This window comes from Mucilaginibacter phyllosphaerae, from assembly GCF_004378255.1.
In the GTDB taxonomy this organism is placed as follows: domain Bacteria; phylum Bacteroidota; class Bacteroidia; order Sphingobacteriales; family Sphingobacteriaceae; genus Mucilaginibacter; species Mucilaginibacter phyllosphaerae.
In genome coordinates, this window is the sequence record NZ_SNQG01000003.1 from 461,118 (window position 1) to 516,926 (window position 55,809).

Here is a 55,809-nt window from a genome sequence, read left to right on the forward strand (position 1 = left end):
GCAATTGCAACCCGACAGTCAAACGGTTTTTGAGCTCCAGTAAAGGGGAAACCACCGTACTTATTCCTTGTTTAACCGTGCTGCTCACGGCATCCCAGGCCTGACCGTACCAAGTGTCACTTTCCTTTTCGGCCACTTCCGTTTGCGCCTGGAATGTGTACAGGGAATTAGCGACCGCGAGTACCAGTTCAGACCTTTTCAGTCGCAGATCATTGACGATATCCTGTTCGCTGTTAAACATCTCTTCCGTCCGGACAGTAACAAGATCTGTCGGAAAGGCAATAACCTTAACAAAAATCCCCCACCATAAAATAACCATCGCCAGACCGAAAGGGCGAAGCAGGGGCATGATCTCCATCTTTTTATCGCCTACCATCATCTCGTAAGATTTGATCGCGAAAAAGATGATCATAAATATGGCGGACAGCGCTTTGGCATCGGTAATGAAAAGATCGAAATGCGACCAGATAGATAATTTCAAACCTTTTAAGAAAGTCATTACACCTGTTTCATAAACCCCATCACCCTGCAAAAACTGAAGTGTTTTGCCGTTATCCGGATTAGTGGCAGTTTGCGCAAATACTGCTGTCACGCCCAGCGACAACAGTACTATTAAAGTGATCGTTTTTTTCATTGTACGTGCTGTAAAACTTTGTTTGCGATTTCATTATCGGAATGCGGTGTCCACTCGGTAACGATGCCCTGCCCATTTTTCAAAGCCTGTTGCCGGGTAGTCATATCCAGGGTAGTTTGCGCCAAGGAAGTTCGAATGGCCCATATGCCTGCCAGCTTCCGGTACTCCATTAATAAGCGGTGGTAAGCCAGTATCCGCGATCCCCTGTCCATATCAGCCGAACGCGCCCCCTGCACCCGTTCTTTCAGCCGGTCAAGCTCATTTTTATACCAGGCGTACAATCCTTCATTAACCAGTTTTACACTCACCTGTGGTGATAGCCCTGCGAGGATAGAAAGCATAGAGTTATTGAGTACCGGCTTTAGTTCGTTACTATAGTACAAGAGCCATAATGGGTCTGTCCCGGAAATTAACCCGGATTGTGCGGCAATTTGGGAGAGTGCCGTATTTCTGACGGTATCCGACTGGAGTTTATAATTATTGTCGGTCGTGTTCATGGCACCCACCAATGCCAACCGCTGGGTTTGGGGGCCGTTGGCACTCAGGGGCCGGAGGTCGGTTTTATGGTAATTGGGATAAAACCATCCCCATGTCAGCCAGTAATAGGGGTTTAGGCCGAGAAAGCCGGAGGTTGGCTTAAACTTATTTTGATCCCATTGCTGGAAAACCATGCGCTGCTGTTGGTAACGAAGCGCCTCATCGTTGATTACGCTTTGCGCAAAAGAGGTGGTTGCTGTAAGGCAGCAAACCAGTAAGGTCAGATGTTTTATTTTCATTGTCGGAGATATTTAGCGTTTTGAATAATTTGAGAAACAACTAATTTGTCCCGGTTGATAAAACCAGAAAAAGGATTGAGGGAAGCGATGACCCCACGCTCTTTTGCCCAGTACATCGCTTTCCACGCGCCGTAGGCCAACCCGTCAAGGATCTGCAGTTCCTGCATGACTTTGTGCAGCAGTTGGTCGCGGGCATTATAGTCAGCCAGTACATTATTGCCCTCTTTAAGTACAAAACCGGATACATCAGTAACCAGCGCGAGTGCCCTAACCCGCATTTCGGCAGCGATATTGTTCGCAAATAGTAAAAGATATGGTTCGTTTTTGGCCATTGCCAATGCCTGGCTGATATAGCTGGTCATATCGGCCACCACTACGGCCATGTATTTCACTTCCATTCCATCTTTCAATGCGGAGTTTACATTTGATAGTCCCTGGTAGATCATTGTTTGCGCCAGTACTACCGAGCCCGCGTTAATATTCAGGTCGTTGAGATTATTATTGATCTTCGTGAGATACTGTTCATGCGCGGTTTCCGCACCGCTGCGGGCGGCACCGTTTACGATAGCGGAAGCCAGATGCTGTGGGTCAATCACATATTGCTGGGCGGCGGCGAACTTCGCAGCAAACAGCAGCAGCAGGATAATCAGTTTTTTCATTTTAGATATTTAGCGTTTTGAATAACATCCCTGGCAAGGGATTGATCGGCATCTATAAAATTCTGAAAGGGGTTAGCGGCTTTCAGTAAAGCAGAAAGGCTGGAGTATTGCATCATGTTCAGCATATTACCCGACTGGTCCTGCAGGTTACTCAGTTCAGTAATCACATAGTCAAAAAGCATTTTCCGGTCAGATGCCTTCATCTGGTTGATATCGCCGATGGTCAGTGTCAACCCGATAACATAGCTTAACAGGCTTTTCGCTTTTTCCGCAAAATGAAGTTCTGCCTGGTAGCCGATAGCTAATAACGCCGGGTTCTGCTGTACCAGCCTGATGACCTGTGCCTGGTTGCTGATGATACGGGATACCATCGGCGATGCGGTAAAGCCGATGTCCGCCAGGTTAATTGCTGTTCCCAGGGTATTGTACCGCTGCTGTATCTGCCGGTAGGTCACTTTTAGTTTAGCCAACAGCGTCAAATTGGACTGCTCATTGGCGGAGGCAAGTGCCTGCTGGTTCCGGGCTTTCACCTGTAGTTTGTTTTCAGAAATGGACTCATCCACCAGCTGGTGGATGCCGATAATATCAATCGTTTTTTGCTGTGCGTAAACACCTACTGCAAAAAGGCAACAGCATATGGAAAAACAGATCTTTTTCATGGTTTAAGGTATTTGGCGTTCGTTAACACATCATTGGCAATACGGACATCCTGGTTCTGCCATTCCGCCCAAGGATTCAGCGAATGAAATATGCCGTTCATTTTCGCCCAGTACATGGCCCTGCCCATGCCGTAAGCAATACCGCGGAGAATGCGCATTTCATCTGCAATATGATTGAGTAATTTCCCTCTTTCCCCACTGTCCATCAGGTTGCCGTTGCCGCCTTTGGTAACGAAGGCACCCACATCGGCAGCGAGTGCTATGGCCCTGGTTTGAAAATCGCGCGCGCCCTGTTCCGCGAAAAGCAGCAGCAATGGATTAGATCTGGCAATGGTTACCGCAGAGCCCACGTCTTTGATAATATCTGAACCGCAATTTGCGATCTCCTTGATCGTTGTCAGGTTATTGATGACCGAAGCAACCTGGCTAAGCCCCTGGTAAATTTTGTTCTGGAGGTTATTGACAATGACCAGCTGCCCGCTGACGGCAAGCTGCCCTTTTTGAATGAGGTCGAGTTTATTATTAGTGGTATTCAGCTGCCCGTTGATTACCCCGGCATTTACAGCAATAGCCGCGGAGGTGCCACCGTCGAAGACGAGTTCCTGTGAGAACCCTGCGCTGGCCACGAAGCAGAACAAAAGGATAAATAGTGATTTCATAAGTGTTAATGTTGATTGACTTTACTGATAAATTGAGAAAGTGAAAGTTTGCTGCTGATAAAATCGGCAACAAAAGCATCGAGGCCTTCAGGATAAGAACCGTATTTCCCGGTATACGATTCTATCGCGGACTTTTCAGGCTTTTCAGTAGTGTAGGCAAGGTATTGCTGTAAGGCTACCTCTACACCATAGACCTCGCCCACAGCACCACGCCGGATATAAACTTCTTTAAAGCGGCCCCTGCCTTCGGTGTTATCCAGTTGGTTAATGGTGAAAATTTTACGCCTTTCTGTTTCGCTGATTGAAAGCAAGGCGGCAATTTCATTATAGTTATCCTTGAATTTGGTTTGGTCAAGGAGGCAGATGGTATCGGAATTATTGATGATACTGTCTTTTACTACGGCATTACCGATGATGTCGCCGAGCTCCTGGGTAACTACGATGGCCTCGCCCCAAAACTTGCGGACTGTCTTATACAAATAGAGCAGGTATCCTGCCATGAGCGGACTGGCGATGGCCTTCCAGGCTTCTTCTACAACCAGTGTTTTGCGGCGGTCGGAACGGTAGCGCATCTTTTGAATGAAAACATCCATGATGATCAGGGTCACGATGGGAAAGAGGATTTTATGCTCCTTGATCGAATCGATTTCAAACACAATGAAACGTTCGGTAAATAAAGATTTGTCGGCCTCCTTATTCAGGATAGGTGCGAATTCGCCACCTTTATAAAACTTCTTCAGCACATATCGGAACTCATCAAAATCAAACATGATCTTTTCCTCTCTTTTTATCTCGGGTATTTTAGTCAGCGCGAATTCATAGAAAGTGTCAAATTTTAATTCGCCTTTATCCGCGAAGAACCTGCTGTAATAAGCACTTATCACGTTGGCTACGACATCACGTTCCACAGGGCTAAACGTACCTTCTGCCCCTTTCCAGGCAACGCCGATGAGGGTACACAGGAAGTCCTTTTTTTCGATATTATATTCCTCTTCGCTGATCCGGAAAGGATTCATGGTAATGGGCAACTTATCGGAATAAGTGATATACTTCCCTTTATAATAGGAACATAGCCCGGAATAGGAATGGCCGGTATCAACGATGACCATATCCATATTATAAAGCATATACTGCTCGATCAGCGCATTCATAAAAAAGCTTTTACCGGAACCGCTGGGCCCGAGCACAAACTTGTTACGGTTATTGATACGTCCGGTACGCATCGGCAGATCGGCAGGGTCCATCCCGATGGGAATACCCTGCCGGTCGGTAAACCGGATCAAGAAATCAGAAGGCTCGTCAACGGGCAGGGATTCTTTAAAAAAGAAACAGGCAGCAGCATCACAAGTGGTCAGGAACCAATCGTAAGGTTTAAGTTCCACCGCATTTCCCGGTAAGGCGCTCCTAAAAAGTTCCAGCTGGTTATAGGCATTCTTACTTGGGATGATCCCCAATTGAAAAAGAGAGCTTTCAATAAAGTTCGCCGCTTTTTCCAGGCTGTTTTCCGGAGCAGCCACCAGGATATTAAAGTGACAATTGACCAGTAATTGATTTTCCCTGGCAACATCGACCAGCAGCTGATCGATATCTTCCACACAGATCTGGTTAGCAGGGTCAGGAATACCGGAATGCCTTTTTTTCTTCTGCTCCAGTTTACGCAAAGTCATGGCCTGGTTGGGAATTTCAATGACCTGGTTAAAGATGATCACATCGCAGCCGGGAACCCTGAACAGGAAGGAAAGAAAATCCACCGGAAACCCTCGTGTGGTCTCCTTTTCATTCATTTCAATATGTGTCCCTACTTCCGGCGGCAGATCGATGCTGTCTATATTGACCAGGCTGATGCTGCGAACAGATTTATTACCTGTTTTAATTTCGGTGTCAGACGGGGAAAGGTTGTTCAGGCTAATATACCTGCTTTTAAAATCCATGCTGAGCATTTGCAATACCAGGAGGTTGATGCTGCTTTCGTCGAGCACATTAGGAGCAGGAAGAATATCAATCACTTTGCTGATGAGCTGCCGGAAATCACGCAATGCTTTGGCATCATACACATAGAAAGCCCCCTTTTTTACCTGCCGGGTAATGGTGAGATAGGTATCTGTTTTCAGGCATTCCCTGCCTTCAAAGTGCGCATTGTATTTTTGCTGCAAATATTCACCGGAGAGTTTCCCTTGCCATTTGGAACGACTGATAATGTCATGCTTCTGCAGGATGTGTCCATCTCCTAATACTTTAACGACGTTGATGAGCAAACTGTGAAATTCATCAAACCCGGCGGGGTAGGCGGCATAGCGTATGACCGGGTTGATCACCCTGATAATGACGGAACATTCGCCGTTCATACCGATGAGGAGGTCATACGCACCGCTCTTATCCACGCCGGCATACGGGATATTAAATAGTGTTTTTGCGGCCATAATGATTAAGGATAAAGATTTGAGAATCGCGGCTTTTGGTATGCAGTCCGCCTTTTTGTTTGGCTGCGGTAAAGAGCAGGCCGCCGACGATACAGCCAATGAGCACCATCGCGCCCAGCCACATATTGACCAGCGACATGGTTAAAGCGCCGAAAACAAGGCCGGAAAGCAGGAAGCCCAGCCCCCAGTAAATAAACTTTCCTTTAAAGCCTTTGAAAATAAGGGGCTTCTGCAGCCCCTTATAAACAGCGAATTTCCTGGCCATATTACAAGCCGAAGAAGGCTTTGATCACCAGTGCGGATACCACGAGGAATACGCAGGAACCGCCCCAGCCCATCAATTCCTTGTTGATGTCCTGATCTCCGCTGTTCCATTTGGAATAGACCCGGATCGCGCCTACAATACCTACTATGCCACCGATCACCAGGGTGATGTTGGTTACCGGTGCTACATAGGTTTTCAATGTGGAGGTTGCCGTGTTCAGGCCATTGACGCCGCTTTGCGCGAATGCCGGAACAGAAAGGGCCAGCAGGATCGCTGACGCCCATAGTTGTTTTGTTTTGTTAAACATTAATTGGGAAATGAGAATACTGACGGAGATCTTTTAAAGCCGCCGGAGAAGCGGCCGTGTATGCAAAACAGGCGTTCAGATCACGAACAACGCCTTAATAAATACGCTCAACGGATAACCCGGCCACATGAAATGCGATAAGGGTTGAGTAAGATTAAAGGGATAATAGTAAGAAGATCTTTTAGAAACTACCGGGAGGCAGTTTGTTAAAATAAAAAGGCGTTCAGATCCCGAACAACGCCCTGAGGAATGCACCTGCAAGTACCATAAATATAGCCGCGTAAAACCATGCCGCGACTTCTGTTGTAAATTCCTTTTTTCCCATCTGCAGGTTATGATAAATTCTTCCGGCACCGATAATTCCAAGAATACCGGCAATAACCAGAGAAAAATCAAACGCGGAAAAAAAGTCGGAAGAAAGCTGCTGCTGTGCCTGCTGCATTTCAGAAATGCCAGGCTGCGCGCTTGCGCCCAATGTCAGCAGGCAGCAGCAAACAGTCAATAGCTTTTTCATCGTTCAGAAACTTACGGGACGGGTAAACTCTATGGCTTCTTCCCGCGCCAGGTTAAATAACTGTTTAAGGCTCACCCCGCCGGAGGAAATTACAGATGATCCGTAAATTTCAGCCGTAGCTTCCGGCGCGGCCCTCACCGGTTCAATATGTTCAGTGAAGGAGAGTTCATGCGATCCTTCGGTGGCGGGAGGCCTGCCATCCCGAAAGAAATCCCAAAAAATAAGAGCGGCATAATACGTAAAGTAAATGCCGCTCAGCCATAAGGTGAATTTGATCCAGCTCATAATTCTGTGTTTTGTATAAATTGTTTAATGGTTAATTTAAGTTCAGGGCAGGTGTCAAAAAGATGCTGAACGGCAAATGATACCAGTTTGGTAACATCAACATTCGTGGCCATTTTAAACTGGTTCATCGTGCGCACCGTTTTTTCATCAAAGCGTACATGAACCATGCTTTTATTGCCCGTGTTGTCGTAATTAAGAATGGCAGCTAAAATCGCCGATTCGATCTCCTTGTGTTTTGCCTTTTTGCCAGGTCTGTCCTTATCGGATTTTTCTTTTTTACCGGTTGGTTTCACCAGTTGCTCCCGAATCTGATCGGCCAGTGATTTCATGTTTTCCATATAAATGATCAGCATAGATTTGTTCAAAAACGGGGATAATTACAGGGGATAAATTAAGCGGTGTCAGGAAAGTATTCACCCGTTGAAAATCTACCCTGTCGGGCAGTACTGCGGTGATCTTTCCGAACTTAGAAAGCTGTTCATTAACTTCCAGCATAATTTCATAGCGGGCATTTGCTTTTACACGGTTCGGCACAAAAACCATCGGCATTTTCGGGTTGATCTTGCGTAGGACGACAGTAAACAACACCGTGGATTCAAAGCTAAACTCATCATAAGCAAATGGACAGATGACGAGATCCGCCGAAGTAAACACAGGTATCAGGCCGTCATCATCCAATTTACCGGGGAGGTCTATCAGTATGATATCTTTCGCGTTCCTGCCCAGCAGGTTGCGGAGTGCCGGGTAACTTTCCAGGTTAGCCGGGATCACTTCATACGGCTCTTCATTCTCCAGTATTTTTGCTTTGTCAAATTTTTGAATGATGGATTGCTGGTAATCCATGTCGATTACGGTAACGGGGCAACTTTTTGCCTGGGTCAGGTAATTAGCCAGCAACAAAGTGAGCGTGCTTTTCCCGGCACCGCCTTTTTGGTTTCCTATAATTATGATCATAAAATTGAATTGGTTGCTTAACGGGTATTTGTTCGTGCCTTCTTCTGGCGTCTGCGTCTCATGCCATGAATCTGCTGGTCATCCACATCATCTGCTATTGATATGGACCTGATCTGAACCGATGGGGTATATTCATCGGATGTGTTTTCAACAGCAATTTCCACCGGGTCAGTTTCAAAAGAGCTGATCAGCTCCTTTAACGCCATTACTTCACTGCCTTTGAATACCTGCTTTTCGTGGTGGTCGATGATCGAATAGCCATAGGGCTGCTTGCCCGGAGCCTGATGAAAAATCAGGTCGATACCGTATTTCTCTTTCATGAGATCGCGAAAACCGGGCTGGTTTTTATATTGCCGGAACAATTGCGATAACGCGGCAGTTCGTCTTTTGTCCGGAACATATCGGCTGATCTTTTCCTGTATTTTTGCTTCATCAGGATCGGTACCGGGATAGCCTTTGCTTTCCAGCACCATCATGAACTGCGCCCTGGTACTGAAGCGATATTCCATGGCAAAATCGTAGCCGAGCACTTTATTAATGCTTTTTTGTGCCCTCAGGTACTCATAAGCGCTGTTGATCTTATTACCCATGCGGTCTACCCTTGCAGATACCATGTGTACGTGGTTATTGGCGGTATCCTTGTGAAATACGACCAGGTAAGGCTGATCGCCATAGCCCATTTCTTTCAGCCAGGCTTCAGCGATGGCGGTTAAGGTGATCTTATCATATGATTTTCCTTTTGCAGAGATGACCGCATGAAACTGCGGCAGTCTGACATTTTTATTGAGCGCGGCGAGTACGCCGAGGTAATTGATGTAGTCCTGGGATTTGAGATGACCGAATGTTTGCAGCGGCCCGAAATTGGCCACTTTCATCAATTCCCCTTTGTTACGGTCAATCTTGCCGGTGTTATACTTAACCCCGCTGAATGCTTTTTGGGCTTTAAATATTTTGACGAGCATAATATCTGTGTATCACTGTATCCTTATTACGGTGCAGCGCTGTAGCTATGAAGCATGCTAACTGCGTAACGATATACCGCCGGACCGCTATGCCGGTGTAACCCTGTATCCCGATAGCCTTATAACCGGCTAACCATATAGTTGTATAGCGGTATATCCTGATCTCCGTATATCTTTATACCGATGCAATTATGTAACCGTATCATGATATAACTTGATAGCTCTATAACCGGGTATCCGCAGACCTTTGCAGCTTTATATCATTTAGCCATCATTCTAATGATCTTGCGTAGTGACATTTCCAAAACACCCTGCATCCCAACGTAGCTTTCCAGCAGACTATTGAATTTCTCCGCAACGGCAGGCGGCAGGTCACCTTTTAATTTAATCACATTGGCGTGCCGGGCAAGTTGGTTGATATTGTTACCGGCCCGGCCCATCTCTGCACCGATGCTATCCAGGTGTCCGATAAGCTCTTTTGAGTTGACGACGATCATTTCCGCATTATGCAATACACGCGTTCTGATAATCTGTGACCGGTTGATGCCAAGCTCCTTTTCCAGCGCAAGGATCTGTTTGTATTCATCGTCCGTAAAACGACTGACTATTTTTACACTGCGTTTACCCGCTGTTAAACGGGGCCTTCCGCCTTTATTTTTAAGGTTATCCATCAGAAAAAATGAGTTGCGAATTTTTGACAATCCCCGGAGGGCAAGATCTTTTTGTAAGACAAAAAGACATCTTGCCCTAACAAAATCAAAGCGGTTTTTGCATAGGAAAAACCGCTTTGAGGAAAGTCTTTAATGTTGAAAAACCAGTTAATAGGAAAAACCCTTTGGCTTTCTTTCAAAAGGATCATTTAAGGGTGGCCTGTTCATATGAGCTACCAGTTTATCATTATAATCATTGTACCCTTTGTAAATAGCCGACCTATCCGTGGCATAGGGCAGTGCTGTAAGGAAGTCTTTGGTTGCATGGTGACCGGCGGGGTCATGGTCGAAATAAATATCGATGGAGGAGAATTGTTTAGCCCTGGCGATACCTTCATGGATCAAGGTAAGCGTGTTGAGCACAATTAAACTTTCGCCTGTATTTTCATTCTCCTTCAGCCAACTCAGGCAATCCAGGAAGCCTTCAAAAACAGCGGCCCTTTTCAAATCACCCGGTATAAAGGTGATCGCTTTATTACCAAGGCAACCCTTGAAATATTTATTCCGCACCTCCCAGCTGCCGGTTTCATTTTTCCAACCGGCTGCAAAGAATGGTTTGCGGAGGCCCTTATCATCTTCAACAACATAATAGATCTCGCTCAGGTGCGCTTTGGCGACATCGAATACGCCCCGGTTCTTCAGATAATTGGTAATAGCTGGATGTGTACCGAGGTCTTTAATTTCTTCTATGGCGTAATTCCTGACCTTAACAGGCCGTCGGGGCCGCAGCGTCCTTTGTAACAGATGGGGTTCAGCGGCACTTTGTATTTTTCCGACTACTTCATTAAAAGTCGAACCCGGCCAATAGGCCAAACCAAAGTCGATGATATTGCCGCCTTTGCCGCTGCCATGATCGAACCAGACGCCTAACTGGTCATTGACACTCATGGAGGGTTGGGTATCTGAATCCCGGAGCATACTCAGGTAAAAGTGTTCTTTACCGGACTTTTTAACCGGCTGGTACCCGAGACGGGCAAGCAGGTCTACGATGGAAGCCTGCTCTTTCAGTTCCCTGGCGTTTAAAAGTGTAGACATAACGGTGATGATTAATTTTAATAAAATACTTTGGATTTTGCCTGGCTGAGTAAAATGCAGGCCTCGGACAAATGAACCGGCAGCGGGTAACGAACCCGTATAATCCACTTCTGCCGGTTATATGATTTCGGGACTACTCACGTCGGCATCTACATGCCGGGCTCTCGCCTGCCTATGCGTTTTCGCTATATTGATATGATCTCAGCTTCGCAATATTTTCCGTTGTTGCGGAATAATGCTTTGTCCCCGTATGTCAAAGAGCAACGGACGGCCCGAAGGCAAATCCTTTTTCCGGCTGCAGAAACCAAAAGTTCCATGTAGCCTGTTTTAGTTTTTTAATGAGGCTTTCCCGGAGCCGGCGGTGAATAGCTACCGCAGGAGGTGAGGTTTTGATAAGCTGATCCTGATTGGTAAGCTGATTGCGAAGACGCTAAAAAACGTCCTGAACAAAGCTTATTTAAAAAAGATCAAAGCTTATTGCAGCTTCATTGAGATCAAAGGTCAAGCTATCGGGGAAGGGGAATTGACAAGCTTTTCGGTACTACCGAAAAATAAATTTGCAGGTGGAATTCAAACGGGATGCTGTTTTTGAATAAAAAAAACAACATAAGCGGTTACGGCTATTTTCATAGCCGTAAAATTTAATCAGGAAGGGCGTAGTGTTTGCTGTTTTATTCGGATAAGATCCGGTAAAGTTCGAGGTTCAGGTAGTAATGCCCGCCTTCAATGGACCGGCGTTCCAGGACACCCATGTCACTTAGTTTATTCAGGTAATTACGGGCTGTTTTTTCAGCATAGAGCCCGGCATCTTCGAGGTGCTTGACTTTGGTAAAAGGCTGGGTAAAAATCAGCTGGATCAATTGCTCGGGCCTTCGTATGTCTTTATGCTTAACTACCTCGTCCAGTATAGCTTCTTTTACAGCCAATATTTGATTGATTTTTGAATAGGTGATATTCGAGGTACTTTCAACAGCTTTGAGCATATACAAGATCCAGCTTTGCCAGTCGCCCCGTTGGGATACCCCGGAGAGCAGGTTGTAATAGTCGTCTTTATGATCAATGATATAACGGCTTAAAAACAGGATCGGAAAATCCAAAAGGCCCGATTTGGTCAAATAGTGGATATTAAATATCCTTCCGGTCCTGCCGTTCCCATCCCGGAAAGGGTGTATAGCTTCAAACTGGAAATGGCCGATGGCCATTTTAATCAGCGGGTCGATATGATAATCAACGTCGTTATTAATGAATTCGATCAGGTTCTGTAATTTCTTTTCCGGTATCTGGTTTCCTCTTGGCGGTGTATAAACAACTTGTCCCGCATTCACGCCGCTGCCACCCTGTAGTATAACGGTCTGTAAAAAAGCAGGCCGGATGCCGTCGCTTGCCTGGTTAATTTCCTGGTACATATCGACGAAGTACTTCAGGTCAAATCCCGGCGCTGATTGTAAGTAATCATAGCCTGCCCATAAAGCCTCCCTGTATCGTAATACTTCTTTCGAAGCACCCTGGGCTGACTGGTATTTCTGGTCACTGAAAGCTTTATAAAGCTCATCATCCGTAGTAAATATATTTTCAATAGCACTGGAGGCTTTAGCTTCCTGCAAGCTGATGGTATTTATGAGCAGGCCCTGGTTAGGTATGGCTATGCTTCTTCCCTGCAACCGTGCCAGTGCTGCCCGCGCGGTAACCAGTTGTTCCAGTACCGCCGTACTTTTATAAAGATCTGCAGCTATCGGTAATTCAGGAATATCATTCCATGGCTTTGTCCTGTCCGGGTTAATTTTATAAGTTGGCGGCATATTCAAAGATAGCTCTTAAACGGTAAAAAAGCGAATAATTACCGTTTGCTTAAATTTGGACGGTAAAATGAGACAACCAAGAACCCATAAACGGTAAGTTTTCTAATAAATACCGTTTACGGGGTTGAATACGGTAAATCGCGAATAAAATAAAACCATTAGCATCAGGAATTGCCCCTATCGATTTTCTGGCGAATAGTGTCCCGCATCTGATCAATGTATTTGGTAGGGCTAAGCCTTTTCCGTCTTTCAATTTCGATGAACCTTCGCTGCACAACGCCAATATTTACGTGTAGGTTAATCTCCAGCCATTTAACGATCTGGTTAAGGCTGGCATTACCGTTATTGAGCTGCCCTGTCAGCCAAACCCCGTAGGCCAATTCAACAATATTAATAGAATCGCCTGTCCATCTCATGTTTTCTTTTGCCTCTTTCGGTTCTGTGCCGCTACTGGAATTGCCTGTAGATGAAATTTGTTGCAGGCTGAACTGCTGAACGGATTCATAGCCTTTAAATTTTGCAAATAACAAGCTCATCGGGGTGCTGAACTTCGGATCTACGTCGTTGATATCATCTGTCGGCAATGCGAGCGGCCCGGCGTTTCTTACGAAATAGACCGCATCCATGTGGGTAAGATTGTTTTTAAAGTACTGATAATGAAAGGAATTCATCCGGAAGAAACTCTGAATGCTTTTAATTTCCGCTTCATAGTATTTTATAACCGTTTCGCGTGTACCGACAGGTTCATTGAGTTTCAGGTTATACCGGTATATCAGCTCTATTTTCAAAGACAACAATTCCGGCTTGTATGATTTGAAAAAGGCTATTTCATCGGGTTCATCTTCAAAGCCGTTTTTAACCACGTCAATCCTGATCGAAGAAAGTGCATCTTCGATTAGCGTGGCAGCTTGCTTGATTGTTTCAGCCGAACTGGCCACATCAGGGTCAGAAAGCAGCGTTTCTTCCAGTTCCGTTTTGATTTTCTTAAATTCAGTTTTCATAGGTAGTAGTTAGATGTTATTAGAATTAAAAATTTGACAATAAGAATCCATCCCGGCTATTTAAGCCAGGTGATCAGTGACTTTTACTGCTTAAAGATTTAAGGCTCTTGCTGCCTGAACACCTTCATAGACGACGGGAAAAGCACTGTTGACCCGCTGAAGGAAAATGGTGATCAGATAGCTTAATACCGTAACAGCGATAAGAAAGGCAACAGATTCAACGCCCATCGCCATTTCAAAACCGAGCATTAAAATAACAGTAATCGCCCCGGAAGCTTCGTTCCTAAAAAGAGAGGCGCTGAATGTTGTGGCCATGTTTCCGGCCTTTTGAATATAATGCTGATAAAAGGCTTTGAAATTGTCTTCAACGATGGGCGCTTGGTGTGTACCGGGTAAGACACTCCTTTTCATAAGGATTTTTTCTGACTGATGATAAAGGTCATTCAGGTACATTGATGAAAATAAATGATCCGGCATCTTGATGACAACGTATGATACAGTTACAGCGATATAGCAAAGATTGATTAAGGCAGCATATAAATCAAGAGCTAAAAGTGAACCAAGCAGTGTAAGTAAAACCAGGCCATCTGAAAAAATGACCGAGATCAGGGCATTTACGGATAATTGGAATTTCGCGATATCGATAAGTTTTTTTCTTAAAGCAGGTTCATGCTGTAATTTATCAGGTACAGCGGTCGCGATGTTGTCCGCAAATCTGGTTGCCAGCCATACACTCACCATCTTATTGATGCTGATCATCAGCCGTTGCTTCAGATAGGTAAAAAGACTTTTGCATATCGTAATGATCAAAAGCAATATTAAAACGGCGATTCGTAGCTTCAGGCTCCTGATGTTTGTCTGGCCGGTTAACAGTTGCTGCAAGAATGCAGAAAGAATAATTCCGAAAAGGAAACTCATCAAGTTAATGAACGGAACGCTATACCAGAGCGGTTTCGGAATTAAGCGCCATTCAAGCGCATTCTTCCAGTGCAGCAGGTCGCTGCCCCGTTTTTTTAAAGTCACGTTTTCAATATATAATCCTGATGAGGAAACCCAGGCATGGCGCAAATCAGTTTCATTCATTATTTTAATTCCGTAGGACGGGTCGCCTACTACATAGAAAAACTCTTCTGCCATTTTTTTTACGACAAATAATGTCAGAAAGTGAAATCTTCCGTCTTCATTGACGGTATGCATAATGAACGGACGTTTTAGGTCTCTCAGCGTATCCAAATCCATTTCGACACACCGGGCACTCCAACCGAAACCTTTAACAGTGTTTTTCAGGTCCAGCAGCGACAGCTCGGATTCATAGCTGTCCATCCGTTGGGCCAGTTCATCTGCCTGTTTATCTCGTCCGGAATATCGCAGTAACATACAGATACAGGCCATACCGCAATTATTCGCATTTGTCTGCCGGACAAAAGTGCTTTGATAAAAACCCAGGTTCTTCATTTTTTTGCCTTTAAATGATTATCTATTCAGGAGGTAGCGGGAAAATAAATTATTGTCAAAAACGTAAACAAGGAGACCCAGATCAGCAATGCTGGCAGGTAGGATTTAACGACTACTTTCAGGCTTTCATCATAGTTCAGGCCGGCAATCCGGCGAATTCCGGCTGCGAGCAGAAACCAGTACAGCACTTCAAACAGGTTCAGGGTTTGTAAACTATAGTGCCAATCCGCCGGTGCAGAACCCACTAGCTGCATTGTCGACAACGGGTAATAAAGGTGCCAGTCTTGCAGCGTAAAGGCTGACCCGGCCAGGTAGAAATGAGAAAATTTGATAACGGCAGGTATCAGGAAAATATATTCTGCGAGAATAACTGTACCAAACACATTTTTAAACGAAACCGAAACCTCGGAAAGGTAAAGTGCCGTATAAAGGATAAGTGTAACAATCAAGATTCTGGATAACAGGTAAGTAACTGCTGAGAGGTAGATCCATTTCTGAATCATGTCATACACTCTTAATTCCTGTTCCGGTATCCCTGACAAATACTGACCGTTACGGGTAAAAAAATCACTTGTTAAAATATACTTGTCGGTCAGGAAAACAAGAACGCAGGACAACAGGCCGAGAACAGCAAGATTAAGCAGGTAGTTTTTCCAAATTTTCATGTCGATAGATTTTTTGGTAAATTTCTGTCGGCTCGGGGCTACTACCTATTAGAATGGATTGTAAATTATTAGTTAAAGTAATTGCAAAATATATTGCTATGACAGCTTCCAACAGATTTAATCCGCAGGAGACACCTGTTTGCCTGTCACTATTGGGGATAATTATTATCGGTAGTTTGCTTGCACTTAAAAAGCAACGGCTGTTTTTATCGGGGATTATGCACCCTGTCTCTATCAAAAAAGAGAAAGAATATTACAGGCTTTTCACTTCAGATGCCATTCATAATGATCTGATGCACCTTTTGATTAATGCTTTTGCCTTGTTTGCCGTGGGGTCACAACTGGAAGAATATCTCAGGACTGTGAAAAGTTTTGGAAGTGTCTGGTTCCTGGTCATTTACCTAACCAGCTGCCTTTTTGGGAATGTGTTGACCTTCTTGAAGTACCGGAATGATTTTGCTTTCTCAAGTGCAGGTGCTTCGGGCAGTATTTTAGGATGTATGATGGCTTTTATGATCCTGCAGCCCTACCACATTGCTTTTTACGTGCCTGTCGCTGGCGGAATTGTTAATATGTACACGGCACTGATCTACATCCTGTTTTTGATAGGCTACCAACTAAGGTCAAAAAATCCGCTGGTGAATAATGAAGTACATTTTTATGGTGCGCTTGGTGGGATTATCTCTGCATTGCTTATAAAATAGAAAGATGCCGGGAGGGCCCGGCACCTTCATTACCACCAGCCGAGGCAGGACGGGCCGGTTGCTGCAGCTACCGCTCCAACAGCGGCACCTACTCCGCCAAACAATCCGCCAACGGATGCGGATACAGCGATGTTATAAGCACATTGGCTGGCCCCGGCTTTAAGATCTGAGGCAACTTCATCTGATAAATCTTTCATGTCAAAATCATTAATTATTTCTTCACAGTATTATGAATTACACGAAAGTGTATATTAAGGGAATGTTAAGCTAAAGTCTTAACTTGTATTTTATTACCTTAGCTTATAGGAAAGTTCATCGAATCTGCATATGAATTCAATCGGAGAGAAAATAAGGATACAGCGGTTAATAAAGAATTATAGTCAGCAATATATGGCCTTTATGCTGGATATATCACAGGCAGCATACTCAAACCTGGAACGAGACGAAACGGAACTGACTGTCAGGAGAATTTACGAGATCGCGGAAATCCTCGAAATATCGCCTTTTATTTTGTTGCCGAAACCAAGATTTGGCACCTATATCAATTATCATCATTTCATGATCACCATCAGAAAGATCAGGCAGTTATGGATGTCAGGGATCAGAAACAAAAAGGCGAACCTTCCTGAGCATATAAATGTCTACAACAGTGACATTGGAAAGCTGCAAAACGAATAATTTATAAGTTCAGCTTATAGCTTCCGTATCATAAAAAGGTCAATTTCATTCTGTTAAACCCAAGAGAATGAGATAATGGATTTTCGCACCTATGAGCAGCGGCTACAATATATTTTAGAGCAAATCGAAAAAAAAAGGTTCAGGTCGCTTGAGGTTACGGCCGACCGTTTCGGTTGCAGTGTACGCACGATAAAACGCATGATCGCACATCTTCGCGAACAGGGTCATCCGATCTCTTATGACCGTCTTCAAAAAAAATATTTCATAAAAGAATCACAGTGACATTTTCTGTCATTATGCCCAATATACCTTTATTCTATGCTTCAGAATAAAGAAATCACTTTAAGGAAAACCATTGAGATCATTGTCGTCATCATCGCGACCCTTTGGTTATATGCCGCAGTGAGTAAGCTGATCAATTTCTCTCAATTCCGGGATGCTATGAAGAAACAGCCTTTCGGGCAAGCGCTTCAAAACCTATTGATATATGGTTTGCCACCGATGGAAATTCTGACCGGGGTGTTGCTGCTTACAGAAAAAAGAAAATTAACGGGTTTGTACATATCAGTGATTCTTTTTACGGCATTCACCATATACATACTGCTGATCATCTTAAAAATTTGGGGCCACGTTCCATGCTCCTGCGGAGGATTGATCGAGCAGATGGGTTGGACTCTCCATTTCTGGTTCAATCTTTTTTTCTTAACCCTTACCGGCGTATCAATCATAACAATTATTAAAAGAAAGGAGTATCGTAACACATAAAAAGGAATTGCACACTGCGCTTTTATAAGGGAGATTATAGAGGCCAACAGGGGAAGCCAAAAACCTGAAAACAGAGTAGGCAATAATTGCTACAATATAAACCCAAAGTTTTTCGATTGCTTTTTGATCTAATAAAGCAGTACACAAGATGAAAAAAATAATCATTCCTGTTATCGCCATTGCTATGGCGTTCGGTACAAGCGCTTTTACAGCAAAGAGAGCTACCAGTACATTTTTCCGCTACCAGGGAGCGACCCGCTCACAAACTGATATCCAGAATATCAGTAACTATGTTGCGCAGGCAAGTAACCCATGTAATGATGTAGTGAACGTTTGCGGTGTAACCTTAAGTACGGCCAAGAACATCGGTTCGAACCCGGCAACTTCGGAATTCAACGCTGAAAAGTCAAACCTTTGGCTTTCACAGCAAAATCACGCACCTGCTGACGGTTCAATTAGTATGGAGCCATAAAATGACGAAATAAAGCAGGGGGCGACTGCCCCCTGCTTTATTTTATGGATTTTGCTGCAAACCGCTGATGTTGACAGCATCCTGATCTATCTGGAAAACATACCTAAGCCCGTTAGGTTCCAGCTTATAGGTTGCACCATCCAAATTTCTTACTAATGTCTTCGCCTGATCCGGTTCCAGGTTCAATCTTCTCAGGTCAGTCCACCGAAGGGACCGAAAAAGCAGATCTTTTCTTCTTTCTAATAAAACAGCGCCGAGCAATTGTTTCTGATCGCTGATGGCATAAGGCACAAATGTTCCGGTTTTCCATCTCGTTACCAGTAAAGTATTTAGTGCTGTCAGTGCCGTCCGGCTGTCTCCGTTTCGCACAGCAGCTTCAGCTTTGATCAGATATAACTCGTTGGTACCAATCCCCGTAAACAAGCTTGAACCTGCTACACCGGTATAGTTACCTTTAAATCCGATGCTGCCATTCGTATTAACTTTGAACAGAACACTTTTGCGCAAGTCATTGGTGCCAAAGGATTTATATAACAAAGTATCTACACGGGCCTTTGACTGTGTAAGTGCCTGCGGCCCTGCGGCTTTTGCATCATAAATCACCTCATCATTAAATTGCTGAAACGGTATGGCCGATGCAGAATTCACCGTATTATAATCCATCAGCTTATTGTACGCGGCAAGTGCTGAGTCTGCGTATAGGCCTGCATTTTTAAAGTCACTCATGGACAGGTACACTCTTGCCAGCATACCGTATGCGGCAGGTTTGCTTGCCCTGTATTTCACATCGGGCGTTGAAGGCAATAGCGATATTGATTGTTTAAGGTCATTCAGGATAGAGGTATAAGTTGCTGAAATAGTTGAGCGGACAGGCTTAACCGCAACATCAGACGTCAGTCTCAGGGCTATCCCAAGGTCTAATTCAGCCGTAGCTTTATTGTAAACTTTGGCATAAAGCTGGGATAAGGCGTAGTGATAGGAAGCCCGAACGAATAAGGCGTTACCCTCAACAGTATTTCTTTTGGGCAAATCTCCGCCGGAAACTTTTGGCAACTCATCCAGGATGATATTGCAATATTCGATAGCCAGATAAGGGGATTTATAATCGCCCACGAAATTCGGTGATTTCTGCCAGCTGTAGTAAAAGCGCTGCGGATCGATAAGGCTGTTAAAGTCTGCCGTCGTTAAATAAAAATCGTCAGCTGCCACTTCCGATGCGGATGGGTAGCGGCCGTTGATCGTGCTGTAAGCGTTTAAAATTCCTTCCAGATCTTCTATAGTCGATGGGGTGGCAATTGACTGGTCAGGTTTTGCGTCGAGGTATTTTTTACAGGAACTGAAATAGACCAGTGATATCAGGCACAACAGTATCATTCGATACCGCTGTGCTTTAAAAATTTTATAAAAAAAATGTATTTTCATTTTTTGACGTTTTAAAGGGTTGCTTTTATTCCGGCTGAATAAGAAACAGGCGGCTTGAAATTGTAAAGGATATCCGGGTCAATACCGGCCTTATTTGCTTTCCAAACGATCAGATTCAACTGGTTGGCAAACAAGTAGAATTGAAGCGACCTGATTCCGAATAAGCGATTTTTTGGCGTTAAATCGTAACTCAGATAAATTTCCTGGAGTTTGATGTTATCCGCTTTCTCCACGTTTACGGATGCAAAGTGGTAAAACTGATCCCGCAACTCATCACCGGGGTAAATAAAGGACGGCACATTCGTGCGGCTCTCATCGCCCGGTTTTTGCCAGCGCTGGTCGTAGTCAGAAAACCCTGAACCATAACCGATCAAACTTGAATAATTGGTAGTCGGCTTTCTGAAATAGTAATTGAAGCGATAGGACAGATTAAAGGCCAGTGAGATCTTCTTCCATTCCAATGTATTTCTCAGCGTTCCGAAAACCGTTGGCAGTGCTGATCCGCTTTTAACCTGCTGGTCAAATGGGTTCTGTGAAATGGCAGCATAATCTTTACTGACTAAACCATTAACGTAGCCTTGCGGGTCCCCGGTTTGAGGGTCAAGCCCGGCCCATTTATAACTTACGATGAGGTAGGGATTTTCATTTAATACCGGAAAGATGGTATTCCCGTCACTTACTAAACCTGCGGTAGTCGGCGGGTTCAGGTTTTTAGTGGTTTTAAAGTTAATATAACTAAAAAGTAAGGAAGAGCGCCATTTAAAAGGCCCGTCGAGGTTCAATGAATTTAGCACTACATCGGCACCTCGCGAAAAGATACTGGCGGAGTTTTGATTCGCGCTGGCAAATCCGACAGTAGCATCAAGCAGCACACTGTTGATGAGGTCAGTTGAGTTTTTTGTGTAATACTCGACCGAGCCATTGATACGGTTGTTTAACAAACTGAAGTCCAGGCCTGTATTAAAGGTTTTAACCTGCTCCCATCTCAGGTGAGGATTGGGAGGAGCGGAAACATTAACAAAAGGAAGCCTGATCGGTGAACTGCCGGCTGTCAGGTACTGAATCCTGGTTAAAGCAGATTCATTTGGCGACAGGTTCCCGCTCACGCCGTAGGTGATCCTTAGGCTCAATTGCGGCAGCCACGATACGTTGTAAAACTTTTCCCGGTCAACTTTCCATAATGCACCTACAGACCAGAGCGGGACGCCTTTTTGATTGGTCTGTACTCCGAAAAGATTCGATTCATCTCTTCGCGCCGATCCTGACAGGGAGTATTTATTTTTGAATGTATAAGTGGCATTTGCAAATACAGAAACGAACCGGTTTAAGTAAGCGGTATATTTTGTACCGTTATTGATGTAACTGTCACCAAAAATTTCATCGTAGGTAGGATATTGATTTGCGTAATCAACACCCGTAGTGGTCAGGGTATTCGGATCATAACCATAAACGATCTGTGTTGACGAGTTGCTTTTACTCTCCCTTACTTCAGCTCCTGCGATGGCGGACAGTTGATGGTCGCCTCCCCAAATATAATCGTAGCTTAACTGCCCCCGTAATGCCTGCTGCTTGCTGATCAGATCAAATGTATTGAGTATGCCGTTTTTGGGCACCGCATAGGTCGTGCTGTTATCGGTAAGTTGGGTAAATGTGTTGATATAGTCCCTGGTTGAATAGCTGTTAATATTTTGAAAATTATTGTTTGATGACCAGGATTGCTGGTATTGATATTTAATATCCGCTTTGAGGCTGCTGAAAATCTTATAGGTTGAGCCTACATTCAGCAAAATGTCGGTCATTGCAGATCTGTTGTCATTATTGGCCAGTTCCTGCAAAGGCCGGTATTTCCAGTCCAGCAGCCTGCCATTGCCTGCAGTATCCGTAAACGCCTTGCTGTAATACAAGTCTACAGCAGCAGGTGAACCATCGCTATTGACCAGCCTGGCATAAGGTGAAATCGTGCTGTTATTATACCGGTAAGAACCATAAGCGCCGGGGCTGTTACTGGTTGAATTTGTCCGTGTAATGATCACATCCGTATTAAGCAGCCATTTTTTCGTGAGGTCAATCTGGTTATTAGAACGAAGTGTAAGGCGGTTATTGTCGTTGCCGCGAAGGTTACTATTGTCTTTATCGTAACCGGCTGAAACCAGGTAACGGATATTTGATCCGGAACCGCTCAGGTTCAGATAATATTGCTGGTTGACGGAATTACGATAAAGATATTTTTGAAAATCATTCCTCACATCCTGTGACCGAAGCCGGTTGATCTGCTGCTCCGCCTGCGCACCAGAAATTTCCCCGTTTCTCGCCTGATTAAGCAGTGTGGCCACCGGGGAAACCGCGGGGAATGAGGAGTCGGAGAATTGATTGTCGTAATACCCCTGCGCAAAAAGGTTTTTCTCCAGGTCAATATAGCTGCTCACTGGTATCTGGTTTGCTGAAAAGAGGTTCGGCTTCTTATTCAATGTAAGATTGCTGTTAAAGGAAACCTGAAGCGGCTGATTTGCCTTGGCCTTTTTTGTATTGATCACAATTACGCCATTCCCGGCCCTCGCCCCCCAGATGGATGATGCTGCGGCATCCTTTAAAACCGTAATACTTTCAATGTCATTGGGATTGATGTTATTGATATCGCCTGCGTACGGAAAGTTATCCAGAACGATCAGGGGCGAAGCAGCTTCAATGTTGAGCGTACTTAAACCGCGTATCTGAATGGTTTGCTGATTCGGATCGCGTCGGTCTATTTGCAAACCGCTTGTCAACCCGTCGAGGCGGCTGAGGATATCAGCACCCACTCTTTGATTGAGGAGATGGTTATCTAATTTATAAAACGAACCGGTGGCCCGTTCTTTCGGAATATCCTGGTAGCCTGTACTGACCACAACTTCTTTCAATTCATTGACCAGCGGCTCCATCGTGATATGCAGCAGGGAGGCTAATTTGGCATTGATGATCTTAATTACCGGTTTAAAGCCGACGTGAGTAAACGTAACCGTATCCACCCCGAAAATCGTTACCTGAAACCTTCCGTTGGTATCGGTGAGGGCATGGTAGCTTACATGCTTAGGTGTTATGACAACACCGGTGATCGGCTCATTTGTATTAGATTTTACGTCCCCGTAAATCTTCACCACGTCCTGGCCGAACGCATTTAATAAAAATGTAAAAGACAGGGCAATACATAAAAAAGTAAACTTGCGTATCATAAGTTCTCCTTTCCCGGACTTAAAATCCTGTCTACGCTCCGTTTAAGTGTTATTTTCTTACCTGTCAGAACCTGCCCAATATTTTCTTTTGTCAACTCACTTTTATCAGGTATTGCTGCAATTGTTCCGTCAGGCCCGATCCAAACCATGAAGGGCACACCATGAAAGCTAAAGTTTTCAGAAATGGCTTTATCATGGAATACTATCGGTAATTTAAAAGGCAGGTCGGACCAGGTATTCATGCGGTCAATCACTATTTTCATACTGCGCTCTGTTTCATGGTCGCTTTCTGGGTTTACCAGCAGCACCTGAATTTTACCTTTAAACTGTCGTTGAAGAGAATCCAGTTTAGGAAAGCCGGCGATACATCCGGCACAGAAAGAATTCCAAAAGTCGAGGATGATCAGTTTTCCTTTGAAATCAGATATTTTTGCAGTTTTAAACTTGCCGTTCATGATATTGGTGATCTGAACATCAGGCATTTTATCGCCGACTTCAAGATGTTTTGTTGTTGGTTTTGTTTGGGCGTTCACCTGAAAAAAAAGGCAAAGTAATCCCATTAAGCATATTTTGAGCTTCATTTTAGTTGTAGTTTAGTAATAAGAAATGCGTTAGTTAGCTTGAATTGAATGTAGAGCCTTATTCACCCGGAGAGATGAGCAGGGCCCAGGATTGGACAGGATAGCTATTCATGGCCTTCTCCTTCCTGCTTGTTTTCTAAAGCCCCGTTCGCCTGGTGTAATATGTAAGCCGCGGCCACCAGGTCCATTAACTGATCGAAGAACAGGGCGACTTCTTCATCGGAGAGATCCGCTTTAATATTACAGTCTCTGGTTACCCAGCATTGAAAAAACTTCCAGAAAAGTACTTGGGTATCTTCAGTAGAATGCGCTTTAAAGAATGCAGCAAGTGCTTCTTCTAAAGTTAGAGCAGATGTGAAATTTTTATTGATAGTTGCCGCTTCCATTCTATTCAGTTTGGCAAATCGGTTCCATAAATAAGGCGTGGAACTCAACTTACCGCCTTAGAGGTACTGGTATACCCGGAAACGGATAAGTGAGCCCACGCCTATGACGTGAGCATTTCACTCATCTTCCCGCTTCCTTTTAAAATTACCAGTTTTCTAAGGCGAGATTTAAGTGCGAATGCTTCTTATTTCATGAAGAGTCGCAAAATTATGTTAATTACATGTATTAATTTTTCATAAAGTCAAATATAACAAATTATTTTAATTTACGGTAGAATTAAACCGTGAAATATTTATAAAAAACCTTTCCCTTTAAAGAAAAAATGCTACGTTGAAAGATTACACGGTCCTAAAAGCCAGTTTCGGCTTACATATTAAGAAAATAAGAGAAAGTAAGGGATATAGCCTAATTGAGGTTGACCAGCGTTGTGATTTGGATGAAAGTAATATCTCAAAAATTGAAAACGGTAAGGTAAATATACAATTGTCCACAATTTTCGAACTTGCTAAAGGCTTAGGTATAGAGCCAAAGGAACTATTGGATTTCAAGATTTAATAATTTTGAAATGAATAGCTAAAGCAATTAACGCCCATAGGAACAATAATGCAATCCCATAATAAATCTGTTTCCTATTCATCTTACTGTTAAAGAAGACCAAATGTAGGGATATATACCCACACTTTTGAACGCTGAAAAGCCAATTTTCGCTGTTGAGATAACTGCGAATGGCAAGCGAAGAGCAAAAGAAATTTCTAATCAAATTTGGTACCCGCTTGCTTGAGCTGCGCAAAAAGAAAAACTTATCCTATCGAAAACTCGCTCAGAACTGCGATATAGATCATGCAGACATCAGGAAATATGAAAAAGGCGAGATAAATATGACCATTCTAACGATGGTTGAATTCGCAAAAGGTTTAGAAATTTCTCTAAAGGAATTGATGGACTTTTGAAGATGTTAATTAATCACCCATAATCATATTCATTTTAGGTCTATAATATATAATGCTTGTTAATAAGTTGGCTTATTACAACGGTTAAGTGAAATCTTATCTGATGAACTAAAATTTCAAGCTCATCAAATAAGGCTGTAAAACGTAGGCGTTGAACACACTTATACAGCTCAAATAGGAAGTGTCGTAATGGGTTGAACAATGGTTCTTAGCCGCCGTTTGAACTATTTTCAATATAATTTAGTGCAGAACTATTGGGGCCGTTGCTTGTAAAATTGCAGGGTTACTATTTTTCCCAAATAACACTTAAAACAGAATCGTATCTTGGGGTAACTACACAAAATTCGTACATCGGGCTATCTTCATCGTATTTCCCTAAATCAAACCAGGTAGATTTCACAATTTCCTGAGCCGAATCTCCTCTTGGATATATTCTATTGTAAACGTAATATTCATTTGCGACAGAATCACTCGGCACATCTAACTTGTTTTTGTCAGGCACCCAATATCGCATATCAGTAGATTTTTTCCAATACTGAATTTTACTGCCTTTACTATAAAAAGCAGCTATAGGATGATTGCCTAAGTCAATGAACCTATATACTATCGAAGTTAAACTGGTATTAAATTTTTCCGCAAGATTTCTAATTAAATCAGGACTAAACTTTTGCTTAAAACACGATGCTCTAAATAGTTCTTCTGGCATTAAAAGCGCGGCAGCAAAATCATTTGCCTCCTTTTCCTGAGGCCCCTTTTTATATCCATCCAACGTTGTATCGTCATCGGTAAATGAAGCTTCTTTATCACCATGCATAATAATATGGCCCAGTTCATGAGCTAAAACGTATCTTTTTCGCTGTGGGTACTCTATTTTAGAATCAACAGATACTATAGACCGGCCATTTTTCATTACCAACCGACCATCACAATTAACAAGGTCGACTTCTTTAACTATTCCATCATGAAGAGTTATTAAGTCGGCAATATTTATCGATGACGTGTCTTCAATACCTAAGTTGTTAATTAGTTTATTGGCAATAAACGCAGGATTTAATTTCATACTAAATCATCCTTCGCAATTTTATCCATTAATTCAAGCAGATCTGATTCATCAAGGATAGCCTTTAGATCACTCTCATCCATCTTTTCAAGATTATTGAATTGAAGTTTGGGTGCCCTTTGATGGAGTAACTGCAATATTACTTCCTTGGTATTTTCTTGAGCACTCACAAAAACGGCAATAGCCCTTGAATATAAACTCTCCTGTTGAGCTTTTTTAAGTGCTACCTTGTGTTTAAATAAAAGCGACCTAATTTTAGATATGGCCTTTTTTTCTATTTCGGCAGGGTTATATCCCTCTTGCTGTAAAAATTCATCAAGCAATTCAGGTTGCTCCCGTATCATCAAGAACAGATCATCATTAAGTTGGTCTGTGTTTACTTTAATGTTTTTCATGATTGCTTGCTAAATAGGTTTTTAACAATTCTTTTTCCTTTTTTAATAGCATTATTAACGTCACTAACAGATATTTCAAGGCTTTCAGCGATAATTCTCGGTGGATTACCCTCAAGCCATTCAGAGAAAATGGCATGTTCATCTTTAGACTCACCAAATGCTACTTCTATTTTTTTCCAGTCCTCTTCATTGATTAATATTTCTTCCGGACTTTCGGTAGTACGGCTATCATCACTCAAAAGTTCATCATTTAATGAATCATCAATATTATCGGACATATTGTTAGTTTGATCATATCCACCACCAGCATTGACAACAGAACGTTTAGATGCTTTAAAATGGTTAGAGATCAAACTTTTTATAATTAGCTTTAAATGTATCCCAACGTCAGGAAAACGTTTAAAATCCCATTTTCTTGTACCGTCAAAAAGCTTTTCAATTGCATCGGCAACGAAATGTTCAGCATCAACACTATCTTTTTCGGTTCTGATTTCAAACCCCGCTTTGTTTAGTTTGAATGTTGAGTATAACAAAAGTTGTTTATAAATCACTCCCCAGGATCTTTCGCCTATAGCTTCAAGTTGTTCGAGTGTCTTCGGGTCTATCATGTATATAGGTTACGTTAGGTACTCGTAAATATATGCTCTTAAATATTATTTTTTTGCCAAGTGGCGAAAAATATATTCTAAGGAGCATATCCATTTAGACGATAACTAAAACAATATAATATGAGTTCATACAGCCATAGAAGCACGATCCACGTTAGAATAAAAAATTTTGTAGCTTGGATAGCACCACCGAGAGAAAGCCGAGAGGCAATTAAGGAAAAATCAGATGAAGTTAGAACAAACATTAAAGCGAAAGCTGAGGCGGACGGCTTGACAGTTGTTGATATGCCGCATTCTGGATCATTTGCTACCCGTACTGGTCTACGCCGGCATATGTATGGAAACACCACTACTGAGGGTCAGGATATTGATCTGCCTTTTGTTGTTAAAAAAGATAAGGAAACCGATTTTGAACCACTGATCCGTAGGTTTAAAAAATACGCCGAAGAATGTTATCCAGATCATGAGATAGAAGAAACTAAAAGTTCTGTCAATATTGTGTTTGATAAAGAAAAGCTAACATTTGACCTCGTACCTATGTTTGAAGGTAGCAAAGCTGGCGAACAGGTACTTATTCGCAATACGGGAGAAGAGATCAGAACCGGTATCGAGAAACATCGGGAATTTATCAGAACCAGAACAGCAGAAACAAAAAGCAATGATGGCATTGTTACTTTTAATGATATGATTCGCCTACTAAAGTGGTGGCGCATTAATAAGGAACATGAAACCAACGAGAAATTAAGCATTCCGAGCTTCTTGATAAATCTTTTATCTGCCAAAGCCTATGAAACCTGCGGAGATGACACAACCTATCCTCAAACCTTGGCAAATTGGTTCTCTTATTTGGCGCATATTGTTAAGCAAAAGGAAACGATTTGGTTTAAAGACTACTATAAAAGCGTTACTCCAGATACTTCAAAAACATGGACGGTTCTTGATCCCGTGATGGCTGACAACAATGTTGTCAAAAATTGGTCCTGGTATGAAGTTGATGATCTCGCTGAGTGGTTACAGGAAGCGGCTGAGATTATGAACAGAGCTATAGTGGCTGATCTTGATGGCCGAGATGGGGACAGCCTTGCACAACTACAGTTATTATTTGGTAAAATATTTTCATCACACTGCGATTAAGAAAAATAAAAGATATGAGCGCATTTACATTTACAGGTACCGATTCCTACACAGAAACTGATGTTAAAGCGGTAATGCAAAATACTTATGAAGATATCATCGGGTTTGCAAATAAAGGTGTTATACCTTACGATAGAGCGAAAAGCTGGATTGAAGATCTAACCTATACTTTAAAAGCCAAAGTTTTAAAATCATTCGAAATCCAACTCTATAATACAGCGGGAACTCGTTTCCAATCCTATAAGTACACTGTGAGCGTTGGTGGTTATTTATCCAGCGGAAGTTCATCAGGAGGCATCAATTTTTGGTCTATACCTGCTGGCACAACAGCAGGCTTATTTGCTGATATCGATAATAGCCTTTCTAATGCGCCTGGCGTAAACGAGGAGTTGGCGCGTAGAGGCTGGGGAACAAATGGTTCGCCACTAACAGGTAATCAAACATCAGAAAGAGATTATATCAGCAACAACTTAAGGTTATCAAGGTCGGTAATAACAAAATAATATATGGACGTTCAATTACAGCAAAACAAACATCCTGACAAAGCTTCACAAAAAGCATTTGACCAGTTGATCGCTATTGATAATCAAAAAGAAGCGTTGTTAAATTCTTTAGAGCTATTTTTCAATACTATGAAAGTAGAAAAGTGGCATAAAACACATCATGCTAATAAACTTGCTTTCTTTTCAAATATACTGTCCGGTACGCCGCTGATAATTTTATCAGGCGATGTGGGGTGTGGTAAAACCGCACTGGCGCATAGCATAGGCACACCTTTGAGTAACATCATACAAAAACGTGTTATCACTTATGAAACGCCGTCAAATATCCGTGGTGGAGGCCATGTTGGTGAAATAGGTAACCGTATTACAGATGCCTTTGCCCAAGTTAAAAAAAGTATTAAGGCTGGCGAAATGGGTATTCTTATCATTGATGAAGCTGATGATTTGGCAACTGACAGGGATCAAAACCAAGCGCATCATGAAGATCGGGCAGGGCTAAATGTTTTGATTAAACAGATAGATCTTGTTTCGCGTGAGAAAATTGAGCTTGCGGTAATCTTAATTACTAACCGCCTTAAAGTTTTAGACCCGGCGGTTATTAGAAGGGCTGTACAAGTAATTGAATTTGAAAGACCAAATGCAAAGGCACGCGAACTGGTGTTTAAAAGTATATTTGAGGGCACTATATTAAGTACTGGTGAACTAAATAAACTGATCGATGCCAGTGAAGGGAAAATTCTTTACAGCTTTTCAGACCTAATACAAAAAGTAGGTAAACAGGCATTGTTTTTAGCGATTCAAACCAATGTTCCTTTCTCAATTGATTTGTATTTGGATGTACTGAAAACAGTTAAACCATCCCCTTTAATTAAATAATAAATATGAAAGGAAGACTAACAATAGTTATTGCCCATTATGGATTAGATAGAAAAATCACTGAGGCAGAATGCTTAAATGCATTAAGTAGTGATGAAGCCGAGCAATATAAATTCATCGATTTCGAGGCAGGTAACAACAAACTAAGTGAGTTGTATAATTTATCATTTGATAATCTCGCACTTTATCAACAAAGAAAATTTATTGAATTAGTAAAGCCTGTCCTAGATGATCATCCGACTGCCTTAATTGCATACTTTGGACTAACCCCCATCCCAATTGCATTCCATTTTGGTTTTCTGGTAGGAAACACCCACCCATATGTAATTTATCAGTATCACCATAGGGCACATCAGTGGCAAAAAGAAAGTGCAAAGCCGAATGCTGATTATATCTTCTCGCTTTTGCCACTTAATCTGCCTACAGAAATTCAAAAAGGAAAAGGCGATGTGAGCATACGGGTAGCCACTTCTTTTAATATTGATAAGCTGGCAACTTATGAGGTCGTGCCCAATCCATCAAACGAATTTGATATCGTATTACAATCACCAAATGTTGATTCTTTATATGATCAGACCTGTATCGAAACCGTAGTCACTGCATTTCAGGATGTTTTAGACAGCTATGCTAATAAACTAAGTGACCGGGACAAAATACAACTCTTTATAGCTTCTTCTGCTGGTTTACCATTTGCGTTAGGAACACGAATTAATACGAATATCTACCCGTTTATACAGACTTATCAGTTTAGTAGGGATGAAACCCCTAAGTACAAAGAGGCTTTATTAGTTACCAAAGAAGTTGATAGCAGAGTTATTCTATCAGAAGATGATCGAAAAGCGGCTCAAAGAATAAGAACCGCTTGGCAAAGTCAATTAGACGATAATTTAAAACCATTCATAACACAAATTGCAGGAAAGAAATCAGAAAATTGGTTACAAATGATTTGCGCTACTGATGCCGAATATAAAAAAGTATCAAGACAATTAAAGCATCCCTGGTCAACCGTAACAGATATAGACAAAACCAGTTTGAAAAACGATAAAATTGATGTTGAGACTGTCGATGTTGAAGATGGATTTGAATACATTGAAAAATCGAATACCTGGCTGCTTGATGACGGTTTTTTGTTCGGATTAGAAAAGAGGTTGAATAAATCTGCTGATACGGATATTATGCAGGCAAGCCGACTGTTCTTTTTCCACGAGGCCTTACATTATAGCAAGGATGGCCATCGGTTAACGAAAGAAGTCGCTAATGGTATAGGGCAATTCCCAAAAGTGATTGAAGAGGCAGATTACCAGGCGGATGTGTGGGGTTTATTAACAGAGTACAAATATTCCTCAATTTATGAAAACGCCAAACTAAAGAAGGGTTTAAAACAATTTTTCTGTAATGCTATTGAAACAGCTATTGAAACGATGTGGAGTTTTGTTGATACAGGCGCTGAGTTAACAATAATACAGGTACGGTCTATGAACAGATTCTTAAACTGGTATTGGCAATGGGTACTGATCGAAAACATTGATGGGGAAGGATCTTTTGAGGAAATCTTAGCCATCTTGCTTGATAAGCCAGTAATTGAACTGGCAGGAGCACCTATGGAGTTGCGCGGCTACAGAACGTTTTATAAATTAAATTCTAAACAAAATACTAAATGCCAATTAGCAGCCTTTGCAAAAAATAAAGTATATCGTTTCACACCAAATTTAATGGATGATATTTTAGACGGGTTTAAAATGTTAAACGGTGAAAAGATTAAAATTGGTTTAAAAAGCTTCCAAGTCACACTATCATAAATTATCAACCGCAAGCGATAACTATTGAAGTTGGCACTTGCGGTTTTATTCACCTGTGTTTAAGAAATCTAATACACCATTTTAGCCCAACTCAACCTACTTTCAACGGTTGTGTCCTGAACTCTTTAAGGTTCAGGAAAAAGCCCCTGTTGAACAGCATCCCTTCACGAAACAACGACCATAAAAGGGATGCGCCGATGTTGGCTAAGGTAGAATTGATAAATAAATCCTGTTTGGTCAGTGCTTCCGCTAAAGAACAGCTGGGCGTATCATCGTCTATTTCGGAGGCTTCCAATAACCCTCTAAATTCATCGGTTACCATCGGAAGTTTGGCAACGGTTCGGTATTGTTCAGATTCCGGCTGTTTAACCGCTTCAATAGTAGAAATTATCACCTGTCCTGTATCTTTACTATTCCCGCAATCCATCCAGTACAGCGGTTTATTGCGCTCATAACGGGAACCAGCAGCAAATCCTTTTAATATCTCCGCAATATCCATACGTGCGGCTACTTTATCCACGCAAGAGATATAGAGGTTCGCTTTGCCATTGTTGGGAAAAGTACTTAGCCCTGTTTGAGTGAATAACTCCGTTACGGCTTTCCAGTTCGTACCGAAAAAGCGGTTAATGCGGTTGATGAGCGCAACGGATTTAAACATCCCCAGTTCGCTATCCGCAAATAACTGCCTGCCCCGGTTGGCTTCGCTCACCCGGTCATTGTCATAAAGATAAACCTGTAAACCGGGATGCCCTAATGCGGTCAGGGCATGGTTCATTTTAGCTAAAGCCATGACCATGTTGCTGCCCGTACCCCCGGCACCGATAAGGTTGATGGAAATGGGGTTGGCCGGGTTGATGAGGTAATTGTCGGTGATATGAATGGCAGTTAATGTGTTCATCGGATGAGGTGTTGGATTGTTTTCTTAGTGGTTATTAAGGTTTTAACCGGAAACTGCTTTTTAGTGCAGACAAGGCTTTGCCATAGCTGTACCATATTCCCTTTTACCGGATTATGGCCTTGCATCATGTGGCTGAAATAGCTGTTAAAAAAGGCTTGTTCCCATTGCGCTGTAAATTCTTCCAGACTGCAATTTTTGCTGATAAATATGGCGACATTACCCATGCATACCCTGCCATCATGATAGGTATTAAAGAAAGGGGCGTGATAGAGTTCGGTATCTAAATCAATAGCTTTGTCATCGGTGAGCGCATAAATGGCAAGCCCGTCTTTGGTCGCTTTCCATATCAGGGCTGGTATGTTGGCGTAACCACTATCAATACCCAATCCCGTTTTAAAAAGCAGCTTCCTGTTCTGTTTGGGCGTATGCCAAATTGCATAGCCGTTTCTTTCGGTTTGCAGGTACAGCAGGTTCTTCGGCAGCAAACCCGCAGGTTTTAGAAAGGCGGTATGCTTGCTGTCTTTGGTATGTAAGGCTTTTGCCAAAGCAGTACCTTCAGTAACCGAAAGCGGATGCGCATTGATCGGGCGACCCTGCGGGTCAATATCATAACTTTCTATATACATCTGTTTATCGCTGTTTTCCTGTTGATAGATCAGCAAGGCTTTTTGGGGATAGTAAAGCGAGCCAAAGGCATTGGTCAGGTTCTTCATGGCAAATCATTTAAAAGGATACATAAGTTATCAATGAGCGCAAAAAGACGGCGTTCAAAATCAAGGGTGTCATTATTTCCATCCAGTTGTTGGTCATAAATCTTTACCAATACGGGTTCTTGCGTATGGCACTTTTCGTTGAATTCACTATTGACCATTTCGGCCAGGCTATCGTATAGGCTCCCGTCATTCTCTGCAATAAAGTGGACTATTTCGGATAAAAGGATGGTGCTGTCGCTTTCATCTTCATCATCGTACTCATCATCGTCTTCTTTGTTGCTTTCTTCCTTTTCAGGAAAGCTATTGCCGATGTGTTTGAATAAATGACCATCGGGAAAAGAAGCCCAAATGTCTAAAGCGCTTTTCGCCAGTTTAAGGCATTCTTCTGAAAAATCGTTATGCGTACGAAATTGCTGCACCCTTTCCTCAAAATGGTCAAGATGGTATTTATTGAATAGCTTGCGTTGCATGATGTCGCCATAGTATTTCGCCGAATGCAGGGCTGACCTTTCAAAATTAATATCCCGTTCATCCATTTGGTCAAAGTCATTTTCTATCCAGTCTTCCAATATTTCGTAATGGTAAAACAGGTAGCTATCCTCATCCCTGTAATAAGGGACACCCGTCATATGATAGAGGTAAGCGCAAACCGATAACAATAGTTCAGCACTCCGCTTATCTTTACCGCTTTTCAAAAAGCGGTAAAGGGGCAGCACAGGGACATAGTAAAGCGTGTGGCCGGTGGATACGTATTCTTTGGTCGCCAGTTTCACCTGATCGGTATCATCGCTGATAATAAATAGTTCCGTATGCCCTTTACCTTTACAAACCTGTTGCTCCGTATTCCAGTAAGCCAGTAAGATATTATAGGGATAAGGCTTATCGCTGACATCCATTACTTTGATATCATATTGCTTTTCAAGTATGGAAAGGGAGTTAAACACTCCCGTTTCCAAACCTTTTATTTCGGGCAGTTCCGCAGCGGGTTCATACAGCGGTAAAAAGCGATGGCTTAGAAAACCATCGGCAGTAAATCCGCAGGGGCTGACCGGGGTTTGTTCCGGCTGACCTCCCGCGCATCGGGCAACCTGTCCAAGTCTTTGCTGAATGCCTGTAGCTGCTGATAGAGTTTGCATTGTTTGGTAGTTTTAGGCAGGGTTACCCTGCCGTTCGTATTGCTAATCAAATCCTTCATAAATTACCCTTTCGTACCAATGGTAGAAACGAAGCTGTATTGTATCTCATCCCTTTTGATTTCAGGGCCGTTTATTTTAGCGGTGGTGAGGATGGGATAAGTCCCCGAGTAGAAGTTCAGCACCGCTTCCGGGCTAAAGTTGTTGTTCGGGTCGGTCAAACGGACTTCCTGTCCGTTCTCTTTGTGTAAAAACACTCTTGGTAATATGCTGGTCAATAACATGGCGGTATGGTTTTATTCGGCGTTAAAATTGATAAGGGCTTTTTCGTAAAGTGCTATTTGCGTTTTCAGGTAGCCGGTCTTTTTTTTCAGTTCGCCTTCCTTGTGCGGGTAATCGGCTATGGACGGCAGGATGTGCAGGGCATCGCTGAACTTTAATTTTTTAATCAGTTCTGAGACCTCCTGCATGGCATCATCATAAGCTTTTTTCTTTTCCTCCTTGCTGATTTTGGTATCGGGCACGACAATGTCGCCGTTATCCTTATTAGCAGCAGCTTGTTTTCTTGCCTCTTCCCTGTTGTCCTGTTCCTGTTTAGATGCCAGTTTAGCAGCTTCCAATCCTTTGAGGTAGCTTTCCATATTGGTGTATAAACCTGCGGTTTGCTGTACGGGGACGGTTATCGTTTCAAAAAAGCCCTTATCAAGTTCTGATGCTGTACCATTCAGCAACATTGGCGGTATAGCTTTAGCGGCGTTATCCCCGCATTGCAATGCCGTGAACAAGGCTGATACGGTAAATGCTGTATTATCTTCAGTTTGAATGGTTATTTTCCAGTTGCCGGGAATGTTCAACCCTGCTATGATTTCAAAAAAGTTAGTCGTCATGTTATTGATTTTAATGGATTATAAATTATGTTCAGGTGCCTGTTTTCAGGGCTTTATCATATAGAGGTAGTCGTTGTAGCGTTGCGTTATATCCTCCCCCCGCTCAAACTTGCCCTTGCCGAAGTCGTACCCTTCTTCAAAGAACGCAACCCTCTTTTTCAGCAGGTTGATCTCGTACCTGTAAGTGGCGTTTATCCGCTGTTCGCCCATCGTGAAATGTTCCGTTAACAGCTTCAATTCGGCTGTCCCATCTTCCAATGCCAATAAAGGGAGTATTAAATCTTCCACGATATAGCCCTGTTCCGGTGCGCTGCTGCTATCGGCAACACATTTGAGTTTCCTGCCGTTGCTTAGGGTGATGTGTATGTTAGAACGTGTCATATTATTTTATTTGATGTGATTTTAGCCTTACCCGTTGTTTGCATCCTGCAATGCCTTAATCGCTTTTTTCCTTTCCAAAAGGATTTCTAATATTTCATCGTTGCTTTCGTAAGTATTGCCTTCAAAGCAATAGGTATCGCTCTCCTCGTCATACCCGCATAGTTGGTAGTCTTCAGGCTCTAAAAAAACATCCGTAAATACACCATCTTTATAGGTTGCTTCGCCATAGACCATATTTCCCGGTTCGGCGTAGCGGTGAATAAACCCGATGCTGAAATGTTCGGCTATTCGCTTCATCACCTCAAAATTCGGCGACCACTTCGTTTCGTAATAAAGAATGCCGCCTTCCCATCGGGTATCGAAAAGGTATCCGCTATCCCGTTCGTTCACAAAGAGGGGTAACTGCCCTTTGCCTTCTTTCTTTTCTTTTGCAGCTATCGCTGTAAAAAGCACCTCCAAATACTCAAATTGGCTGTGTTCGCCAATAAATTCTACCGTGTTACTGCACCAGTTTGCCATGTCTTTTTTGTTGAGTGAATAAATCTGTTTCGCATCCTTCTTCGCCTTGCCTGTCCTGATTATTATTTTTAAAAGAAAAAGGGAAAAAAGAAAGCCGCACATGGTGACCGCAGCAAGACAAAAGGAAACGGAATAAGTGCCGGAGGCTGAATAAGGGAGGAACGAGCTTATTCATTATGCCGTAAGCTTTTGGCCTCTTCCAAAAAAGAAAACGGTCAACAATTTAGCTGCGCTTTTTACCCGTTCGCATAAAAATTAAATCAAAAAATAGCTGGTATAAACTCCCTGGTTTATAAAGCGAACTCCTACAGAATTGGAGATGTGCCAGACTTATTACCCAGGGGAAAGCAAGTGCCTGCCTGCCGGATGAGCGGGATGAATAAGCCAGGTTAAGCGGAGCGTACGGTCTTATTCGGCAAAGCGGATGGGGCATACGGCAGGCAGGCTCTTGCAGCGCGGCCCGGAATCTGGCGAAGGAATGCAGCAAAGCAAATGGATGAGCCTGATGGGAGGGCATGGGAATGCAGCAGGGATGGCAGCGGCATCCTTCGGGAGAAGATACAGCGGATTCAGCCCGGCCCCTTTCCAATCCAAATGAGCAAGAGGGGGGCTGCCCGGATGATCCCAATTGATGAAAGAGAAAAGCAGGTAGCGCTTATCGCTTATCTTACATAAAAAAATGGCTTTTAAACGGGTAATTGCTAATGATGATTTATTCACTAACTTTGTAAAAATGAAGTACCTGGCGATCGTCTTCAGTATTTATATGACTCTACTTTCCCTGATGCCCTGTCAGGATAAGGAAGATATTGCCTCCAATTTTATTTTCAGCACTTCCTTTCATAGCAGTCATTCGGCAAAAGAGCATAGCGGCCAGGAAGTGTGCCCGCCTTTTTGTACCTGTTCGTGCTGTTCTACGGCAAGAACGCTTACATCAAAGCCCCTGACCATCGTATTTTTTAAAATCGTTGAAAGTCAATATCCTGACAGCAAAATCTCCGCTTTACAGGACCAGCCTCTCTCCGTCTGGCAGCCCCCACAATCCGTATAATCTTTCCCTATTTATTTAACTGTGCATTCTTCCTTTAAAGGGTATGAATGTGTCTTATCTATTTCATTTCAGCAATTATTATATGTTAGATGCCATTATACGGTTCAGCATCCGTAATAAACTGGTGATCGGCTTTTTTACCCTGGCGTTAATTGCCTGGGGTATATGGAGCACTTCTCAGATCCCGGTAGATGCTTTACCCGATATTACCAATAACCAGGTGCAGGTTATTACCAAAGCACCTACCTTGGCCGCGCAGGAAGTGGAGCAGTTTATTACCTACCCGGTAGAACGTTCGCTGTCCAACCTGCCCAATATTACCGAAATGCGCTCTATGTCCCGTTTCGGGCTGAGTGTCATAACTATGGTTTTCAAAGAGTCCGTAGATGTTTATTTCGCCCGTCAGCTGATCGCTGAAAAGCTGAACGAGGTACAGGAGCAGATCCCCAAAGGTACCGGCAGGCCGGAGATGGCACCCGTTACCACGGGCCTCGGAGAGATCTACCAGTACATATTACACCCTAAGAAAGGAAGCGAAAAGAAATATTCGGCGATGGACCTGCGCACGATGCAGGACTGGATCGTAGTGCGCCAGCTGTACGGTATTGCGGGCGTTGCGGAAGTTACTGCCTTTGGCGGGGTGGCCAAACAATTCGAGGTCGCCCTCGACCCGGATAAGCTCAAGGCAATGGATGTAACCATTCCGGAGGTATTTACCGCTTTGGAGAAAAACAACCAGAATACGGGTGGGGCTTACATAGACAAAAAACCCAATGCCTATTTTATCAGGGGTGTGGGTTTGATGTCGGGCATCCCTGATATTGAAAACACGATCATTAAACGCCAACCTAATGGTGTACCGATACTCGTAAAGAATGTCGCCAAAATACAACTGGGTTCACCGCCACGCTACGGGGCGATGACCTATAACGGCGAAAAGGAAGTGGTCGGCGGCATCGTACTAATGACGAAAGGGGCTAACAGCGCCGAAGTGGTCGGCTTAGTAAAAGAGCGCATGAAGCTGGTACAAAAGTCCTTGCCAAGTGATGTGATCATCGAGCCGTTCCTTGACCGTACTAATCTCATCAACCGCGCGATCAGTACGGTGGAGCGTAACCTGACCGAGGGCGCACTGATCGTGATTTTTGTATTGGTGCTGTTTTTAGGTAACTGGAGGGCCGGCTTAATTGTTGCCTCCGCTATCCCGTTATCGCTACTGTTCGCGCTTTCATTGATGAACCTTTTTGGTGTCTCGGCCAACCTGATGTCCTTAGGCGCGATTGATTTCGGGCTCATTGTAGATGGTGCTGTGATCATCGTAGAAGCGACCATGCACCACCTGGCATTGCGTAAAACGACTGGCCGCTTCACCCAGCAGGAAATGGATGAGGAAGTATTCCTGTCCGCATCCCGCATCCGAAACAGCGCTGCATTTGGAGAGATCATTATTTTGGTGGTATATATCCCCATCCTGACCCTTACCGGGATCGAAGGCAAGATGTTCCGGCCAATGGCGCAAACCGTAGGTTTCGCCATCTTAGGTGCGCTGCTCTTATCACTAACCTACATCCCGATGATGTCGGCCCTTTTCCTTTCTAAAAACGCTGAACCTAAAAGGACGTTTTCTGACCGCATGATCGGCTTTTTTCAGCGCAGGTACGAACCCATCCTAAAAGCAGCTATCCGTTTCAAATACCAGGTGGTGGCAGTCGCGGTTATCCTGATGATCATTAGTGTTTTTATCTTTTCCCGAATGGGTGGTGAATTCATCCCCCAGCTGGAAGAGGGTGATTACGCTATTGAATTTGTGCTGCCGCAGGGAACCTCCTTATCTCAAACCACCGAAACCATTATGCAGGCCGAACGGATGCTGCGCAAATACCCGGAGGTAAAAATGGTGGTGGGTAAAACCGGTAGTGCCGATGTGGCTACTGATCCGATGCCCCCCGAAGCATCTGACCTGATGGTGATCCTGAAAGACAAATCGGAATGGCCGGATGGAAAAAGCTTTTATGAACTGGCGGACGACATGCGCAATACCCTTGCAGATATCCCCGGTGTGATCGCTGAACCCAGCCAGCCGATTCAGATGCGCTTTAACGAACTGATGACCGGTGTTAAACAGGATGTCGCGGTAAAGATATTCGGAGAGAACCTGGATACCCTGAATTTATTGGCGGCTAAAGTAGCGCAGGCTATAAAACCGGTACAAGGCGTAACCCAGCCACAGGTAGAGCGGGTAAGCGGCTTACCGCAGATCACGGTCAAATATGACCGGGCGCGGATGGCCAATTACGGGTTGAACATCGAAGATGTTAACCAGGTGATCAGTACCGCTTTCGCGGGCAATACCACAGGTTCTATTTATGAGAACGAACGCCGGTTTGACCTCGTGGTGCGATTGGATTCCGCCCACCGGAACGCCATTGAGAATGTAAGCGAATTATTTATTCCTACACCGGATGGAAACCAGGTTCCTTTATCGCAAGTGGCAACCGTTGCCTATGAAACCGGCCCTGCGCAGATCAGCCGTGAGAATGCCCGCAGGCGGATCGTAGTGAGCTTTAATGTGACCGGCAGGGATGTAGAAAGCGTAGTGAAAGAAGTGCAGGCCAAACTGAATACTAAAGTGCCTTTACCCACCGGATATTACTACACCTACGGGGGAACGTTCGAGAATTTGCGGCAGGCAAGCGCCAGGTTGATGATCGCCGTCCCGGCAGCGTTGCTGCTGATATTCATTTTGCTGTATTTTACCTTCAAATCCTTAAAGCAAGCGACACTGATTTTTACCGCGATACCCATGTCAGCTATCGGCGGTGTGTTCGCACTGTTGTTAAGGGGAATGCCGTTCAGTATTTCGGCAGGTGTGGGTTTTATAGCCTTGTTCGGCGTTGCCGTATTGAATGGCATTGTACTGATCGGTACGTTTAACCAGTTAGCCAAAGATGGCGTGGAAGATATCATGGAAAGGATCTATCAGGGTACGAAAGACAGGTTGCGCCCGGTATTGATGACCGCTACGGTAGCTTCTTTAGGCTTTCTGCCGATGGCGGTTTCCACCAGCGCGGGTGCAGAGGTTCAGAAACCCTTGGCAACCGTGGTGATCGGCGGTTTACTGACGGCGACGTTGCTAACCCTGGTGGTGCTCCCTTTGCTTTACCTGATCTTTACGAAAGCCGGCAACCATTCCTGCGGGAAAGTAAAAAAGACTGTGCTGGCCTTATTGGTTTTGGGGGTTACGCTACCCGCTTTTTCGCAGACAACACAGCCGGCAACACGGATCACACTGAACGGGGCTTATGAAATGGCTATACAGAACAATCTACAACTGCGGTCGTCGGCCTTGAAGATCGATCAACGAAAGGAACTGGGTAAAACGTCATTTACGCTCCCTAAAACAGGCGTATTTGTAGAGAATGAAGACATCAACCCGCAGGATCAGAAAGGCATCCTGAAGATCGGGCTGTCGCAAAGCCTCGACTGGCCCGGACTGTATAAGGCCCGAAAAAACCTTTTAGCGGAGCAAACCCGCTCGGCAGAATATTCCCGCGACGCGCAGGTGATGGAAGTGAAAAAGAATATTGCGGGGATCTATTATAATTTATGGTACTATCAAAGCAAGCAAAGCTTGTGGCAAAGGCTGGACAGTATTTACGGAACATTAGCAAAAGCTGCGGTGTTAAGGGTGAAAACCGGCGAGAACGCGGGCTTGGACAGTATAGCCGCGCAGGCCAAAGCAAAAGAAACCAAAGTGCAATTGCGCCTGATCCAAAAGGATATCAAAAATCAGCAGGAAGCTTTAAAACGATTGCTCAATACCACCTCAGCCTTGCTGCCGGACAGCCTGCCGTTGAATAAGGTAATATTAGCGGGTACACAGGCCGATACCGTAGCGCATCCCCTGTTGAAAATCCAGCAACAACAGGTAAATATTGCCGGGGCAGAGCTAAAAGTAGCCGGGCAGAGCCAGATGCCATCTTTTGAGGGCCGGTTCTTTTCGCAGCGTTTGTACGGTGTCAGCCCGCCTTATTCCGGGTTTTCGGTAACTGTGGGTATCCCTCTTTTCGGACGGGGGCAGTACCGCCACGGTATCAAGGCTGCGCAACTGGAAAAAAGTTACCAGCAAACCGTATTGACAGATCAGCAACTGGCATTCAGTACTTCTTATAACCAGGAAATCGAACAGCTGCAAAAGAACAGCGACTTGCTGGATTATTATACCTCCACGGGCTTGAAGCAGGCGGATGCGATTATTAAAGCGGCCAACCTGTCTTACCGATCCGGCGAGATCGGCTTTGCGGAACTTTCGCAATACCTAACCCAAGCTATCGATATCCAGCGCAACTATCTCGAAGTGCTCAATGAATATAACCAGAGTGCTATTCAACTGAATTATTATACCAACAGCAAATAAGATATATCCCATGAAACTCATATTTAAACCCTGTATATACCTGATGCTGATGCTTATGGCAGGAATGGTTACTTCCTGTACGCAGCAGGAAAAGCCTAAAGAAGCTGATACTGAAAAAGAAGCTGCTCCTGCACAGGCAAATACAGTAAGCCTTACTACAGCCCAAATTAAAACGGCCGGCATTGAACTGGGTAAGATAGAAATGAAGAACCTGGCCACGGCCATTAAGGCCAACGGGCTATTGTCCGTACCTAATCAGAACAAGGCTTTGGTAACTTCAGTTACCAACGGCACTATCAAAACCTTGACCGTACAGCCCGGAAACTATGTAAACAAAGGGCAGGTGATCGCCACCATATTAAATCCTGATATTGCTCAGTTACAGCAAGCTTCGCAAACAACCCAAGCCCAATTAACACTTGCGCAGCAGGAATATGAGCGCCAGAAAGAACTGGTGGCGGGCAATGCCGCACCGCTAAAGAACTTACAGAAAGCCGAAGCCGAACTGGCGGCATTAAAATCTACCAAGCGGTCACAGCAATTGCAGCTGTCGGCTATGGGGATCTCGCAATCTGCTACGAACAGCGGCCGTTTGGTGACCAGTATCCCCGTGGTCGCCCCCATCAGCGGTACGGTAAGCGAAGTGTCGGCACAGATCGGTTCCAACGTGGATGCGTCCACACCCATTGCGCAGATCGTAAACAATTCGCAGCTGCACCTCGATCTTTTTGTATTTGAAAAAGATCTGCCGAAGGTAAAGGCCGGGCAGCGCATCCACTTTACGCTCACCAACAGCGCGGGTAAGGAGTACGACGCAAAGATCTATTCTATCGGGACGGCTTTTGCCAGCCAGTCTAAAACGATCCCTGTTCATGCGGTGGTAATGGGCGATAAAACAGGTTTGATCGAAGGGATGAATGTAACGGCCATTATCAGTATCGGTAATGCTGTTTTACCGGCGGTGCCCTCAGAAGCTATCGTAAGCAACGGCGGGCAGGATTATATTTTTATGGTAAAGAAACAGGACGCCAAAGAAACGCTTTTTGAGCGTGTACCGGTAGCTAAGGGAGTTTCCGATATCGGGTTTACCGAGATAACGCCGGTAAAGAACCTGAAACCGGGTTCTACTATCGTGATCAAAAAAACATTCTTTGTCCTGGCTAAAATGGTGAATACCGGGGAGGAGGAATAGGTAATGAAAGAACTGGAAAGTCAGCTTATTGAAAAACAGATCAAACCGACGGCTATGCGGCTTGTTGTGCTGGATTTTTTGGTGAAACAGGAAAACGCGGTCAGTCTTACGGATATTGAACTAAACCTGGATAAAACAGACCGGGTAACCTTGTACAGGAGTATTAAAACTTTTGAAGAACATGGTTTGGTACACCGGATAGATGACGGAACGGGTACTACCAAGTTTGCCTTATGCCAGCCATCCTGTACGGTAGAAGGGCACCATGACCTGCACGTACATTTCTATTGCACGGTTTGCGAAGAAACACATTGTTTACCCAAAACACAGATTCCGGAGGTAAGGCTTCCGGCAGGATACGAAAGAGAGGAAACCAGCCTGCTGGTGAAAGGGGTTTGCGCGGAATGCAAAAGGACATATGCCTGATAGAACAGGTTAAATTACTGGTGAATTAAATTGTTAACATGCACATTCTGCTCATTACAGGACAATTCTTATTAAGCCTGTCGCTATTGGTCGTGGTCCATGAACTGGGGCATTTCCTGGCTGCTAAAGCTTTCGGGATACGGGTAGAGAAATTCTACCTGTTTTTCGATGCCTGGGGATTCAGCCTGTTTAAATTTTCTTATAAAGGCACCCTGTATGGAATAGGCTGGCTTCCCTTGGGAGGGTATATCAAAATGGCTGGTGTATTTGAAGATACAGAAGGAGCAAATACGAAGGGTGATGACCATGATGGTTTTTATACCAAACCGGTCTGGCAGCGCCTGGTTGTGATGTCCGGAGGGGTTATCATGAACATGGCCGTTGCTATACTGATCTTTTCATCACTTTCCGTTAAATATGGAAGTGGTTACATGCAGAAGATCAAAGCTGATTTTGGGATCATTCCTGCTGACGTTGGCAAAAAAGCCGGGTTATTGCCCGGTGACAGGATTATAGAGGTAAATGAAGATACGCTTTATTACCAGGATGAATTAACGAGCACCCGGATTTTGAAGGGAAATACCCTGCTCACGGTGGTGCGCTCGAAAGGAAAAGAGCGTATTCATTTGCATCTCAATGTTTCACCTGCTACGATCAGGTTGCTCGCTGATAAAGCGCCTACTGAGTTTTTTAAGATAGGAACACCATTTAAGATCGACTCCGTTTATTCCAACAGCGACCTTAAAGCCGCCGGATTCAGTAAAAGCGATAAGATAACCGCGGTTAACGGAAAGCCGGTAAACTACTATGAAGAGTTCATGGTAAAGCTTCGGGAAAATAAAGACAAACCTTTATTGCTGACGGTTGTCCATGACGGCAAGACCAGCCAGGTAGAAGCGCATCGAGATAAGGACGGACATATCGGGTTTTCGTTGGAAGCGGTACATCCGCCCGAAACAAAGCCGGTTCAGGTCACTTTACCGCAATCTGTATCCTTCGGCGCAGACCGTACCTGGTCGGTGTTTTCTGAAAATGCGCGTGGCGTTAAAGACATTCTGCAAGGCAGGGTGAAAGCGGCTGATGCGCTTACCGGGCCGGTAGGTATCGCTCTTCTTTTTGGCGAAGTCCCGGACTGGAAAAGATTTTGGGGGTTGATCGCGGTTTTATCAACAGCGCTTGCTTTTATTAACCTGATGCCGGTACCCGTTTTAGACGGCGGGCAAGTCCTGCTTTTAGCTATTGAAGCCCTTCGCGGAAAACGACTGAAACCGGTTGTAATCGAATATAGCCAAATGGCGGGATTAATCCTGTTAGGCCTGTTATCCCTATTTGTGATCTATAACGATATTACGAGACTGATTATGAAATGATCACTGAAAAATAGCTTCGGTAAAAAGATTGCAATACAGTTGCAGCCCTAACCGGCTTAAATTTGTTTGAAAATATACATCCCACTATCCCATCATATAATGAAAAAAGAAGCACCGAAAAAGAATACAAAAGGACAACCCCGGGTTGATACCTCTACGAGTAAAGAAAAAGAGGAAAAGGCACATCAGCACGATGAAAATGCGGCGGGCCACGACCATGACCACGGGGGCATGTTCGGCAAAAACACCGAACTGATCTTTGCCGCGTTGTCCGGGTTATTTCTTGCCCTGGGTTTTGGATTGTCTTTTGTGCACACCGTTCCCCCTATTACCAGTACCATACTTTATGGTATTGGCTATTTCTTTGGTGGATTTTACACGACGAAAGAAGCTTACGAGGCTATCAGCACGGGCAAATTCGAGATTGACTTTTTAATGCTGGTCGCGGCTGTCGGCGCGGCCTGTCTGGGCCAGTGGGCAGAGGGCGCGCTGCTTTTATTCCTGTTCAGCTTCGGGCACTCCCTCGAACATTATGCGATGGGTAAAGCGACCAAGTCCATAGCAGCGCTCGCCGACCTGGCTCCCAAAACAGCTATCGTACGCCGGGATGGCAAAGAAACAGAGGTACCTATTGAAGAACTGGTGCTGGGCGATATCATCATCGTTAAGCCAAACAGCAAAATTTCTGCTGACGGCGCGGTCATCAAAGGTGAAAGCAGTGTGAACCAGGCACCGATCACCGGTGAAAGTGTGCCGGTGGATAAATCCCCGGTAGTTGACCCGGATAAGGATCATGATGATAAAGCGCTGAAAGCCGAGAACAAAGTCTTTGCCGGAACGATCAACGGCAGCCAGGTACTGGAGATAAAAGTAACCAAGCTGGCAGCTGATTCTACTTTATCGCGACTTGTTAAGCTGGTCAATGACACAGAAGCGCAGAAGTCACCTACACAATTATTTACCGATAAGCTGCAGAAGTATTATGTACCTGCGGTGTTGGCATTGGTTGGGCTGTTACTACTTGCATTCCTGGTTATTGATGAACCTTTCAGCAAAAGTTTCTACCGGGCTATGGCGGTTCTGGTCGCTGCAAGTCCTTGTGCATTGGCCATATCCACCCCGAGTGCTGTTTTAAGCGCGATTGCCAGGGCCGCAAGAAGCGGCGTTTTAATCAAAGGTGGCGGTCCGTTGGAAGAACTGGGTGGCATTACTGCCATCGCGTTCGATAAAACCGGAACACTTACAGAAGGCAAGCCCCAGTTAACAGGTGTAGTGGCATTAGCTAAATTATCGGAAGATGAGGTGTTAGAAATCGCCATTGCCGTTGAGAAATTAAGTGACCACCCCTTAGCGGCAGCCATTGTTAAAGGAGGCCTGGAAAGATTAAAGCAAAAGGATATTCCATCGGCCAAGAACCTGCAGGCCGTTACCGGCCATGGTGTGAAAGCCACAGTAGGCACCAAAAAGATTATTATCGGCAACCGCAGCCTGTTCAAAAAATTGGCTGATGAAGTGCATACACAAGTAGAAAAACTGGAAAAGGAAGGCAACACAACGATGTTGGTGGAACAGGAAGGCGAAATCATCGGTTTGATCGCCTTGATGGATGTTCCCCGCAAGGAGGCTAAAAAGACGTTAAAGGAATTAAAAGATCTGGGCATAAAGCGCATGATCATGCTGACGGGCGACAACCAGCAGGTAGCCGAAGCCGTTGCCAAACAGGTCGGTATTACCGATGCGATGGGTGGTTTACTCCCGGAACAAAAGGTAAAGGCCATTCAGGACCTGATCAAAAAGGAGAAAAAAGTAGCTATGATCGGTGACGGTGTAAATGACGCACCCGCCATGGCTAAAAGCACGGTCGGTATCGCTATGGGTGCGGCAGGTTCAGATGTGGCTTTAGAAACCGCTGACATCGCGTTAATGGCTGACCGGTTAGATAACCTGCCGTTTGCTATCGGTTTAAGCCGTCAATCCCGCAGGATCATCAAGCAAAACCTGGTTGTAAGCCTGGGGATGGTTGCTATATTAATACCGGTAACTATTTTAGGCATAACCGGTATCGGCCCGGCGGTAATAGGCCACGAGGGCTCTACGTTGTTGGTGGTTTTCAATGGCCTCCGCTTACTGGTTTATCAAAATGGTCGTAAATGATCCGCAGGCATATCACATCTGAATTTAATAGGATAGCAGGAATAAGTATATTTGGTTTTTATCGCAATTACCATGAACGTCATTAAATCTTTACTGCTATTTATTTTGGCCGGCATATTCGAGATCGGCGGCGGTTACCTTATCTGGCAATGGCTTAAGGAAGACAAACCCTATTGGTACGGCCTGGCAGGTGCTGTGATTTTAGCCTTGTAGGCATTGTCGCTACCTGGCAAACAGCCAATTTTGGCCGTGTTTATGCAACATATGGCGGGGTATTTATCGTACTTGCACTCCTGTGGGCCTGGAAAGTGGATGGGTTTAAACCTGATCGCTGGGATATGATCGGCGCGGGCATCGCACTGATCGGCGCATGTATAATCATTTATATGCCGCGTCAGCCCATAGTTTAATTAGAACGTAACGCACTTGGCTATATCTATTATATGAAATGCCAGGATGCTTTTTTAAGCTCCGTCCTGTTTTAACGTTATTTGATTTGTAATGTATCTTTGCCTAAATGACCAAGCCGATTTTAATCAATGATTTCCTGCATCTCCATGACATCGTTCCTTTGATCGATGTTCGTACACCGGCAGAGTATGAACAGGGCCATGTGCCGGGCGCATTCAACGTGCCGTTGTTCAGTAATGAAGAACGGGTCAGGGTAGGCACGACTTACAAGCAGGTCGGCCGTGAAGAAGCAATACTGTTGGGCTTTGACTTAACCGGTTCTAAATGGTCTTCCTTTATTAAGGAAGCTTTGATTATTGCACCTGACAAAAGAATAGGTGTTCACTGCTGGCGTGGTGGTATGCGCAGCGGGGCTATGGCATGGGCACTCGATTTGTACGGCTTTGAAGTATTTTTGATACAGGGTGGCTACAAAAAATATAGGGGCTGGGTGCATCAGCAATTTGAACAGCCCTACAAGATTCAGATACTTGGAGGCATGACCGGATCAGGTAAAACAAAATTATTGCAACAACTTAGCGTTACAGGGGAGCAGGTAATTGACCTGGAAGACCTTGCACAACACCAGGGTTCATCTTATGGCAGTATGAATAAGCTGATACAGCCTACTCAGGAGCAGTTTGAAAACAACCTGGCCGGGAAATTAAAAGACATTGATAAAAAGGAAAAGGTATGGGTGGAAGATGAAAGCCTTACTATTGGTAAACGGTCTATACCCAACCCGTTCTGGCATCAGATGCGGGATGCAGCGATAATTGATATTAAAGTGGATGTACAGCGACGTGTTAATTCCCTGGCTGCTGAATACGGGTCTTTAGATAAGGATTTTCTGATGGAATCCACGGAACGTATCCGAAAACGGCTTGGCCCGGAGCAAACCAAATACGCTATAGAGGCCATCATGGAGGGGCGTATAAAAGATTTCGTAAAAATCGTGTTGGTCTATTATGATAAAACCTACCGAACCGGTTTGAGCAAAAGGGATATTTCCAAAGTATCGTCACTTGAGCTTGATGATACAGATATAGCCACACAGACTAATAATGTATTAAATTTCACAATCAACGCGCCAGCTAAATAATGGATACGACATCAATAAAACTTACTCAATATTCCCACGGCGCGGGTTGTGGCTGTAAGATCAGCCCTGCCATTTTAGATAAAATACTGCATAGTAATATCGCCTCCGTTGCCGATCCAAATTTGCTGGTTGGCAATGATAAAAGGGACGATGCTGCAGTGTTAGACCTTGGGAACGGCACCGCTTTGATCTCTACTACCGACTTTTTTATGCCGATTGTTGATGATGCGTACGATTTCGGGCGTATCGCTTCTGCTAATGCCATCAGCGACGTTTATGCGATGGGCGGTAAACCGGTTTTAGCGATTGCTATTTTAGGATGGCCGATTGATAAACTTCCACCTGAAGTAGCTCAAAAAGTTTTAGAAGGTTCCCGGGCCGTCTGCGCCGAAGCCGGTATTACCTTAGCAGGTGGCCATAGCATTGATTGCCCTGAGCCGGTATTCGGCTTGTCAGTAAACGGTGTAGTTAATATTCCGCAATTGAAACAAAACTCCACGGCAACCCCCGGTTGTAAATTATATCTTACCAAAGCTTTAGGGGTTGGTATTTTGTCAACGGCTCAAAAAAGAGGCGTATTATTACCGGAAGATGCAGCTATTGCACTAAAGAGTATGACCACATTAAACAAGCTGGGCGAAGTATTCGGGAAGATGGATGATGTAAAGGCCATGACGGATGTAACCGGTTTTGGTTTGCTGGGGCACCTTTCTGAAATGTGTGAAGGCAGCGGCTTGTCGGCAGTGATCGAATTTAATAAAGTGCCGGTGATCCCTTCTTTAGCAGGTTACCTCGAACAAAAATGCTTTCCAGGTGGTACCGGCCGTAATTGGAGCAGTTATGGGCGTAAGATAGGGCCGCTGACCGCAGAACAGCAATATATACTGGCCGACCCGCAAACAAGTGGCGGCCTGCTGGTAGCCGTTGCCGAAGAAGGGGCGGCGGCTTTTGAAGCAAAATTACAAAGCCTTGGACACAGTTTAGCACCTATCGGCTGGCTAAAGGTGCCGGACAACGATGCGCTGATAACGGTGATTTGATGTTTAATTGATACCTTGCTTTTTAAAACTGCAGAACAGGAAGTTTTGCCTGGTTTGAAAGGGGGTGATATGGTCTTCACTGATACACCGGATCTTTTCAAAATCTTTTTTTAACTGGCTTTGCAATTGGACTTCCGTATATTGTTTGATCGGCAGGCCACTGCATTTATCCGGGCCGTTTTCAGAAAAGGTGCCAACCACCATATAATTATTGATCGCCCTGCCCGCGATTTGCAGGTAAGCTGCGATCTGGCTTTTACTGGTCAGGAAATGAAAAGTCGCCCGATTATGCCATAAGTCAAAATGATCATTCGTTTTAAATTCGGTAATGTCAGATACCACCCATTTAACCAGTTCGCTTTTAGCACCTAACCTGGCTTGGGCTTTTTGTATGGCGGCGGCGGATATGTCCAGCACGGTGATATTAACAAAGCCCTCCTTTAAAAGAAATCCACCAGGTTACTGTCCCCACCACCAATGTCAATGATACTGGCGTTTTTAGATAACTGAAACCCGTGAATAAAATCCAGGGATGTTCGCGGGACAGCTTGCGTCCAGCTAACCTGATCGGGAGTTTTGTTGGTATAAACATCATCCCAGTGCGCTTTTTGACTATCTTTCATGGATTAACCACATATTTACAGTTTAAAGGTCTATATTATTATCATCAAATGAAAAATAAAATACTGATTACAATTTGCAGCCTGCTCATTGCCGGGTTATGGCCTTCCGAAACTACAGCGCAAACATCCCCGGTAGCAGTGCCGTCTATCCTGAATAATTATCCCTGGAAGGACAGTGAGTTAATAGCGCCTGCCGTTTTAGCCGCTAACTTAAAGGAGCCCCCGGCTAAATGGCCAATGATATTAAATATCGGCGCGGTCGAAGATATCAAAGGAGCCAAACACATCGGCGCGGTTAGCAAAGATGAAAATATGAAGTTGCTTAGAAAGACCGTTGCCGCGCTGCCTAAAAACACGGTCATCGTGGTTTATTGCGGTTGCTGCCCGTTTAGCAAATGTCCGAACATCAGGCCCGCTTTCCTGGAAATGAAAAAAATGGGGTTTACACATGTTGAATTATTAAACCTGCCTGTCAACCTGCAAACCAATTGGGTTGCTAAAGGTTACCCATTGGCAGGAAGCTGATCGGAATTTACTTAGGCTGATCAGATGCATATCTTATTAGAATAATGAATAAAAAGGCAGCGTCAGTATCATTCTTCAACGCATTAAAAGATTCCTTTCAGGTCTTAAAGAACCGTCTTTTCTCTTTATTATATTTCGCGGAAGCTATCAGCTTGCTGGGGGACGCTTTTACCTGGGTTGGCCTGGCCTTGTTATCCTACCAGTTTGGCCGGGAGCGTTCGGCCATTATTTTAGCAACGGCTTTGACCCTTCGGGTTACCGCATTCATTCTCTTTTCTCCTTTTGCCGGTGTGCTGGCTGATCGTGTGAGCCGTAAAACCATTTTATATACTACCCATTTTGTCCGAATGGCGATTGTCGCCTGTTTACCTTTTGTTACCCAGGAATGGCAGATCTATGCGCTTGTCTTTTTGCTCAATATATTTAATGCCTTTTTTACGCCCACTTACCGCGCTGTAATACCACAGGTGGTAGACCATGCGCACTACCGGCAGGCGGTAGGCTTGTCTACGGCAACTTTTCAAATATTAGGTGTCTTAGGGCCGGGTTTAGCCGGGATACTGGCTGTGTGGTTCGGCGCAAGGCAGATCTTTTTTATCGATGCGGCCTCCTTCGTGCTGGCCGCTGTTTTGATATTGCTGCTTCCTGCTACTCAATTGCAACATGCTGTAAAGAAAAATGAAAAGGCTTTTACTGCCTGGCATGACGCGGTCAAAGGCATTAAACTACTATTTAAAAATCCGCTGATCCGGTTTGCGCTTTTCATTGAATTTGTCTCGGCGATTGCGGGTGCGCAGATATTGGTTAATTCCGTCGGTCACATTAAAAGTGGCTTGCATTTAGGCGACAAGCAGTATGGCTGGGTGATGGCTGCATTTGGTATCGGTGCCAGTATCGCGGCATTTGTCGCAGGTAGCCTGGATAAAACGAAGTCCCGGCGTTTATCTCTGATAGCCGGTGCTTTGGTATTGTCGGTCACTATTTCCATTACGAATTTCGTAGCATATCCCGTGATGTTGATATTGTGGCTTTTTGCGGGTTTAGGGCAAAGCCTGGCGGAAATGCCTTCGGAAACGTTGATCGGTGAAAACATTGCCGAAAACGAACAGGGCAAAGTTTATGGTTCGCATTTTGCTTTTTCTCATTTATGGTGGGCCATCGCTTATCCGATAGCCGGATTTTTGGGCAGCCGTTATGCCGGTAAAGATTTTTTATACGGCGGGCTTATCTCTATGCTGCTTTTAGGAATAGCGCTATTCTTAATGAAAAAGCAAACTAAAATTAAGTCTTAAGCGTTTACTGTTTATTAAGTAACATGATCATCACTTTATCGGGTCTCACTTTCCGGGTATCATCCCGTTTAGCTGAACCTATCCAATCAATAACCTTGCTTATAGGATTTAGACAAGCTTGCAAAACGCATTCGCCTCTAATTCCTGAGCTAACAAAACCTGCAACCTTGCAGGCGTTCCTTCTGTATGTTCTTTTTTAAGCATTATCGTTATTCTTTAGTGTTAAAAACACGGAAACATTTCTGTCCCCGGCACTTAACCTTGATTTACATCGTTAAGGTCTGATATAGTAACTTTCCAAAATTTATATATTAGTAAAATGAGAAGAATAGGTTTTTTTGTACTATCACTTACAATGTTACTAACGTTAAGTTCACTGTCAGACGACCGGAATTTGATCGGTAAGGGAGAGCAACCACAAGTAAGTATAGATACCAAAGGGATAATTAGGGTAATATTCGGATCTGCCGATCAGATATTTTGTGTTGCCTCAACAGATCATGGCGTATCGTTCAGCAACCCGGCACTCGTTGCCAAATTACCCGAAATGCACTTAGGTATGGCCAGGGGCCCACAACTGGCAAGTTCAAAAAACTTTTCTGTGATCACCGCTATGGATAAATCCGGCAATATCCACTGGTATCGCCTTGCTCATGCTACCGGTATTTGGAAGAGCATGGGCATCCTCAATGATCAGCGTGGGTCAGCTCCCGAGGGATTAATGAGTATTGCCGCTGACGATCAGGATCATTTTTATGCGGCATGGCTGGACATCCGCACCGGCAATCATAACCAGATCTATTTTTCATCCTTATCAGGCAGTAATACCAAATGGTTTAAAAATACTATGGCCTACCAATCACCCGACCAGCACGTTTGTGAGTGCTGTAAACCCAGCATAGCAGTGCAGGGTTCTTCGGTTGCTATCATGTTCCGCAACTGGCTGAACGGTTCGCGCGACCTGTATGTAAGCCGTTCGTCCGACATGGGGCGAACCTTCGGGGTAGCGGAAAAGATGGGCATGGATACCTGGAAACTGAACGGCTGCCCGATGGATGGCGGAGGACTGCGGATCAGTCCGGCCAGCGCGGTACAGACAGTATGGCAACGGAAAGGCAATATTTATTATGCAACTCCCGGCGAGCCGGAAACCTATCTGGCCAGGGGAAGGACCTGTAGTATTGCCGGCAACGGACAAAATCCACTGATTACTTATCAAACAGGTGATACGCTGAATGTGATCGCTTTCCCTCAAAAAACACCAAGGATGGTCGGAACCGGCGGCTATGTGAAAGCGGTGCAGTTAAGCGCGACCGGCAATCTTTTCGTATGGGAACAGAAGAACCAGATCAGGTTCCGAAAAATGTAAAAACTAAACCTTGCGAAAATAAGCATGGTTATATTGGTTACCCCAGAGACAAACAATCTTTTCCGGTTTATCCGCAAAAAATTCATCATACGCCATTTTGACACCGGGGTTAATATCGAGGCCTTCAACTCCGGTGGAAGCATCAAAATAATCCATCATGATACAAACCGAATTTTTCGGCATACGGGGATAGATGCTTTCAAAACAATGCAGCATCACAGCCTTGTGCTCGATTTTATCACCGCCGAAACCGCAGTCGATGTGCACAAACGCTATTTCAGCGGGCAATTCATGCGGCAGGGTTGTTTTAAAATCCCCCTTATGCACAATCGGCTGTTTTAGCTTCGCCTTGTTAAAATTGGCCTTTAGTTCTTCTTCAACACTTCCTTTGACCTTGAAGGAGGCGAAAAAGCTATCGTAAAGGTGCAATTGCTTATCAGAGGCATTCAACTCGATCACCTTTTGAAAAATGAGCGCACATTGTCCGGTGAAACACCCTAATTCTACCACGTCACCGGGAACCCCGTTAAAAATGACCGAATCCAGCAAGTGGTAATAGTTGATCCGCTGCTCGGGCGTATTCATATCTATATTGGTATCGAGCTGCTTTACCTGGTAGCCCGTTTGCATGAACCGCAGTCCTTTATTAACAAACTCAATTAACGCGGAGCGTTTTTTCTCATTTACGGCGTAAGGTTTTTTAACAAGGAAATAATTGTCCATGACGTAAAGGTTGAAATCGTGTGTTTAGACATTAGTTCATACTATCAACTAATATTCAATGATAGGAAAATAGTTTTAAAATCCATCAGAAAAAATAACACGGTATTCTGTAAACCTTTAGCAGAATCCTGTAAAGGCTATGGTCCCGCGCAAGAGTAAATTTGTATGTAAATGAAACAGATGGCAGCAGAACCTATTATCACACAGACTTTCCCCGTAACCGGTATGACCTGCGCCGGTTGCGCCTCCAGCGTAGAGTCGATGATCGGCGTACAAAAAGGCGTCGAAAAAGCAGAGGTGAACTTTGCAACACAAACAGTTAAGGTCGCCTATGATCCGGCTATCGTTCAGCCCGTAGGCTTGCAACGATCTGTACAATCGGTCGGTTATGACCTCATCATCGATACGGTAAACGGAAAAGAAAAGCAGGATCAGGCACAGCGGGATCATTACCGCGAACTGAAAAGAAATATCATCTGGGCCGGTATGCTGACCCTGCCTGTTGTCGCAATCGGCATGTTTTTTATGAACATCCCCTACGCTAATTATATCATGCTGGTATTAGCTGCCCCTGTCCTGGTTATCGCCGGCAAAAACTTTTTTACCGGCGCGTGGAAGCAGGCAAAACACAGGCGGGCGAATATGGATACGCTGGTAGCCATGAGTACCGGGATTGCTTTTCTATTCAGCGTTTTCAATACGGTCTACCCGGAGTTCTGGCACCGCAGGGGCCTGCATCCCCATATTTATTATGAGGCAGCTTCGGTCGTCATCGTGTTTATTATGCTGGGGAAACTATTGGAAGAGCGTGCGAAATCCAATACTTCTTCCGCAATCAAAAAGCTGATCGGACTACAGCCAAAGACCGTATTGCTGATTACGCCGGAAGGTGAAAAAATTACGCCTGTAGAAGATGTAGATATTGGCGACCTGCTGCTGGTCCGTCCGGGCGAAAAGATTCCGGTGGACGGTATCGTGGAGCAGGGTAGCTCTTATGTTGATGAGAGCATGATCAGCGGCGAAGCCGTTGCGGTGGAAAAAAAGACCAGCGACCGCGTTTTTGCGGGCACGATCAATCAAAAAGGCAGTTTTCGGTTCCGCGCAGAAAAGGTCGGACGTGAAACCCTGTTGGGGCAGATCATCAGCCTGGTGCAGGAAGCACAGGGCTCTAAAGCCCCGGTACAAAAAATGGTGGATAAGATTGCCGGAGTCTTTGTTCCGGTGGTGATGCTCATCGCCTTACTGACTTTGGGTGCTTGGCTGTTATTTGGCGGCCAGCAAGCCATGACACAGGGGCTCCTGGCTATGGTTACCGTATTGGTGATCGCTTGCCCCTGCGCTTTAGGGCTGGCTACACCAACGGCTGTTATGGTGGGTATCGGCAAAGGAGCCGAAAACGGCATCTTGATCAAAGACGCGGAAGCCCTTGAACTGGGCTATAAAGTTAACGCAGTCATTTTTGATAAGACAGGAACGATCACGGAGGGCAAGCCCGTGGTCACCGAGCTGATCTGGGCAAAGCAGGCAGCCGGTGAAAAAGAAGCTTTAGGGGCGATATTATTAGGGCTGGAGCAGCAATCTGAACATCCGCTGGCAGCGGCGGTGGTCAGCTATCTGAAGGAATTAAAGATAGAGGCCGTAGCGTCCGGTTACTTTCACAGTCTGACCGGCCAGGGTATCGAGGGATTGTTTAAGGGGCAGCCTTTTTATGCCGGCAACCTTAAATTGGTTGAATCCTGTAAGACCTTTGTACCGGATGAACTCCGGGTAGCTGCCGATGCGCTTTCGCAAACAGGGAAAACGGTGATTTATTTTGCCTCTCATTTAACCGTACTGGCTATTGTAGCCATGCAGGACCGGGTAAAACCCAGTTCCGCCAAAGCCATCAAAGAATTGAAGGCCGCTGGGATCGCCGTCTATATGCTTACCGGGGATCATGCATCTACTGCAAAGCAGATTGGGAAAGAGGCAGGGATCAGCGACATCATTGCGGGCGCGATGCCGGCTGATAAAGCGGAATTTGTAAAGACATTGCAAAACCGCGGAAAGATCGTGGCAATGGTTGGCGATGGCATTAATGACAGCCAGGCGCTGGCCCAGGCAAACCTTTCTATCGCAATGGGCCATGGTTCGGACATTGCCATAGATGTAGCCCGGATCACACTGGTATCTTCTGATCTCTTGCAGATTCCCAAAGCGCTTAAGTTATCCAGGCTAACCGTGCGTACAATCCGGCAAAACC

General features: G+C 44.4%; 61 protein-coding genes and 1 pseudogene (2 of these 62 running past the window's edge). 24 read left to right on the top strand and 38 right to left on the bottom strand.

All coding sequences use genetic code 11. The features are described from left to right. The 19 genes from E2R65_RS10270 to E2R65_RS10360 all read right to left on the bottom strand — a co-directional run. Positions 1-634, bottom strand: partial view of a plasmid transfer protein gene (locus tag E2R65_RS10270; RefSeq protein ID WP_134336397.1) — the 5' portion only. The gene continues 524 nt to the left of window position 1, outside the view; only the first 634 of its 1,158 coding nucleotides appear in the window; its start codon is at positions 632-634; its stop codon lies beyond the left edge, outside the window. Beyond that, the gene (locus E2R65_RS10275) at positions 631-1,410 is read right to left on the bottom strand and encodes a hypothetical protein (RefSeq protein WP_134336398.1); all 780 of its coding nucleotides are present in this window, start codon (positions 1,408-1,410) and stop codon (positions 631-633) included. The genes E2R65_RS10270 and E2R65_RS10275 overlap by 4 nt, the downstream gene beginning before the upstream one ends. After that, positions 1,407-2,069, bottom strand: a complete 663-nt coding sequence (locus E2R65_RS10280; RefSeq protein ID WP_134336399.1) for a hypothetical protein — start codon at positions 2,067-2,069, stop codon at positions 1,407-1,409. Before E2R65_RS10280 ends, E2R65_RS10275 begins: the two co-directional genes overlap by 4 nt. Continuing rightward, the gene (locus E2R65_RS10285) at positions 2,066-2,728 is read right to left on the bottom strand and encodes a hypothetical protein (RefSeq protein ID WP_134336400.1); all 663 of its coding nucleotides are present in this window, start codon (positions 2,726-2,728) and stop codon (positions 2,066-2,068) included. The genes E2R65_RS10280 and E2R65_RS10285 overlap by 4 nt, the downstream gene beginning before the upstream one ends. Continuing rightward, complete coding sequence (locus E2R65_RS10290) at positions 2,725-3,387, bottom strand: hypothetical protein (RefSeq protein WP_134336401.1); 663 nt, start codon at positions 3,385-3,387, stop codon at positions 2,725-2,727. Before E2R65_RS10290 ends, E2R65_RS10285 begins: the two co-directional genes overlap by 4 nt. 5 nt (positions 3,388-3,392) lie before the next feature. Next, a complete protein-coding gene (locus E2R65_RS10295) occupies positions 3,393-5,807 on the bottom strand; it encodes a TraG family conjugative transposon ATPase (RefSeq protein ID WP_134336402.1) in 2,415 nt (804 codons plus the stop codon). Beyond that, positions 5,785-6,072, bottom strand: a complete 288-nt coding sequence (locus tag E2R65_RS10300) for a plasmid transfer protein (protein WP_134336403.1) — start codon at positions 6,070-6,072, stop codon at positions 5,785-5,787. Before E2R65_RS10300 ends, E2R65_RS10295 begins: the two co-directional genes overlap by 23 nt. Before the next feature lies 1 nt (position 6,073). Beyond that, entirely contained in the window at positions 6,074-6,379 is a 306-nt protein-coding gene (locus E2R65_RS10305; RefSeq protein WP_134336404.1) for a DUF4134 domain-containing protein, read from the bottom strand. Positions 6,380-6,602: 223 nt separating this feature from the next. Next, positions 6,603-6,893, bottom strand: coding sequence for a DUF4134 family protein (locus E2R65_RS10310; RefSeq protein WP_134336405.1), 291 nt, complete (start codon positions 6,891-6,893; stop codon positions 6,603-6,605). A 3-nt stretch (positions 6,894-6,896) separates the two neighbouring features. Beyond that, positions 6,897-7,178, bottom strand: coding sequence for a hypothetical protein (locus tag E2R65_RS10315; protein ID WP_134336406.1), 282 nt, complete (start codon positions 7,176-7,178; stop codon positions 6,897-6,899). Continuing rightward, a complete protein-coding gene (locus E2R65_RS10320) occupies positions 7,175-7,507 on the bottom strand; it encodes a hypothetical protein (protein ID WP_134336407.1) in 333 nt (110 codons plus the stop codon). Before E2R65_RS10320 ends, E2R65_RS10315 begins: the two co-directional genes overlap by 4 nt. Next, the gene (locus E2R65_RS10325) at positions 7,455-8,132 is read right to left on the bottom strand and encodes a ParA family protein (RefSeq protein WP_134336408.1); all 678 of its coding nucleotides are present in this window, start codon (positions 8,130-8,132) and stop codon (positions 7,455-7,457) included. The genes E2R65_RS10320 and E2R65_RS10325 overlap by 53 nt, the downstream gene beginning before the upstream one ends. Positions 8,133-8,149: 17 nt before the next feature. Further along, the gene (locus E2R65_RS10330) at positions 8,150-9,094 is read right to left on the bottom strand and encodes a relaxase/mobilization nuclease domain-containing protein (RefSeq protein ID WP_134336409.1); all 945 of its coding nucleotides are present in this window, start codon (positions 9,092-9,094) and stop codon (positions 8,150-8,152) included. Between the two features lie 260 nt (positions 9,095-9,354). After that, positions 9,355-9,765 carry a plasmid mobilization protein gene (locus E2R65_RS10335; protein ID WP_134336410.1) on the bottom strand — a complete coding sequence of 137 codons (411 nt, stop codon included), beginning with the start codon at positions 9,763-9,765 and terminating at the stop codon, positions 9,355-9,357. Positions 9,766-9,912: 147 nt separating this feature from the next. Continuing rightward, positions 9,913-10,839: a toprim domain-containing protein gene (locus E2R65_RS10340; RefSeq protein WP_134336411.1), complete on the bottom strand. Its 927-nt coding sequence runs from the start codon at positions 10,837-10,839 to the stop codon at positions 9,913-9,915. Positions 10,840-11,510: 671 nt separating this feature from the next. Further along, a complete protein-coding gene (locus E2R65_RS10345) occupies positions 11,511-12,638 on the bottom strand; it encodes a Fic family protein (RefSeq protein WP_134336412.1) in 1,128 nt (375 codons plus the stop codon). Between the two features lie 164 nt (positions 12,639-12,802). Next, positions 12,803-13,639: an RteC domain-containing protein gene (locus tag E2R65_RS10350; protein WP_134336413.1), complete on the bottom strand. Its 837-nt coding sequence runs from the start codon at positions 13,637-13,639 to the stop codon at positions 12,803-12,805. A 90-nt stretch (positions 13,640-13,729) separates the two neighbouring features. Beyond that, on the bottom strand, positions 13,730-15,094 hold the full coding sequence (locus E2R65_RS10355) for a cysteine peptidase family C39 domain-containing protein (protein WP_134336414.1): 1,365 nt from the start codon (positions 15,092-15,094) through the stop codon (positions 13,730-13,732). A gap of 26 nt (positions 15,095-15,120) precedes the next feature. Continuing rightward, on the bottom strand, positions 15,121-15,759 hold the full coding sequence (locus E2R65_RS10360; protein WP_134336415.1) for a hypothetical protein: 639 nt from the start codon (positions 15,757-15,759) through the stop codon (positions 15,121-15,123). A gap of 53 nt (positions 15,760-15,812) precedes the next feature. Between E2R65_RS10360 and E2R65_RS10365 the strand changes: the two genes are divergently transcribed. Beyond that, positions 15,813-16,463, top strand: a complete 651-nt coding sequence (locus E2R65_RS10365) for a rhomboid family intramembrane serine protease (protein ID WP_134336416.1) — start codon at positions 15,813-15,815, stop codon at positions 16,461-16,463. Between the two features lie 29 nt (positions 16,464-16,492). Here E2R65_RS10365 and E2R65_RS19610 read toward each other — a convergent pair whose 3' ends face one another. Then, a complete protein-coding gene (locus tag E2R65_RS19610; protein ID WP_158285249.1) occupies positions 16,493-16,660 on the bottom strand; it encodes a hypothetical protein in 168 nt (55 codons plus the stop codon). Between the two features lie 130 nt (positions 16,661-16,790). On the opposite strand from E2R65_RS19610, the gene E2R65_RS10370 reads away from it, so the two are divergent. The 4 genes from E2R65_RS10370 (at position 16,791) to E2R65_RS10385 (ending at position 18,378) form a co-directional block, all read left to right on the top strand. Next, positions 16,791-17,141, top strand: a complete 351-nt coding sequence (locus E2R65_RS10370) for a helix-turn-helix domain-containing protein (protein WP_134336417.1) — start codon at positions 16,791-16,793, stop codon at positions 17,139-17,141. A gap of 75 nt (positions 17,142-17,216) precedes the next feature. Continuing rightward, on the top strand, positions 17,217-17,423 hold the full coding sequence (locus E2R65_RS19995; protein WP_134336418.1) for an HTH domain-containing protein: 207 nt from the start codon (positions 17,217-17,219) through the stop codon (positions 17,421-17,423). Between the two features lie 36 nt (positions 17,424-17,459). Next, the gene (locus tag E2R65_RS10380) at positions 17,460-17,906 is read left to right on the top strand and encodes a MauE/DoxX family redox-associated membrane protein (protein ID WP_134336419.1); all 447 of its coding nucleotides are present in this window, start codon (positions 17,460-17,462) and stop codon (positions 17,904-17,906) included. 148 nt (positions 17,907-18,054) lie between these two features. Beyond that, positions 18,055-18,378, top strand: coding sequence for a DUF6520 family protein (locus E2R65_RS10385; protein WP_134336420.1), 324 nt, complete (start codon positions 18,055-18,057; stop codon positions 18,376-18,378). Between the two features lie 42 nt (positions 18,379-18,420). On the opposite strand, the gene E2R65_RS10390 is transcribed toward E2R65_RS10385, so the two are convergent. The 4 genes from E2R65_RS10390 to E2R65_RS10405 form a co-directional block, all read right to left on the bottom strand. Then, positions 18,421-19,800, bottom strand: coding sequence for a RagB/SusD family nutrient uptake outer membrane protein (locus E2R65_RS10390; protein WP_134336421.1), 1,380 nt, complete (start codon positions 19,798-19,800; stop codon positions 18,421-18,423). Between the two features lie 11 nt (positions 19,801-19,811). After that, a complete protein-coding gene (locus E2R65_RS10395) occupies positions 19,812-23,009 on the bottom strand; it encodes a SusC/RagA family TonB-linked outer membrane protein (protein WP_134336422.1) in 3,198 nt (1,065 codons plus the stop codon). Further along, positions 23,006-23,590, bottom strand: coding sequence for a TlpA family protein disulfide reductase (locus E2R65_RS10400; RefSeq protein WP_134336423.1), 585 nt, complete (start codon positions 23,588-23,590; stop codon positions 23,006-23,008). The genes E2R65_RS10395 and E2R65_RS10400 overlap by 4 nt, the downstream gene beginning before the upstream one ends. Positions 23,591-23,694: 104 nt before the next feature. Then, positions 23,695-23,976, bottom strand: a complete 282-nt coding sequence (locus E2R65_RS10405) for a hypothetical protein (RefSeq protein ID WP_134336424.1) — start codon at positions 23,974-23,976, stop codon at positions 23,695-23,697. Positions 23,977-24,307: 331 nt separating this feature from the next. Here E2R65_RS10405 and E2R65_RS10410 point away from each other — a divergent pair, with 331 nt between their 5' ends. Further along, a complete protein-coding gene (locus E2R65_RS10410) occupies positions 24,308-24,532 on the top strand; it encodes a helix-turn-helix domain-containing protein (RefSeq protein ID WP_134336425.1) in 225 nt (74 codons plus the stop codon). A gap of 170 nt (positions 24,533-24,702) precedes the next feature. After that, complete coding sequence (locus E2R65_RS10415; protein ID WP_134336426.1) at positions 24,703-24,927, top strand: helix-turn-helix domain-containing protein; 225 nt, start codon at positions 24,703-24,705, stop codon at positions 24,925-24,927. Between the two features lie 286 nt (positions 24,928-25,213). On the opposite strand, the gene E2R65_RS10420 is transcribed toward E2R65_RS10415, so the two are convergent. From E2R65_RS10420 to E2R65_RS10430, 3 genes are read right to left on the bottom strand one after another with little or no spacing between them, the layout of a single operon-like run. Beyond that, positions 25,214-25,987: an ImmA/IrrE family metallo-endopeptidase gene (locus tag E2R65_RS10420; RefSeq protein ID WP_134336427.1), complete on the bottom strand. Its 774-nt coding sequence runs from the start codon at positions 25,985-25,987 to the stop codon at positions 25,214-25,216. Beyond that, entirely contained in the window at positions 25,984-26,382 is a 399-nt protein-coding gene (locus tag E2R65_RS10425; protein WP_134336428.1) for a hypothetical protein, read from the bottom strand. The genes E2R65_RS10420 and E2R65_RS10425 overlap by 4 nt, the downstream gene beginning before the upstream one ends. Then, on the bottom strand, positions 26,379-26,990 hold the full coding sequence (locus E2R65_RS10430) for a hypothetical protein (protein WP_134336429.1): 612 nt from the start codon (positions 26,988-26,990) through the stop codon (positions 26,379-26,381). Before E2R65_RS10430 ends, E2R65_RS10425 begins: the two co-directional genes overlap by 4 nt. Before the next feature lie 120 nt (positions 26,991-27,110). Between E2R65_RS10430 and E2R65_RS10435 the strand changes: the two genes are divergently transcribed. Genes E2R65_RS10435 through E2R65_RS10450 form a run of 4 tightly spaced genes read left to right on the top strand, consistent with a single transcriptional unit; the run spans position 27,111 to position 31,302 of the window. After that, the gene (locus tag E2R65_RS10435) at positions 27,111-28,124 is read left to right on the top strand and encodes a CBASS oligonucleotide cyclase (RefSeq protein ID WP_134336430.1); all 1,014 of its coding nucleotides are present in this window, start codon (positions 27,111-27,113) and stop codon (positions 28,122-28,124) included. A gap of 14 nt (positions 28,125-28,138) precedes the next feature. Beyond that, positions 28,139-28,627 carry an HORMA-1 domain-containing protein gene (locus E2R65_RS10440; RefSeq protein WP_134336431.1) on the top strand — a complete coding sequence of 163 codons (489 nt, stop codon included), beginning with the start codon at positions 28,139-28,141 and terminating at the stop codon, positions 28,625-28,627. A 3-nt stretch (positions 28,628-28,630) separates the two neighbouring features. After that, entirely contained in the window at positions 28,631-29,503 is an 873-nt protein-coding gene (locus tag E2R65_RS10445) for an AAA family ATPase (RefSeq protein ID WP_134336432.1), read from the top strand. A 5-nt stretch (positions 29,504-29,508) separates the two neighbouring features. Next, positions 29,509-31,302: an SAVED domain-containing protein gene (locus E2R65_RS10450; RefSeq protein WP_134336433.1), complete on the top strand. Its 1,794-nt coding sequence runs from the start codon at positions 29,509-29,511 to the stop codon at positions 31,300-31,302. A 91-nt stretch (positions 31,303-31,393) separates the two neighbouring features. On the opposite strand, the gene E2R65_RS10455 is transcribed toward E2R65_RS10450, so the two are convergent. From E2R65_RS10455 to E2R65_RS10490, 8 genes are all read right to left on the bottom strand, one after another. Next, positions 31,394-32,200, bottom strand: a complete 807-nt coding sequence (locus tag E2R65_RS10455) for a PRTRC system ThiF family protein (protein WP_134336434.1) — start codon at positions 32,198-32,200, stop codon at positions 31,394-31,396. Next, positions 32,197-32,913: a PRTRC system protein B gene (locus E2R65_RS10460; RefSeq protein ID WP_134336435.1), complete on the bottom strand. Its 717-nt coding sequence runs from the start codon at positions 32,911-32,913 to the stop codon at positions 32,197-32,199. The genes E2R65_RS10455 and E2R65_RS10460 overlap by 4 nt, the downstream gene beginning before the upstream one ends. After that, the gene (locus E2R65_RS10465; protein ID WP_134336436.1) at positions 32,910-34,049 is read right to left on the bottom strand and encodes a hypothetical protein; all 1,140 of its coding nucleotides are present in this window, start codon (positions 34,047-34,049) and stop codon (positions 32,910-32,912) included. The genes E2R65_RS10460 and E2R65_RS10465 overlap by 4 nt, the downstream gene beginning before the upstream one ends. A 62-nt stretch (positions 34,050-34,111) precedes the next feature. Beyond that, positions 34,112-34,330 carry a PRTRC system protein C gene (locus E2R65_RS10470; protein ID WP_134336437.1) on the bottom strand — a complete coding sequence of 73 codons (219 nt, stop codon included), beginning with the start codon at positions 34,328-34,330 and terminating at the stop codon, positions 34,112-34,114. A gap of 12 nt (positions 34,331-34,342) precedes the next feature. Beyond that, positions 34,343-34,933 carry a prtrc system protein e gene (locus E2R65_RS10475; protein ID WP_134336438.1) on the bottom strand — a complete coding sequence of 197 codons (591 nt, stop codon included), beginning with the start codon at positions 34,931-34,933 and terminating at the stop codon, positions 34,343-34,345. A 45-nt stretch (positions 34,934-34,978) separates the two neighbouring features. Continuing rightward, the gene (locus E2R65_RS10480) at positions 34,979-35,314 is read right to left on the bottom strand and encodes a penicillin-binding protein (RefSeq protein WP_134336439.1); all 336 of its coding nucleotides are present in this window, start codon (positions 35,312-35,314) and stop codon (positions 34,979-34,981) included. 27 nt (positions 35,315-35,341) lie between these two features. Further along, a complete protein-coding gene (locus tag E2R65_RS10485) occupies positions 35,342-35,833 on the bottom strand; it encodes a DUF1281 family ferredoxin-like fold protein (RefSeq protein WP_134336440.1) in 492 nt (163 codons plus the stop codon). Positions 35,834-36,241: 408 nt separating this feature from the next. Next, positions 36,242-36,553, bottom strand: a complete 312-nt coding sequence (locus E2R65_RS10490; protein WP_134336441.1) for a hypothetical protein — start codon at positions 36,551-36,553, stop codon at positions 36,242-36,244. A gap of 13 nt (positions 36,554-36,566) precedes the next feature. On the opposite strand from E2R65_RS10490, the gene E2R65_RS10495 reads away from it, so the two are divergent. The 9 genes and pseudogenes from E2R65_RS10495 to selD all read left to right on the top strand — a co-directional run bounded on the left by E2R65_RS10495 (position 36,567) and on the right by selD (position 49,035). Beyond that, positions 36,567-36,884: a DUF6660 family protein gene (locus tag E2R65_RS10495; protein WP_134336442.1), complete on the top strand. Its 318-nt coding sequence runs from the start codon at positions 36,567-36,569 to the stop codon at positions 36,882-36,884. Between the two features lie 82 nt (positions 36,885-36,966). After that, complete coding sequence (locus tag E2R65_RS10500; protein ID WP_134336443.1) at positions 36,967-41,301, top strand: CusA/CzcA family heavy metal efflux RND transporter; 4,335 nt, start codon at positions 36,967-36,969, stop codon at positions 41,299-41,301. Positions 41,302-41,311: 10 nt separating this feature from the next. Continuing rightward, on the top strand, positions 41,312-42,493 hold the full coding sequence (locus E2R65_RS10505) for an efflux RND transporter periplasmic adaptor subunit (protein ID WP_134336444.1): 1,182 nt from the start codon (positions 41,312-41,314) through the stop codon (positions 42,491-42,493). A 3-nt stretch (positions 42,494-42,496) separates the two neighbouring features. Beyond that, positions 42,497-42,919 (top strand): Fur family transcriptional regulator, encoded by a 423-nt coding sequence (locus tag E2R65_RS10510; RefSeq protein ID WP_134336445.1) that lies wholly within the window; start codon positions 42,497-42,499, stop codon positions 42,917-42,919. 38 nt (positions 42,920-42,957) lie between these two features. Further along, positions 42,958-44,289, top strand: a complete 1,332-nt coding sequence (rseP, locus tag E2R65_RS10515) for an RIP metalloprotease RseP (RefSeq protein ID WP_134336446.1) — start codon at positions 42,958-42,960, stop codon at positions 44,287-44,289. A gap of 99 nt (positions 44,290-44,388) precedes the next feature. Further along, complete coding sequence (locus E2R65_RS10520; RefSeq protein ID WP_134336447.1) at positions 44,389-46,443, top strand: heavy metal translocating P-type ATPase; 2,055 nt, start codon at positions 44,389-44,391, stop codon at positions 46,441-46,443. Between the two features lie 72 nt (positions 46,444-46,515). Next, positions 46,516-46,853, top strand: a pseudogene (locus E2R65_RS10525) (YnfA family protein). 107 nt (positions 46,854-46,960) lie between these two features. Continuing rightward, positions 46,961-47,995 carry a tRNA 2-selenouridine(34) synthase MnmH gene (mnmH, locus tag E2R65_RS10530; protein WP_134336448.1) on the top strand — a complete coding sequence of 345 codons (1,035 nt, stop codon included), beginning with the start codon at positions 46,961-46,963 and terminating at the stop codon, positions 47,993-47,995. Next, the gene (gene selD / locus E2R65_RS10535) at positions 47,995-49,035 is read left to right on the top strand and encodes a selenide, water dikinase SelD (protein ID WP_134336449.1); all 1,041 of its coding nucleotides are present in this window, start codon (positions 47,995-47,997) and stop codon (positions 49,033-49,035) included. Before mnmH ends, selD begins: the two co-directional genes overlap by 1 nt. A gap of 3 nt (positions 49,036-49,038) precedes the next feature. On the opposite strand, the gene E2R65_RS10540 is transcribed toward selD, so the two are convergent. Together E2R65_RS10540 and E2R65_RS19825 are read right to left on the bottom strand one after the other, a co-directional pair. Continuing rightward, on the bottom strand, positions 49,039-49,452 hold the full coding sequence (locus E2R65_RS10540) for a class I SAM-dependent methyltransferase (protein ID WP_229704634.1): 414 nt from the start codon (positions 49,450-49,452) through the stop codon (positions 49,039-49,041). A 23-nt stretch (positions 49,453-49,475) separates the two neighbouring features. Then, positions 49,476-49,658, bottom strand: coding sequence for a hypothetical protein (locus E2R65_RS19825; protein WP_229704635.1), 183 nt, complete (start codon positions 49,656-49,658; stop codon positions 49,476-49,478). 48 nt (positions 49,659-49,706) lie between these two features. Here E2R65_RS19825 and E2R65_RS10545 point away from each other — a divergent pair, with 48 nt between their 5' ends. From E2R65_RS10545 to E2R65_RS10555, 3 genes are all read left to right on the top strand, one after another. Next, entirely contained in the window at positions 49,707-50,183 is a 477-nt protein-coding gene (locus tag E2R65_RS10545) for a rhodanese-like domain-containing protein (RefSeq protein ID WP_117383577.1), read from the top strand. A 44-nt stretch (positions 50,184-50,227) separates the two neighbouring features. Continuing rightward, positions 50,228-51,475, top strand: coding sequence for an MFS transporter (locus E2R65_RS10550; RefSeq protein ID WP_134336450.1), 1,248 nt, complete (start codon positions 50,228-50,230; stop codon positions 51,473-51,475). Between the two features lie 355 nt (positions 51,476-51,830). Next, positions 51,831-52,844 (top strand): hypothetical protein, encoded by a 1,014-nt coding sequence (locus E2R65_RS10555; RefSeq protein ID WP_134336451.1) that lies wholly within the window; start codon positions 51,831-51,833, stop codon positions 52,842-52,844. Positions 52,845-52,847: 3 nt separating this feature from the next. On the opposite strand, the gene E2R65_RS10560 is transcribed toward E2R65_RS10555, so the two are convergent. Continuing rightward, positions 52,848-53,567: a TylF/MycF/NovP-related O-methyltransferase gene (locus E2R65_RS10560; protein WP_134336452.1), complete on the bottom strand. Its 720-nt coding sequence runs from the start codon at positions 53,565-53,567 to the stop codon at positions 52,848-52,850. Between the two features lie 171 nt (positions 53,568-53,738). Between E2R65_RS10560 and E2R65_RS10565 the strand changes: the two genes are divergently transcribed. Beyond that, positions 53,739-55,809, top strand: the 5' portion of a protein-coding gene (locus tag E2R65_RS10565; protein ID WP_134336453.1) for a heavy metal translocating P-type ATPase. It continues 173 nt past the right edge of the window; the window shows 2,071 of its 2,244 coding nt (coding positions 1-2,071); the start codon lies at positions 53,739-53,741; its stop codon lies off the right edge, out of view.

What these genes read in the sequence shown, in the direction of transcription:
- E2R65_RS10305 (WP_134336404.1), bottom strand. Translation starts at nt 6,379, where the DNA reads ATGTTTAACAAAACAAAACAACTATGGGCGTCAGCGATCCTGCTGGCC.
- E2R65_RS10325 (WP_134336408.1), bottom strand. Translation starts at nt 8,132, where the DNA reads ATGATCATAATTATAGGAAACCAAAAAGGCGGTGCCGGGAAAAGCACG.
- selD (WP_134336449.1), top strand. Translation starts at nt 47,995, where the DNA reads ATGGATACGACATCAATAAAACTTACTCAATATTCCCACGGCGCGGGT.
- E2R65_RS10470 (WP_134336437.1), bottom strand. Translation starts at nt 34,330, where the DNA reads ATGTTATTGACCAGCATATTACCAAGAGTGTTTTTACACAAAGAGAAC.
- E2R65_RS10465 (WP_134336436.1), bottom strand. Translation starts at nt 34,049, where the DNA reads ATGCAAACTCTATCAGCAGCTACAGGCATTCAGCAAAGACTTGGACAG.
- E2R65_RS10310 (WP_134336405.1), bottom strand. Translation starts at nt 6,893, where the DNA reads ATGAAAAAGCTATTGACTGTTTGCTGCTGCCTGCTGACATTGGGCGCA.
- E2R65_RS10550 (WP_134336450.1), top strand. Translation starts at nt 50,228, where the DNA reads ATGAATAAAAAGGCAGCGTCAGTATCATTCTTCAACGCATTAAAAGAT.
- E2R65_RS10300 (WP_134336403.1), bottom strand. Translation starts at nt 6,072, where the DNA reads ATGGCCAGGAAATTCGCTGTTTATAAGGGGCTGCAGAAGCCCCTTATT.
- E2R65_RS10320 (WP_134336407.1), bottom strand. Translation starts at nt 7,507, where the DNA reads ATGAAATCACTGGCCGATCAGATTCGGGAGCAACTGGTGAAACCAACC.
- E2R65_RS19825 (WP_229704635.1), bottom strand. Translation starts at nt 49,658, where the DNA reads ATGAAAGATAGTCAAAAAGCGCACTGGGATGATGTTTATACCAACAAA.
- E2R65_RS10345 (WP_134336412.1), bottom strand. Translation starts at nt 12,638, where the DNA reads ATGCCGCCAACTTATAAAATTAACCCGGACAGGACAAAGCCATGGAAT.
- E2R65_RS10390 (WP_134336421.1), bottom strand. Translation starts at nt 19,800, where the DNA reads ATGAAAATACATTTTTTTTATAAAATTTTTAAAGCACAGCGGTATCGA.
- E2R65_RS10440 (WP_134336431.1), top strand. Translation starts at nt 28,139, where the DNA reads ATGAGCGCATTTACATTTACAGGTACCGATTCCTACACAGAAACTGAT.
- E2R65_RS10445 (WP_134336432.1), top strand. Translation starts at nt 28,631, where the DNA reads ATGGACGTTCAATTACAGCAAAACAAACATCCTGACAAAGCTTCACAA.
- E2R65_RS10510 (WP_134336445.1), top strand. Translation starts at nt 42,497, where the DNA reads ATGAAAGAACTGGAAAGTCAGCTTATTGAAAAACAGATCAAACCGACG.
- E2R65_RS10450 (WP_134336433.1), top strand. Translation starts at nt 29,509, where the DNA reads ATGAAAGGAAGACTAACAATAGTTATTGCCCATTATGGATTAGATAGA.
- E2R65_RS10330 (WP_134336409.1), bottom strand. Translation starts at nt 9,094, where the DNA reads ATGCTCGTCAAAATATTTAAAGCCCAAAAAGCATTCAGCGGGGTTAAG.
- E2R65_RS10340 (WP_134336411.1), bottom strand. Translation starts at nt 10,839, where the DNA reads ATGTCTACACTTTTAAACGCCAGGGAACTGAAAGAGCAGGCTTCCATC.
- E2R65_RS19995 (WP_134336418.1), top strand. Translation starts at nt 17,217, where the DNA reads ATGGATTTTCGCACCTATGAGCAGCGGCTACAATATATTTTAGAGCAA.
- E2R65_RS10480 (WP_134336439.1), bottom strand. Translation starts at nt 35,314, where the DNA reads ATGACACGTTCTAACATACACATCACCCTAAGCAACGGCAGGAAACTC.
- E2R65_RS10285 (WP_134336400.1), bottom strand. Translation starts at nt 2,728, where the DNA reads ATGAAAAAGATCTGTTTTTCCATATGCTGTTGCCTTTTTGCAGTAGGT.
- E2R65_RS10295 (WP_134336402.1), bottom strand. Translation starts at nt 5,807, where the DNA reads ATGGCCGCAAAAACACTATTTAATATCCCGTATGCCGGCGTGGATAAG.
- E2R65_RS10370 (WP_134336417.1), top strand. Translation starts at nt 16,791, where the DNA reads ATGAATTCAATCGGAGAGAAAATAAGGATACAGCGGTTAATAAAGAAT.
- E2R65_RS10520 (WP_134336447.1), top strand. Translation starts at nt 44,389, where the DNA reads ATGAAAAAAGAAGCACCGAAAAAGAATACAAAAGGACAACCCCGGGTT.
- E2R65_RS10435 (WP_134336430.1), top strand. Translation starts at nt 27,111, where the DNA reads ATGAGTTCATACAGCCATAGAAGCACGATCCACGTTAGAATAAAAAAT.
- E2R65_RS10355 (WP_134336414.1), bottom strand. Translation starts at nt 15,094, where the DNA reads ATGAAGAACCTGGGTTTTTATCAAAGCACTTTTGTCCGGCAGACAAAT.
- E2R65_RS10380 (WP_134336419.1), top strand. Translation starts at nt 17,460, where the DNA reads ATGCTTCAGAATAAAGAAATCACTTTAAGGAAAACCATTGAGATCATT.
- E2R65_RS10420 (WP_134336427.1), bottom strand. Translation starts at nt 25,987, where the DNA reads ATGAAATTAAATCCTGCGTTTATTGCCAATAAACTAATTAACAACTTA.
- E2R65_RS10415 (WP_134336426.1), top strand. Translation starts at nt 24,703, where the DNA reads ATGGCAAGCGAAGAGCAAAAGAAATTTCTAATCAAATTTGGTACCCGC.
- E2R65_RS10360 (WP_134336415.1), bottom strand. Translation starts at nt 15,759, where the DNA reads ATGAAAATTTGGAAAAACTACCTGCTTAATCTTGCTGTTCTCGGCCTG.
- E2R65_RS10475 (WP_134336438.1), bottom strand. Translation starts at nt 34,933, where the DNA reads ATGACGACTAACTTTTTTGAAATCATAGCAGGGTTGAACATTCCCGGC.
- E2R65_RS10395 (WP_134336422.1), bottom strand. Translation starts at nt 23,009, where the DNA reads ATGATACGCAAGTTTACTTTTTTATGTATTGCCCTGTCTTTTACATTT.
- E2R65_RS10545 (WP_117383577.1), top strand. Translation starts at nt 49,707, where the DNA reads ATGAAAAATAAAATACTGATTACAATTTGCAGCCTGCTCATTGCCGGG.
- E2R65_RS19610 (WP_158285249.1), bottom strand. Translation starts at nt 16,660, where the DNA reads ATGAAAGATTTATCAGATGAAGTTGCCTCAGATCTTAAAGCCGGGGCC.
- E2R65_RS10485 (WP_134336440.1), bottom strand. Translation starts at nt 35,833, where the DNA reads ATGGCAAACTGGTGCAGTAACACGGTAGAATTTATTGGCGAACACAGC.
- E2R65_RS10280 (WP_134336399.1), bottom strand. Translation starts at nt 2,069, where the DNA reads ATGAAAAAACTGATTATCCTGCTGCTGCTGTTTGCTGCGAAGTTCGCC.
- E2R65_RS10290 (WP_134336401.1), bottom strand. Translation starts at nt 3,387, where the DNA reads ATGAAATCACTATTTATCCTTTTGTTCTGCTTCGTGGCCAGCGCAGGG.
- E2R65_RS10555 (WP_134336451.1), top strand. Translation starts at nt 51,831, where the DNA reads ATGTTACTAACGTTAAGTTCACTGTCAGACGACCGGAATTTGATCGGT.
- E2R65_RS10495 (WP_134336442.1), top strand. Translation starts at nt 36,567, where the DNA reads ATGAAGTACCTGGCGATCGTCTTCAGTATTTATATGACTCTACTTTCC.
- E2R65_RS10425 (WP_134336428.1), bottom strand. Translation starts at nt 26,382, where the DNA reads ATGAAAAACATTAAAGTAAACACAGACCAACTTAATGATGATCTGTTC.
- E2R65_RS10335 (WP_134336410.1), bottom strand. Translation starts at nt 9,765, where the DNA reads ATGGATAACCTTAAAAATAAAGGCGGAAGGCCCCGTTTAACAGCGGGT.
- E2R65_RS10560 (WP_134336452.1), bottom strand. Translation starts at nt 53,567, where the DNA reads ATGGACAATTATTTCCTTGTTAAAAAACCTTACGCCGTAAATGAGAAA.
- E2R65_RS10405 (WP_134336424.1), bottom strand. Translation starts at nt 23,976, where the DNA reads ATGGAAGCGGCAACTATCAATAAAAATTTCACATCTGCTCTAACTTTA.
- E2R65_RS10365 (WP_134336416.1), top strand. Translation starts at nt 15,813, where the DNA reads ATGGATTGTAAATTATTAGTTAAAGTAATTGCAAAATATATTGCTATG.
- E2R65_RS10455 (WP_134336434.1), bottom strand. Translation starts at nt 32,200, where the DNA reads ATGAACACATTAACTGCCATTCATATCACCGACAATTACCTCATCAAC.
- E2R65_RS10500 (WP_134336443.1), top strand. Translation starts at nt 36,967, where the DNA reads ATGTTAGATGCCATTATACGGTTCAGCATCCGTAATAAACTGGTGATC.
- E2R65_RS10385 (WP_134336420.1), top strand. Translation starts at nt 18,055, where the DNA reads ATGAAAAAAATAATCATTCCTGTTATCGCCATTGCTATGGCGTTCGGT.
- mnmH (WP_134336448.1), top strand. Translation starts at nt 46,961, where the DNA reads ATGACCAAGCCGATTTTAATCAATGATTTCCTGCATCTCCATGACATC.
- E2R65_RS10505 (WP_134336444.1), top strand. Translation starts at nt 41,312, where the DNA reads ATGAAACTCATATTTAAACCCTGTATATACCTGATGCTGATGCTTATG.
- rseP (WP_134336446.1), top strand. Translation starts at nt 42,958, where the DNA reads ATGCACATTCTGCTCATTACAGGACAATTCTTATTAAGCCTGTCGCTA.
- E2R65_RS10350 (WP_134336413.1), bottom strand. Translation starts at nt 13,639, where the DNA reads ATGAAAACTGAATTTAAGAAAATCAAAACGGAACTGGAAGAAACGCTG.
- E2R65_RS10430 (WP_134336429.1), bottom strand. Translation starts at nt 26,990, where the DNA reads ATGATAGACCCGAAGACACTCGAACAACTTGAAGCTATAGGCGAAAGA.
- E2R65_RS10315 (WP_134336406.1), bottom strand. Translation starts at nt 7,178, where the DNA reads ATGAGCTGGATCAAATTCACCTTATGGCTGAGCGGCATTTACTTTACG.
- E2R65_RS10400 (WP_134336423.1), bottom strand. Translation starts at nt 23,590, where the DNA reads ATGAAGCTCAAAATATGCTTAATGGGATTACTTTGCCTTTTTTTTCAG.
- E2R65_RS10275 (WP_134336398.1), bottom strand. Translation starts at nt 1,410, where the DNA reads ATGAAAATAAAACATCTGACCTTACTGGTTTGCTGCCTTACAGCAACC.
- E2R65_RS10460 (WP_134336435.1), bottom strand. Translation starts at nt 32,913, where the DNA reads ATGAAGAACCTGACCAATGCCTTTGGCTCGCTTTACTATCCCCAAAAA.